This is a genomic window from Caballeronia sp. AZ7_KS35, assembly GCF_023631045.1.
GTDB lineage: Bacteria > Pseudomonadota > Gammaproteobacteria > Burkholderiales > Burkholderiaceae > Caballeronia > Caballeronia zhejiangensis.
Map to the genome: position 1 here is coordinate 57,435 of NZ_JALQDV010000060.1, position 57,671 is coordinate 115,105.

The following is a 57,671-nucleotide window of genomic DNA, read 5'->3' on the forward strand; positions in this document are numbered from 1 at the left end:
GCCTGTGGCATTTGCGGTACGGACCTGCATGCCGCGCGCCACGGTCTCACCTTGCCGAACGGCGAGCCGATGCCGCTCGGGCACGAGGCCGCGGGCGTCATCGAGCACGTCGGCGACGCGGTCGAAGGCTTCAAATCGGGGATGCGCGTGCTGCTCGATCCAACCGGCCACCGCAGCAATATCGTGGGCTACCTGGGTACCGAGGGTGCGTTCGGCGAATTGCTGCTGATTCGCAATCCTAAACCCGGCCGACATCTGCTCGCCATCCCCGACACGCTTTCGTTATCCCGCGCGGCACTTGCCGAACCGTTGGCCGTCGGTCTTCACAGTACGCGGCGTTGCACGATCGACGCCGATACCAAGGCCGCCGTATTCGGCTGCGGTCCGATCGGACTCGGCGTCATTCTGTGGTTACGCCGGCTGGGAATCCGGCACATCGTGGCCGTCGACCTGTCCGACGCACGCCTGGACTACGCCCGTCGCATGGGCGCCGACGCAACCATCAACACACGTACCGAAGACCTCGAAGCCCGTTTGCGCGAATTGCAGGGAGACGGCGTTGCGGTACGCGCCGGTACACAAACGATTGTCGGCACGGATGTGTTCTTCGACTGCGCCGGAGCGCCGCCCGTCCTCGCCGCGATCATCCGCATGGCGCAATATCATGCGCAGATTGTCGTGACGGCGGTTTATCCCGAGCCCATGGAGTTCAATCTCATGAGCTTTCACTCGAAGGAACTCACGATCACGACGGCATCGGGCTATCCAGGCGATCTGCAGGAGGTGCTGGACGTGCTGCCGACACTCGACGACGAGGTCTTCGCCACCTACGTCAGTCATACGGTCGCGTTCAAGGATTTCGCGCTGGGTTTTGAGTTGGCGAGGCGTCCGGACAGCGCGAAAGTCATGGTCGATTTCGAATCCGCTTCGCCATAAATTGCACTCGCGCTCCGTGGTGTCAGCTGACCGGGCGCGTCGCCCGGTCAAGGCGCCGGCTTTACCGGCGCGACATCGCTTGCTGAGCCGCCTTCACCGCGGCGAGAACTTCCGGACCGCCCATCGCCGCCATCTCATAGGCGAGGCCCAGCTCGAACACCGGATCGGCAAGCTCCCGCGTGAGTCGCGAGAACGCACGCTTGGTCCCGATCACTCCACACTTCGGCTTGGCGGCAATCGTCTCTGCGATCTGGCGCGCGGTGGGATAGACCTGCTCGGGCTGCTCGACGAGATCGCTCACCAGTCCCATCTCATACGCCTTTCGGCCGCTGATGCGCTCGCCCGTGAAAAGGTAGCGCTTCGCTCGTGTCACACCGATCGACTGCGACCAGCTGATGATCCCACCGTCGCCTGCGACCAGTCCCAGATCGACGTGCGGATCGGCGAATTTCGCATCGGCGGCGGCGACCACGATATCGGACAGCGTGGCGATCGTCGCGCCCAGACCGATCGCCGCGCCGTGAACGGCCGCGATCACGGGAAACGGCAGCGCGACGAACACTTCGAAAATCACTTTGGCTTCCCAGGTAATGCGATCACGCATGGCCTTGTCGCCGTTCTGGCGAATCATCATGTCCAGATCGCCGCCCGCGGACCAGCTTCGCCCCTCGGCGGACAGAATCAGCGCACGGATGTCTTCCCGCTTCCACAGATCGAGCAACAACTGAGCGAATTCGCTGTGCATCGGCTCGTCGAAGCGGTTATGCAAATCCGGACGCGTAAAGTGCACGCGCGCAATGCCTTTGTCGTCGATGCCGAAGGTGAAACATTGATAGTCGCGATTCATGTCAGGCGTTCTCCAGTTGGGGGGCGTGCCGGGCGGATTCGAATGCTTTAATCAACTCGTCACGCCGGTTTTCATAAGTCTTCACGGAAGTCATCTTGACCGGCCCATAGCCGCGAATGTCGCTGGCCGCGGACACCAGTGCGATGGCCGTGTCGATGTTTTCAGGCGTCAACCGGTCCACGATGCCGGACACGGTCGCGCGATATCCGCCGATCAACCTCCGCTCCATGCGGCGCTCGGGATGGTAGCCAAACGGATCGAAGCGGCTGCCGCGCAGAAACCTGAAACGCTGAAGCAGACGGAAACCGTGCTTCATCGCCGGTCCGAAGCGGCGCTTCTTCGGCCTGCCCGTCGCCGGGTCCGTGCCGGGCAGGACGGGCGGCGCAAGATTGAAGCTGACCTTGAAATCGCCTTCGAACTGTTCGTGCAGGCCGCGCCAGAAGCTTTCCGTGCTGAACAGCCGCGCGACCTCGTACTCGTCCTTGTAGGCCATCAGCTTGCCGAGCGCCATGGCGACTTCGCGCACGAACCGGTCGCTGCCTTGCACCGCGCGCGCATCCGCACGCTCACGAATATCGGCCACGAAATCGAGGTAAGTCTGCGCGTAAGCGCGATTCTGATAGGCCTCGAGCAGCTTGGCGCGACTCGCGAGAATACCGTCGATACTGTTGTCGACCGGCGGCTTTTGCTCGCGCGAGGTGGGCAGGCGCTCGGGCGTCGCTGCTGCGAGACGGCCTGCGGCGAATACCGCGAGGTTCTCCGCTACGGCGGTCCCGTTGATCCTGATCGCCTCTTCGAGCGCGTCGAGCGAGACGGGCAGCAAGCCACGCTGCGCCGCGTAGCCGAGCATGAGCATATTGGTCGCGATCGCATCGCCCGTCAGCGCCATCGCGAGTTCCGATGCGGCGAAGCGGGCCGGCGTGCCCGTGCCCAGTGCTTTTTCGACGATGGCCGCAAGCCGGCCCGAGTCGAGGTCCAGCGTGGGATTGCGTGCGAATTCGCCGGTGGACGCCACGTCGGTATTGAGAATCGCGCGGGTATGTCCGCGCTTGAGCGTCCTGAGCACATCCGCGCCGGCCGAGACGATCAGATCGCAACCGATCAGCGTATCGGTCATGCCAAGATCGAAGCGCGCGTTGTGAATCGCTTCGGCGTCGGCCGCGACGCGGATATGGCTCGTGACCGCGCCGCCCTTTTGCGCCATCCCGGTCATGTCCATGATCGAACAGGCGTTGCCGTCGAGGTGCGCGGCCATCCCGAGGATCGCGCCCACCGTGAGCACGCCGGTGCCGCCTACGCCTGTAATGAGCACGTTGTAGCTCCCATTCGCTGCGCCGGCGACGAGCGGCACAGGCAGCGACGCGCAGGCCGCCGCGAGATCGCCGATGGGCGCCGGCCGCCGGGCGATACGTGCCCCTTCCACCGTCACGAAGCTCGGACAAAAGCCCTTCAGGCAACTGAAATCCTTGTTGCAGGCCGACTGATCGATCACGCGCTTGCGGCCCAATTCGGTGTCGAGCGGATTGATCGCGATACAGTTCGACTGGACCGAGCAGTCGCCGCAGCCTTCGCACACGTCCGGGTTGATATAGACGCGTTTGTCCGGATCGGGAAACTGCTTGCGCTTGCGTCTGCGCCGCTTCTCCGCCGCACAGGTCTGGACGTAGATCAGCGCGGACACGCCCTTCTTATCCCGCAGCGTCTTCTGCACCTTGTCCAGTTCGCTGCGCTCGAATGCCTCGACCCCATCGGGCAGGAAGTTTGGATTGAACGCCTCGGCCGGGTCGTACACCGCAACCACCGGATCGACGCCCTCCGCCTTCAACTGAGCCGCGATGGCATAGGGCGACGGCGATCCCTCCACGGGCTGGCCGCCCGTCATCGCGACCGCATCGTTATAGAGAATCTTGTAGGTGATCGACGCGCCCGCCGCAACCGCCGCCCGAATGGCAAGCAGCCCCGAATGCGCATAGGTCCCGTCACCCATGTTCGTGAACATGTGCGGCATTTCGACGAGGTGCGATACGCCGAGAAACGGCATCCCTTCCGCGCCCATGGTCATGGGGCGCATGGTGGTCGCGCCGGGTTGGTAGGCGGGCATGGCATGGCAACCGGTGGCGCCCATCGCCGTGCTGCCGTCGGGAACACGCGTGCCTGTATTGTGCGGGCATCCCGAGCAGAACGATGCAGGACGATGAATGGGCGCGCCGCCTGCCATCAACGCATTGTTCCTGTAGGTGTCGAACTGCGCGTGGCGTGCTTTCGCTGCCTCGTCCACGAGACCGCACTCGCCCAGCACGCGCATCAACGCTTCGCGCACGTGCGTGGGGTTGAGTTCGCCGAAGTTCTGTAGCAGCACCTTTCCTGCGCCATCGCGCTTGCCAAGCAGACGGGGACGCGTTGCCGAGCCAAACAGAATCGAAGCGAGCTGGTCCTCGATGACGGGCCGCTTCTCTTCCACCACGAGCACCGTCGCCGCATCCGCCACGGCGCGAAGCGCCCCGACAGGATCGAGTGGCCAGACCAGCGCGGGTTTATAGACGCGGATGCCGAGCGCCGCGCATTTGTTCTCGTCGAAACCCAGGTCGTCGAGTGCCTGCCGCGTGTCGCGGTAAGCCTTCCCCGCAGTGGCAATGACTAGCCTCGGCCGCGCAGTATCGATCACGATGCGGTCGATGGCGTTGGCGCGCACGAACGCTTGGGCCGCGGGCAGGCGGTGATTGACGGTCAGCTCTTCTTGCGCGAGTTGCGCGACGGCCGGACGCAGATTGAGTCCGCCGGGCGGCAGCACGCAATCAGCGGGTATCGCGAATGGCCGCGTCGCATCGGGCAGCACGATCGACGAGGTCAAATCGAGCGTGTCGGTTACGCATTTGAGCGCGACGTAGAGCCCGCTGTAACGCGACAGCGCGTAGCCGAACAGGCCGTACTCGACGATTTCGGCCGTCCCCGAGGGATAGAGAATCGGCAGATGCGCCGCCATTAGCACCTGTTCCGACTGATGCGAACTGACCGACGATTTGCCGCCGTGATCGTCGCCAACCACGGCGAGCACGCCGCCTGTCGCGCTGGCGCCTTCGAGATTGCCGAGCTTCAGTGCTTCATGCGCGCGGTCGGCCCCGAGTCCCTTGCCGTACCACATGCCGAACACGCCCTCGACCTGCGCCTTGCCGAACCAGCCCAGTTCCTGCGTGCCGCGCACCGAAGTCGCGGCAAGTTCCTCGTTCAAACCTGGCAGAAAGCGGACGCGGCTTTGCTCGAGTAGTTTCGACGCCGACCAGAGCGAATTGTCGAACGTCCCAAGCGGCGAGCCCCGGTAGCCGGACACGAACCCCGCCGTATTGAGTCCGGCCAGGCGGTCGCGTCGCGCCTGATCCAGCAGCACGCGAATGAGCGCCTGGATGGACGAAAGATAGACGCGCCCTTCTGTCTGCAAGTATTTGTCGTCCAGCGTGAGTGCGCTATTCATGCCGGTACTCCATCAATCTGATTCACGATTTGATTCACGAAGCCATCCTCGTTAGATACGCCGAATCGGGTTCAGCCGCACGGCGCTTATTCGAAGGTCTGCGTGCGCCACCACGGATAGAACGCGGGCATGTCGGTCGACACCCGATCGGTGAATTCCGGCGGCCGTTTTTCCTTGAACGACGCGACCCCTTCTTTCGCATCGGTCGACTGCCCGCGCGCCATCACGCCGCGGCTGTCGAGCTTGTGCGCTTCGACAGGATGATCGGCACCCAGCATCTTCCACATCATTTGCCGCGTCAGCGCAATGGAAACGGGCGCGCTTGCGGCGATATAGCTGCGCGCCAGCTCACGCGCCGCCGGCAGCAGCGCTTCGCGCGTATGCACAGCACTGACGAGGCCGCGCGCCAGCGCCTCCTGGCCGCCGAAAACACGTCCCGAATAGCACCAGTCGAGCGCCGTCGAAATCCCGACGATGCGCGGCAGAAACCACGACGAGGCCGTTTCCGGCACGATTCCGCGTCGCGCGAACACGAATCCGAAACGCGCATCGTCCGACGCGATCCGGATGTCCATCGGCAGCAGCAGCGTGGCGCCGAATCCGGCCGCCACACCGTTCACCGCGCCGATCACCGGTTTGAGGCTGTCGAAGATCCGGAGTGCGATGCGACCACCCGTATCGGGATACACGCCGTTGATGAGCGGTTTTTGCGGTTGATCGTCGCGTGCGGCGTAGTCGAACGTCCGCTGGCCGGCCGATAAATCCGCGCCGGCGCAAAAGGCGCGCTCACCCGCGCCCGTCACGATGACGGCTTTCACCGCATCGTCGGCGTCGGTGTGCTCGAACGCCTCGATCAATTCGAGACCCATCGCATAGGTCAGCGCGTTCATGCTGTCGGGCCGATTGAGTGTGATCGTGGCGATCCCCTCGTCGACTTCATACGAAATTGCGTCCAACGTGGCACTCCCAAAGTAGCGTTCAACGAATTATTCGCGCAACGCCGCGGAAAGTCTGCAACGCGCCTGACTCGTCACGCATCGGTGCTTGTCCGCAGGTGAATTGCTCCACTGCGCGCCCGCGAGGCCGTGCACAATCGGCTCGAACCCACCATGGTGGGCCGTCACGCTGGACTTTCGGTTCTGGACTTTCGATGGGAGAGGCGCGTTGGAATTTTCCGTTAGCACTGTTGAGCTTGAGTTTCGCCGCGAAGTTCGACAGTTTCTTCACGAGCAGATGCCCGGCGACATCCTCCAACGCGGCAAACACGACTTTCACAGCCTGCGTTCGGATATTTCTCGCGTCATGAAAGCGCTCAATGCGAAGGGTTGGGCCGCGCCGCATTGGCCCGCTGATTGTGGCGGCACCGACTGGACGCCGATGCAGCGCTTCATCTATCTCGAAGAACTGCGGCGCGCACGCGTGCCCGTTCTCGACCGGCCCGGCATCGACCTCGTCGGACCGGTCATCTGCGCGTTCGGCAACGACGAGCAAAAGCGCCGCTTTTTGCCGGGCATCCTGAATGGCGATACGTTCTGGTGTCAGGGCTTTTCCGAACCCAATGCGGGTTCCGATCTCGCCAGCCTCAAGACCACCGCACGGCGCGAAGGCGATCACTACATCGTCAACGGCCAGAAAATATGGACCTCGGAAGCGAATCGCGCGGACTGGATCTTCGTGCTCGTGCGCACCGATACCGAAACCAAGCCGCAAGCCGGCATTTCCTTCCTGCTGATCGATCTGAAAACGCCGGGCATCGAAGTCCGGCCGATCTGGTCGGTCGAGGAAACGCTCACGCTCAACGAGGTGTTCTTTCAGGACGTGAAAGTGCCCGTCGGGAATCTGGTCGGCGAGGAAAACAAAGGCTGGACCTACGCGAAGCAGTTGCTCGCCTTCGAGCGCACCACGTCGGCGGAAGTGCCGCATATCAAGCGTGATTTGCTGCAACTCAAGCACCTGGCCGCCACCACGCTGCGCCGCGGCAAGCCGCTCGCTGAGTGGCGGCCCTTTGTCGCGCGCATCGCCGACCTCGAAATTCGCCTGCTTGCGCTGGAGTGGTCCGTCTTGCGCGTGCTCTATGCGCGCGAGGGCGATCCTGCGCTGAATGCCGTGGCGTCGCTCCTCAAGGTGCGCGGATCGGAACTCTTTCAGGAAGTGGCGCAACTGTGCGCGATGGCGATGGGCGATCACGGCGTGGCGCTGATCCCGGAGCCCGACGGCCATCACATGCTCCGCCACGACGGTCTCGCGCCCGACGTGGTCGACGACGAGGCGATCGGTGTGCCCGTGCGCGCCATTTTCCGGCGCTCCGCCACGATTTACGGTGGCGCGAACGAAGTCCAACGCAACATCATTGCGAAAGCCGTCCTGGGGCTATGACCATGCGACTCGAATACAGTAGCGAACAGATTGCGCTGGCCGACAGCGTGGCGCGCTTTGCCGAGCGCGACTATGCGTTCGAACAGCGCCGCAAGGTCGTGCGCAGCGAAGAAGGGATCAGCCGCGAGCATTGGGCGACCTTCGCGAAGCTGGGATGGTTCGGTGCCGGGCTTGCCGAAGCGGAGGGCGGCTTCGGCGGCAGCGCGGTGGAAAACGCGGTGCTCTTCGAAGGCTTCGGCCGCATGCTGCTGGTCGAACCGGTGCTCGCGCATGCGGTGCTCGCTCTGCAGGCGCTCGCGGGCTTGCCGCCGGGCCCGGCTCGCGACGAACTCATCGAACCGGCGGTCGCGGGCGAAACGATCCTGACGCTCGCGCACGACGAGCCGCAAGGTTGGGGCTCGCTGGACTGGGTCGAGTGCGCGGCAGCGTCCGTCGATGGCAACTGGCAATTGAGCGGCGCAAAATCGCGCGTTCTCGGTGGCACTGTCGCCGATACGCTCATCGTCTCGGCGCGCGTCGCCGGTGCGGCCGCCAATCCCGATGGCATCGGCCTCTTCCTCGTCAACGCCGGCGCACCCGGTTTGTCACGCAGGCCCTACCGGCTCGTCGACAACAGCCGCGTCGCCGACATCGCGCTCAGGCAAACGCCGGCGCAACTGCTCGCACGAGGCCGCGACGCGAACGGCGCGCTCGCCCGCGCGACGCGTCACGCCATCGTCGCGTCGTGCGCCGAAGCGCTGGGCGCGATGGAGGCGGCACTGTGGCAGACACGCGACTACCTCAAGACGCGCAGTCAGTTCGGCAGCACGCTCAACCATTTTCAGGCGCTTCAGCATCGCATGGCGGACATGCTGATCGAAACTGAACTCTCGCGATCGATGCTGCTGCAAGCGCTCGCCGCGCTCGGCGACGCCGGGCCTGCCGGCGAACGCGGCATTGCGGCCGCGAAGGTGGCCATCGCGCGCTCCGCGTTGTTCGTGACCGGCCAGGCGATCCAGCTTCACGGCGGGATCGGCATGACCGACGAACTCGCGGTCGGCCACTATTACAAGCGCGCGCTGGTCGTCGCGTCCCTGTTTGGTGACGTCGACCATCATTTCGAGCAGTTTCTAGCGACCTCGCGCGCCAGCGCGCTAACTGACGATTTCGTCGCAACAGTAGACGATCTCGCCGCGCTGGTCTGATCACGTAGGCGACCGGTGCGCGCCTCGCCTGTCGCTCTCACCCCGCCTGCGGCCTCAATCAATCGGCGCTGCATGTGCATCAAACGCCGGCCATTGCGCGTGCAGTATAAAAAGCCACGAACCTACCTTAGGGATTGGATATGGAGACGAACACGAACCTCGACAGCACGGCATCCGCAATCGACTACGCGGACCCGCATCACCCCATCGACTATGAGCCGTCCCGGCTCGGCTATCGTGTGCCGGACTGGAAAGACACGCGCAAGCTCTATAAGGCGGCGCTGGTCAAGGACTACAGCTCCGCGCGCCATACTGATAAGGAAGGCTACTGGTCGCGCGAGATCGCGGATCAGGAGTGGGAAAAGCTGTTCGCCAGAACCTGGCACATGGTCGGGCACCTGAACGATATTCCGACCGAAAACAGTTTCATGAAGGTCGACATCGGCCATGAATCGATTCTCGTCACCCGTGGCGAGGGCGATGCGATCGTCGCCTTCTATAACGTCTGCCAGCATCGCGGCACGAAGCTGGTCTTGCAGGATTTCGGCAAGACGAAAAAGCTGGTGTGTCCGTTTCACCGCTGGGAGTTTTCCAACAAGGGCGATCTGCTGAAAATCACCGATCGCGAGACCTTCCGCACCAAGGCGATCTGCCACGATCTGAACATCCCGAAGGTGCGCGTTGAGACCTGGCGCGGCTGGGTCTTCGTCAACATGAATCCCGATGCCGTGCCGCTCGCGGAATATATCGGCGACGAGCTCGACACGCTGCTCAAGGCCTACGATTTCGAGCGCGTGGTTCGGATCCGCGACATCGTGCAGGAATGGCCCGTCAACTGGAAGGCCGCGCACGAAGCGTTCAACGAGGGCTACCACGTTCAGGCCACGCACCCTCAGCTGAATCCGGCGGTGAACGCCTATCACGCGCAGCACGATCTGTACGAGAACGGGCACGGGCGCAGCATTTACCAGTTCATGACGCCCACCCCGCATGTGGCCGATCAGTTGCAGCCCGGTCTGGCCGAAGAACACAAGATCTTCCTGCGCGAGGCGGGCGTGGCGGAAGCCGATTTCCCCGCGCACTGGCAGGACGTGCCGCAGGCCATCATCAACGCGAAGAAGGCGAACAAGGACTACCCGGTCGACTACAGCAAGTTCAGCGAAGGGCAACTGATCGACGACTGGGGCGTGGGCTTCTTTCCGAGCACCGAGACCTTCCTGCATCCCGAAGGCTTCTTCATTCAGCACTGGCGTCCGCACCCGAGCGGCGATCCGCAGAAGTGCATCTATCAGGCGCAGGTCTACGCCATTCAGGGCATCAAGGAGCTGCCGTCGTTCATGGCCGTCGAGAACGCGGATATGAGCGGCAAGACTGTACTACCTCGCACCTGGCTGGCCGACGACGACATCGACGCAACCGGCCCCGTGATCTCGCAGGACCGCGTGCTGCTGCCCCGCCTGCAAAGCGGCATGCAGTCGCGCGGCTTTAAGGGCGGCGTGTTCAGCGACCAGGAAATCCGCATTCGTCAGTTCTACGATGAGTATTACCAGTACATGCGAGGGCACAAGTAAAGCGGGACGACCCCTTCAACGACAAACGGCGCTTCACATGAAGCGCCGTTTTTTGAAACTCGAGGGCGTATCGCAGAGAAATGACAACGCCGGACATGCAGCGCAAGTCCGGCGTCGATCCGAGCTTATTTCACGTGTGCAGGCAGCGCGTCGAGGATGATCGCCTTCGCTTCGAGATACGGCAGCAGGCCTTCCACGCCGCCCTCGCGGCCAATACCCGACTGCTTGAAGCCGCCGAAGCAGATCGAGAAGTCCGAGCGAAACACGTTGTGGCCGACCGTGCCCGAACGCAGGCGGCGCGCGACGGCATACGCGCGGTCCGGATCGTGCGTGAAGACGGAGTTGTTCAGCCCGTACACCGTGTCGTTGGCGATCTCGATCGCGTGCGCTTCGTCGTCGGCGGGAATGACGCTCAGCACCGGGCCGAAGATTTCCTCGCGCCCGAGCGTCGAATGGTTATCGACGTTGCCGAACACAGTCGGCGCGACGTAGAAGCCGCGCTCCAGGTGCGCAGGCCGGCTGCCGCCCGCCGCAAGCGTCGCACCCTCCTCCTTGCCCTTGGCGACGAGGCTCTCGATGCGGTCGCGCTGGCGGCGCATGGCGACCGGTCCGAGCTGCGAGGCGGGATCGAACGGATCACCCGGCCTCATCTTGCCGAAGCCAGACGCGAGCGCCTCGACGAGTTGATCGTGGCGCTTGCGGGTGACGACAATGCGCGTGAGCGACGAGCACGCCTGCCCTGACATGATGCAGGCCGGTCCCGCAATCGCTTCGGCGGCCTGGCCGACATCGTAGTCGTCGAGAACGACCGCGGCGGATTTGCCGCCGAGTTCCAGCGTATAGCGCCCGATCCGGTCGCCGAGAATCGACGCGATCCGCCGCCCCACGGCCGACGAACCGGTGAAGCTGATCTTGTCGACACCGGGGTCGCGCACCAACGCCTCCGACACGCCACGGTCCGCCGTGATCACATTGAGCACGCCGGGTGGCAGCCCGACCTTCTGGGCGATTTCAGCGATGATATAGGCCGCGCCCGGCGCTTCCGGCGAGGCCTTCAGCACGACGGTGCAGCCCGCCAGCAATGCCGGCGCCACCTTGTGGACGACCATCATGATGGGCGCGTTCCAGGGAATGATCGCGCCCACCACGCCCACCGGCTCGCGCGCGAGGAGGCCGATTGCGCCGCCGGCGGCCGGATGATGGCGCTCCTCCCACTGAAACGTGTCGGCGAGGCCCGCGTAGTGGTCGAAGAAGTCGCTCGCCGCCGACGTATAGAGCTGCGCGAGGCTATGCAGAATGCCGACTTCGTGGCTCCAGACTTCGGCGACGTCGCCGGCCCGCTCGCGCAGCGCCTGTCCGATCGCGCGCAGATAGTCCGCGCGTTCAGCGTGGCTCATGAACGGCCACGGCCCGTGGTCGAAGGCCTTGCGCGCCGCCGCAACGGCGCGTTGCACGTCGGCTTCCTGCGCTTCGGCGACGCGCGCGTAACGCAGCTCCGTCGCCGGAGCGATCACCTCAATCGTCGCGTCGCTGGACGGACGAACCCACTCACCGCCGATAAAGAAACGATCCGCGTTGCCGTACGGTAGCTGGTCGCGGGTCGAGGTCGCTTCGGTCATGTCGTTCTCCTGTTCCGTGCGGCGGCTTTCGGGTGCCGCCACGTCCGTCGATGAATCAGAACTTTGTGATGATCACGTAGCCGCTAGTCTTGTACTGGTCCATGTCGTCAAGCACGCTCTGCACTTCGTCGAGCGCGATCTCGCGGCTGACCAGCGACTTCGGCGTAAGCCGGCCCGACGCCACGAGGCCGAGCAGGTGCGGGTAAGCCGATTGAGGATTGCCTTGGGAACCGATGATCGAGAGTTCCTTCAGCACCAGCAGGTCCAACGGCAAACCAACCGTGCCTTTGTCCTCGGCGCCGGTCAGACCGATCTGGACCAGCCGGCCCCCCTTGCGCAGCGAAAACAGGCCGCCGAGACTGGCCTTGCTGCCGCCCAGCGCATCGATCGCCACTTCGGCGCCGTGCCCGCCCGTGGCCTGCTGGACCGCCGCGCCCACCTCGTCAGGAGACAGGCCGCGCGCGTTCACCGTCGCGACCGCGCCGTTCTGGCGGGCGAGTGCGAGCTTGCCGTCGTCGATATCGACGGCGATCGCCCGTCCCCCCAGTGCAGTGGCGATCTGGACCGCCGCGAGGCCAACGCCGCCGCATCCCAGTACGGCGACAAATTCGCCGCCGCGCACCTTCGCGCGATCCGCCACGCCGCGCCATGCGGTCATGTAGCGGCAGCCGAGCGCGGCGGCCGTGAGTTCGTCCACGCCCTGCGGCAGCGGCACGCAGTTCAGGTCGGCATTGGGCACGCGGATGTATTGCTGCCAGCCGCCCGCACCCGCAACCGATAGCGGGTTCATCTGCGCCGCGCAGAGATGCTGCGCACCCTGGCGGCAATACTCGCAATTTCCGCAGCCGAAATTGAACGGAATCGTCACGCGCAAGCCCGGTTCAACATGCTTGACCGCGCTGCCCGTTTTGACGATCTGCCCGCCGATCTCGTGCCCGAGCACCGCGTGATCGGGCAGGTCGAGCCCTAGCCACCCCCAGTCGCCGTTCCACAGATGCCAGTCGCTGCGGCAGACGCCCGAGGCCACGACGCGCACCAGCGCCTCGTCCGGGCCGATCTGCGGCACGGCCACGGTCGCGACTTCCAGCGGCACGCGCTTGCCGCGGTATTGGCAGGCCTGCATCGTGTCCGGAATGTCGTGGCCACAACCCGGCCCATGAATGTGCTCGTGACGTTCGTTCATTCAGTCGCTCCTCCTTGGTTGTGTGGTGGATACCCGCCCGCCGCGCAACGGCATGCGGCTTTGCATGAAATGCTCACTGGACGCGATCGGCCTCGAACATCCTCTCCAGGATCGCCGCGACCTCGTCGGCATGGGTCAGCGGACGCGGATTCGTGCGAGCCCACGCCTCGTGCAGCGTGCCTTCGGCAATCGGCCCGATCGCGGCACGGTCAACGCCGACTTCCCTCATCGTCACAGGCAAGCCGAGGCTGGCGATGAACTCGCGCATCAAATCGGGCGCCTCATGGCCTTTGCTGCCACCGAGCGCCCGCGCGATCGGCGTGAATGCCTCGGGTGCGGCGTCGTAGTTGAAGCGCATGACGGCGGGCAGCGCCACGCAGCTCGTGAAGCCGTGCGGCACGTCGTAGAGGCTGCCGATCACATGGCCGATCGCGTGGCTGGCGCCCATGGGCACGCCGGTCATGAGACCGGTCGAGCAGAACCAGCCGGCATATTGGCTCATGCGGCGCGAATCGCAATCCAAAGGATCGCGATGAGTGCCTGACAGGCCCGCCCGCATGCGCGCGATACCCTCCAGCGCCAGTGTCTGCCCAAGCACATGATTGCGGCCCGAGCACAACGCCTCAACGGCATGGTCGATCGCGCGCACGCCGCTGGAAAGCCATAGCGATGACGGCGTGCGAGTGGCGAGCTGCGCGTCGAGAACCAGCGTGCGCGGGAGCAGTTCGGGAACGGCGAATGCCTCCTTCAGCATGGTGCGCGGATTGCGGCCGCCCGCGAACCATGTGAACTCGGCGCCGGAGAGCGTCGTCGGCACGCAGATGTGGCGCACGCCGCTCGCGCTGCCCGGACGTGACGCGCGCGTCTTGTCGGCGCGCGTGGCGAGCACGGCGTCCAGCTCGAATTCCCCTGCGCTCAGGCAGTACTGCACCAGCTTGGCCGCGTCGATATTCGAGCCGCCGCCGATGCTCACCAGCACGTCGCAGTCCAGCTCACGCGCTTCGCGCGCCGCGTTGAACACATCGGGCAACGGCGAATGCTGCGGCAGCGACGAATAGACGCCGACGATACGCTCGCTCAGCGCGGCTTGCAGCGAACCGAAAAAATCGCGGTCGCGATGCAGCGGCTCGGGCATCAGGACATATGCCCGGCGTGCGTGTCGGCGCTCGAACTCTTTCGCGAGCGCGGCCGGCGCCGCGTCGTCAATGATTCGATCCTGCCAGGCGGCGAAATGGATCGTTGGCATCGTCGGTCAACCTCCTGATAGTCGTGATGGCCCGAGAACCGCAAGTACCGCGATTGCGCCGTCGGGACCGCGGCGTAGACACAGCGCCTGGCGCGCGTCAGGTGCCATGCGCGCCAACGATGACGACAGCACTGACGTTCTGATTCGGCATGCCGCCCAGATTGTGCGAAAGCCCGAGCACCGGATTATCCTGACGCTGGCGCTCGCCCGCGCGGCCCAGAATCTGCAGGTAGTTCTCGTAGATCATGCGCAAGCCCGACGCACCGATCGGGTGTCCGAAGCATTTGAGTCCGCCGTCGATCTGGCAGGGCAACTCACCGTCGGCGTCGAACACCCCGTCGAGCACGTCGCGCACCGCGCCGCCCTCGGCGCTCACGCCAAGATCCTCCATGGTCACCAGTTCGGTCACGGAGAAGCAGTCGTGCACTTCGAGCAGGTCCAGCTCCTTGCGCGGGTTGGCGATCCCGGCCTCCGCGTAGGCCGCGCGCGCGGCGATGCGGGTGGTATGAAAGTAGCTGCCGTCCCAACCCGCACCCTGCAACTCCCAGCCATTCGAGGTCGAGAGCGCCATCGCCTTGATCGACACCAGGTCGCGCTTGCCGAGCGCACGTGCGATTTCAGGCGTGGTCACGATCGCGCAGGCCGCGCCGTCGGACACGCCGCAACAATCGAACAGTCCCAGCGGGTCCGCGATCATCGGCGCGTTCATGACCTGCTCTTCGGTGACACGCTTTCTGAGGTGCGCCTTCGGGTTGCGCGCGCCGTTGTCGTGGCTCTTGACCGACACATGCGCGATCGCGCGCTTGAGATCGCCGTACTGAATGCCGTGCTTCGCGCGATAGGCCGAAGCGATCTGCGCAAACATGCCCGGCGCGGAACCCACCACGCCGACCATGTCGTAAGTGGTGCCGCGCGTGCGCACGGGCAGGCCGCCGTAGCCGGTGTCCTTGAGCTTTTCGAGTCCGAACGCGAGCGCGATATCGCAGGCACCCGATGCCACCGCGTACGCCGCGCCGCGCAGCGCTTCGGATCCCGAAGCACAATAGTTCTCGACCTTGGTGACGGGGATGCCCGGCAGCCGCAGCGCCATCGCGAGCGGGATGCCCGAGGGGCCGACGCTCATCGCGTCGAAACCCACGCCAAGCCACGCGGCGCCGATCTGCGTCACGTCGATCCCGGCGTCCGCGAGCGCTTCGTTGAACGCCTCCAGCGCGAGTTCTTCGACGCCATCCGCGTAACGCTCGCCAAAACGCGCGCAGCCCATGCCGAGAATGGCGACTTTGTCCTTGATTCCACTTGCCATGATCTGCTCTCCTTAATCCACAGCGGCCACTGCCGCCGCGGCGGTCGCCGCGTTCAGCGTCGTGCCCCGTTCCGGCGCGGCCTTCCAGAAGTATTTGGTGAAGTGGCGGCGCTCGTCGGTGGCCTTGATGCGAAACACCATGTGCACCGGCATGCCGACTTCCACCCCCGCTTCATCGAGATCGACGAACTCGGCCATCATCCTGCCGCCGCCGTCGAATTCGACGCCGCCATAAAAGCTCGGCGGATGCGGCGTGAAGGTCAGGTTGTCGGCGGTATAGCTGATGATGCGGGCCGGCCGTTCCGCGAGCGGATAGTCGTCCTGCGTGTTGAGCGCGCGCACGCCGGTCGCCACGCTCAGCGGGCTCTTCGGAAACTGCACCGTGCCGGTTTCGCGGCACTTGCCGCCGACGAGGCCTAGCACCGTCTTGCGCTCCCGATACAGGGCGCTCAGCACCGGCTTCTGATCGAGCTCGGCACGCATGCCTTTCTCGAGTTCGAGCAAGCCCGCGAAGGCGAGATATTGCATGTAGTTCTCGATCGGCTTGCGATCGGCGAGATGGCCCGTGATCCCGCGGCGCGGACGTGCGGCGTCGATCAGGCCGGTCGTGCGCAGCACAATGACATCGCAGCCGTTGCCGAAGCCCGCCAACAGGATCGTCTCGCCAGGCGCGGCACGTTCGAGCGTGTGCGAAAGCAGAACGAGCGGCTGGGCCGCCCCCGCGTGACCGAGCACGCCGCCCAGCGTGTCGACGACGGCCTCGGCGCGAATGCCCGCCTTCTTCGCCACGCTCGCGCTGACGCCCGCCATCGGCGAGGCAAGAATGAAGCGATCGATCTGGGCGGCCGTCAAGCGTGTTTTGGCGAGCGCCACGGCAATCGCTTCAGGGACGATGGCGCCGTAACCCTCCTCGCGAATCCAGCGCGCCTCCCAGCTATAGTCGAACGCCTCGCCTGACTCGCGAAAGCGGTCGACGAAATCGACCGTCACGCTATGGCCGCCGAGAAAGACCGCTGCCAGTTCGTCCTTGCCGACCAGCAGCGCGGCTGCCGCGTCCGCATTCGTCATTTCGCCCTCGGAACCCGGCCGGCTTTTCGGGCGCTCGGCGGCGACGCAGAGCAGGTCCCGGTCGCTGCCGACGCCGGCCTGCAGCGCGTCGAGCAACGCCGAGGTCCCCGCGCGCTGACTGCCGGCGATATCGAACGCCGCGATGCCATCAGGCAGGTTGAGCGCCTCCTTGACGACCGTCGAGTTTTGCCGGTCCGCAAAAGGCAACGTCGTCGACGCCAGCGTGAGGCGGCCGACCGCTTCGCGCGCGCGTTCGCCCAGACAGTCGCGCGCGGCTTCGACCGCCATCGTGATCGTGTCTTCATCCCAACTTCCCATGGCGCGTTCGCCGCGCGCGAGTCCCTTCAATCCCGCCGCGAACCAGCCGTTCGCCGCGAAGATCGCGGCCCGTGAAAGCCGATAGCGCGGCACGTAGCCGCCAAACGCCTTGATGCCTGTCATGTCAGTCCTCGAACTCAACCCAGCCGTTCTTCAAAACGATCTCTTCGCGCCCGCTCACGCGCACTTGCAGCGCCGCACGCCCGCGCCCTTCGCGCCACATTTCGACGCGTAGCTTCTCCCCGGGAAAAACCGGACTGGAAAAACGCGCATCGAACCGCTTCAGGCGCCTCGAATCGCCCTCGCAAAAGGCGGTGAGCGCAGCCCACGCCGCGATGCCGTAAGTCGCCATGCCGTGCAGAATCGGCTTGTCGAAGCCCACGGATCGCGCCACCTCGGGGTCCGCATGGAGCGGATTGATATCGCCCGACAGGCGGTAGAGAAGCGCCTGTTCGGGGCGCGTCGGCACGGAGAAAATGAGCTCGGCCGTGCGTTCGGGCGTGGCGTGCGGCACCGGCGCGGCGCCGGACGAGTGGCTGCCCGATTTGTCTCCGGACACGCCGCTGAAGCCGCCATTGCCGCGCAGGAACAATCCTTGGCGGATGCGGGCGATCACCTCGCCGCTGTGCGCATCGAATACGGTGCGCGTTTGATAGAGGAGCGCGCCTTTCGCCGCGCCCTTGTCGTGGATCGCGTCGATCTTCGTTTCGGAGCGCACCGATCCGCTACTCGGCAAAGGCTTGAGCAGTTCGGTCGACTGCTCGGCATGAAGGACCTTGCGCCAGTCGATGCCGTACTGCGGTTGCGTCACCCACATGCCCGGATAAGCAAGGACGCCCGCCATGGTCGGCAGCGCCTGCAGGTCTTTTTCGTAGACGAAGCGCAGATGCGCGGCGTTGTCCACTGCCGCCTGGCCGACCCCCAGCCCGAGCGCGTAGAGCATGGTGTCGCGCGCGTCGTAGTTCTGCTGCGCGGTGAAGGGCGCGAGGCCCATCAGCATGTCGTAGTCGAGAGCCATGGTGCGCGCCTTTACATCGGGTCCCACGACCAGACATCCGACGACCGCTGCAGCGGACCCATGCTCGGCCTGAGCGCCGGCATCAGCTCCTGCTCGATCGTATCGACGCTCCAGCCGCCGTCACGATGCATCGAGCGCTGAATCTCCGGGCGGCGCATCAGGAAAATCTCGTCCTTACGCACCGCGAAGATCTGGCCCGTGACGCCGTCGGCCTTATCGCTCAGCAGATAGGCCACGAGCGGCGCGATCTTCTCCGGCGTCATCTGCTTGACCCGTTCGACGCGGGCCCGGCCCTCTTCGGTGTCGGTCGGAATGGTGGCCGTCATGCGGCTCCAGGCGAACGGCAGGATGCTGTTCGAGCGCACGCCAAAGCGCTGCATGTCGAGCGCGATCGAATTCGACAGGCCGACGACGCCCATCTTCGCGGACGAATAGTTTGCCTGGCCGAAGTTGCCGATGACCCCCGAGGCCGACGTGAAATGCACGAAGGCGCCCGAACCCTGCTCGCGGAAATGATTCGCCGCCGCCTTCGCGACGTAGAAATAGCCGTTCAGGTTGACATTCACCACCGCGTCCCAATCCACCACGCTCATCTTGTGGAAGATGCGGTCGCGCAGAATGCCGGCGCAATTCACCACGCCGTCGATGCGCCCGAACGCCCTGATTGCGTCGTCAACGATCGATGCCGCCTGCTGCGGATCGGCAATATTCGCGATGTTCGCCACGGCGTTGCCGCCCGCCTCATGAATTTCGCCAGCCACCTTTTGCGCCGGCGTGGCATCGTTGCCGTCGCCTTCCGCGCTCACGCCATAGTCGTTGACGACGACCTTCGCGCCCTGGCCGGCGCACAGCAGCGCGATTGCACGGCCGATGCCGTTGCCTGCGCCAGTGACGGCGATCACCTTGTCTTTCAGTATGGACATGCTCTTCCTTTTCACGTGTCGCGCATTCACGTGCGTGATTGCACGTTTTCGCGCGTTGTCGTTCGGGCACGCGGCACCGGCGGCTGCCTGTCGTGTGCTCAGCTAACCCGGTGGATGAAATGGTGCGCGCGCCAGGCCGCGCGCCAGGCCTTGAGCGTGCAATCGGACTTGCTTGAGGTGGAACTCGCGTGCAAATCGCCTACGCGAGGACATGAGCGCGTTTGATCCGACAACATGCCCGCGTTGCCGCGGCGCAGCCTCACCTTGCCCCGCGAGGCAAGGCCGCATGCATGCTGGGAGCCTTGGACCAGCACGTCGCCGATGACAATGGGTGCACCGTAATGCCCACCCGGGCCTGCTGAAGCCGCGCGTGCCTGCCGCGGCCACGACGCATATATTGACGAAGGGAGAACTGAAATGGCTACGCGTGCTGACGTAATCGTCAATCCTGAGAACGAATGGCGAACGAAGACCCCCGGCCCGCTTGGATGGGCGCGCGACACGCGCGCCGGCGCGCCGAAAAAATACTTCATGGTCTCGACCGACACGCATCTCTCGCCACCGCCGAAGATCTTCAAGGAGCGGATCGCGGACGAGTTCAAGGACCGCCTGCCGCGCATCGAAGTGCGCGACGGCAAGAAATACATCATCGTGGAAGGGTCCAGACCGAGCAGCATCATGGAGCCGACGATGGAAGGCGAAGACCTGCTGCGCACGAAATCGGGCGGCGCGCCGATCACGCTGGACATGTCCGAGTGGGATAAGGAGAAAACCGGGCTTCCGCGCATCGCCGATCAGGAGATGGACGGCGTGGACGCCGAAATCATCTTTCCGAACGGCCCGGCCCTGCTGCTCTGGTCGTCGCCCGACGCGCGTTTCGCCCATGCCCAGGCACAGATCTGGAACGACTGGGCGATCGAGACCTGCCGCCCGCATCTGAACCGTTGCAAGCCGGTCGCCGCGCTCGTGCCCGCCGATCTCGAACTGACGCTCGCGGAAATCGAACGCGTCGCAAAGCTGGGCTACAACTCGGTGATCCTGCCGCTTCGCCCGACGTTCGGGCCGATCCAGCCAGGCCAGCAAGGCTACAACGATGCGAAGTTCGACCCGCTGTGGGCCGCCCTGCAGGACCACGGCCTGTCGATCTGCTATCACGTCGCGACCGGCATGGACCCGCGTACCGCTAGCGGCGCCGGCGGGGCGATCATCAACTATGTCGTGCACGCCAACGCGCCCACCATGGAGCCGATCGTGGCCATGTGCGCCTCCGGCGTGTTCGAGCGCTTTCCGAAGCTGCGTGCCGGCACGGTCGAGGCCAACGGCGGCTGGGTGCCCTGGATGCTCGATCAGATGGATGAGGCCTACCGCAAGCACCACTTCTGGGTGCGCCCAAAGCTCAAAAACATGCCGAGCGACTACTACCGCAGCAACTGCTTCTCGACCATCGCCGAGGACAGCGCCGCGATGATTCTCTGCGAGCCGTACAACCTGGGCGACAACCTGATGTGGGCCAACGATTATCCGCATCACGAGGGCACCTGGCCGCATTCCGCTGAAGCCATCGAGCGCACCTTCCTCGACCGGGTCGACGAAGCAACCCGGGCGAAGATTCTCGGCCTGAACGCGGCGCGCGTGTTCGGCTTCGAGCCGCCCGCCCTGTAACTCAGCCAACCGGCGTGCCGGGGAACCGGCACCTGGAGGAAACATGTTCGAAGCCACTCATTTCCGGGATGCACTCGGCCGCTTCGCGACGGGTGTGACAATCGTGACGACGCGCGACGCGCAGGGGCAACCCGTCGGTGTCACCGCCAACAGCTATAACTCCGTCTCGCTGGACCCGCCGCTGGTCTTGTGGTCGCTCGCGAAGACCTCGCGCTCGATGCAGGCGTTCCAGCAGTCGGCGCATTTCGCCATCCACATTCTCGCCTGCGAGCAGCAGGAGCTCGCCCATCGCTTTGCGTCTCGCGGCGAAGACAAATTCGCCGGCGTGAAGGCCGGTGCAGGCGTGGGTGAAGTGCCGCTACTCCCCGAGTGCGCCGCGCATTTCGAATGCGAGACGACCTACCAGTACGAAGGCGGCGATCACGTGATCTTCGTTGGCCGCGTCCTCAACTTCGCGAAGAGCGACAAGCGGCCGCTGATCTTTCATCAGGGGCGCTTCACGCGGGTTCGCGAGCAGGACGCCGCGCCAGAAGCCGGGGCCGGAAACAATCGCTATACCGACAATTTCCTGCCCTATTTGCTGAGCCGCGCCCATGTGCTGGTGTCCTCGCCGGTGCGCAAATACTGCGCCGAGCTGGGTATCGCCGAGCCGCACTACGCGACGCTCGGCATGCTCAGCATGATCGGCCGCGCCAGCGCCGCTGAGCTGATGCGCCGACTCGCGCACACCGGCCAGGCGCCGGATGCCGAGATCTTCCGCGATCTTGCGGCACGCGGATGGATCGAGTCTGGGCCGGAGCAAACGTGGCACCTCTCCGCGACCGGGCGCGAGGTGTTCATCGCGATCCTGAGCCGCTCCCGTGCGATGGAAGAAGACCTGCTCGAAGGTTTCGATCAGGATGAGCTGGCGATCGGCAAGCGCTTCTTGCGCACGCTGATCGAACGAAGCTCGGCCGACATGCCGGCGCTGTTCGACTAGACCGCCGCGCCCCGCTCACCGCGAAGCGGGCCGGAGCTTGCCGCTTCGGCTCGCGCACTGCGCATGCGTTGCCATCTTATTCAACGCATTGCCGTTCATTCCATCGCAACGGCATTGGCCGGACGAAACTGCGCCAGCGCGACCTCGCCTCTCATCTCGAAGTCGACTTCGACGCGCAGCCCAATGTGCACGCGCCCGGGCGCGCGCGTGACGATATTCGCCATCATGCGCGGGCCTTCGTCCAGCCTGACGATGGCGACCACATAAGGCACGTCGGGGGCGAATGCGGCATAAGGCGCCTGGTGGACGACGGTGGCCGCCACCACGGTGCCGAGGCCTGCCGTCGCCACCCACTGCGGCTCGGGCGCCCAGCAGCGCGGACACCACTCATGCGCGTAGAGAAAATGATGATCGCAGCGGCGGCAGCGCAAAACCCGCAATTCGCGCGCGGCGGTGCCTTGCCAGAACGGCGCGGCCAGATCGTTGATCGTCGGCACGGGTTTGTCGGTCATATCTCTCGGCTCAGTATCAAGGTTGAATGTTCAGAGAACATGCCGCCATAGCAGTGCACCAGCGCCGTCGACGCTTTGGTCTGCGTCGGGCCGGCCTCCTGCATGACCTGGCGCGCGCCTTCCACCAGCAACGACATGCCGGCGGCCTCGCCGGTGTGGCCGTAGGAGAGCAAGCCGCCAAACGTGTTGAGCGGCAGACGGCCGCCCGGCTCGAATGCGCCGCTCATCGCCAGACCGGCCGCGCCGCCCTCGTCGCGGCCGAAGCCGAGATCGTCGAGCACCATGAGCGGGCAAAAGCTGAACGCGTCGTATGCCTGTATGACGTCGATATCGCGAGGCGTCATGCGCGACATCGCGAAGACTTCGGCGCCAGTCTCGCGCGCGCCCGAATGGGCGAGCGTTTCGTGCTGACTGATGGTGCCGGTGGCGTGCAATTCGCTCACGCCGAGAATCCATGCGGGACAGCGCGCGATGCGCCGCGCGATATCTTCGCGCGCGACCAGCACCGCGCCGCCGCCCTCGCACGGCAACGAGCAGTCCAGCAGATTGAACGGCGTCGAGATGGGGCGCGACGCGAGCACGTCGGCAACGCTGACGGGCCCTTTGGTATGCATCACTGCGGCGGGATTGCGCAGCGCCCACTGCCGCGCGGCGACCGCGACGTGCGCGAGCGCTTCGCGTGGTGTGCCGGTTTCGGCCATGTATTGCGATGCCGCGAGCGCGTAATTCGGCACGATATAGGTGCCATATGGAAACTCGAAGGACGGATCGCTCGCGAGTTTCGCCTGAATCTCGGCGCCACCCGCGCCGACCTTGCGGAATTTTCCGGTCCCCATGCAGAGGATGCTGGAGGCCAGGCCAGCGCGTATCAGCGCGTAGGCGCGGTGAACCATGATGTTGAAACTTGCGCCGCCGGCGTAGATCGCCTCCGACACGCGCAGCTTTACGCCGAGCCTGTCCGTGAGCTTTTCGTGCACGGTAATATCGATTTCGCCCAGCGCGATGCCACCGGGCGTACAGAACAGCCCGTCGATATCGCCCGGGCGCAGGTTCCACTGCGCGATCGCCTCGCGCAGCAGCCATGCGTAGAGATCCAGCGGCGTTTTATCGGGGTAGCGCCCCGGCTTCAACTCGCAGGTTGCCGCAATCGCAACTCGTTCCATGAGAGGGGTCCTTTGCGCGCGTTCGCCTCTGCCATGCGCTGCTTCGCACGCTCTACCCGGGCCGGTGCGCTTACATGTGCTTACGCTGATGCCGACAACGCGGCCAGCTCCTTCAACGCGATGGCCGCGTCGGCAAGTTCCTTCACCGGTAGCGTTGCACGCGCAACCACCAGCGCACGGCCCTGCACATAATCGCGGGTCGAATTCACACAGTCGAGCGCAATAACCCGCCCCTGCTTCAGGTAGACCACGGAAAACCGGCGCGTGGCCGGATCGCCGCGTACGATCTCTTCGTCGTAGCCCGTCGACAAGCCCACCGTTTGCAGACACAAATCATATTGATTGGACCAGAACCACGGCACCGCATCGTAGCGTTCCGGCTTGCCGGTGATGACCGAGGCGACGACCGCGGCCATGTCATGCGCGTTCTGCACCGACTCCAGCCGGATCGGCCGGTCGTCCGCGTAGGCATTGCGATGCAGCGCGCAGTCGCCGATCGCGAACACATCCGGCAGCGTGGTGCGCGCGTGCCCGTCGACCATCACGCCGTTGCTCACCTCGGCGCCCGCCGCCTGCAGCGCTTCGACCGCGGGCACGATGCCGATACCGACAATGATCATGTCGGCGGGAATCACTTCGCCACTAGCCAGCCGCACGCCGGACGCGCGTCCGTCCACTTCCTCGATGCCCTGCACGGCCGCGCCCAGCCGCACGTCCACCCCCTGGGCGCGATGTTCGGCTTCGTAAAAACGCGACAGCGCCGGCCCCGCCACGCGCGCCAGCACTCGCTCGAGCGCCTCCAGCACGGTCACCTTGCGGCCAGGACCGGCCAGCACCGCCGCCGACTCCAGCCCGATATAGCCACCACCGATCACCACCACGTGCCGCACTGCACCGAGTTCCTGCACGATGCGATCGACGTCGCTGCGAGTACGGACCGCGTGAATGCCGGCGACATTCGCGCCGGCGCAGCCGAGCTTGCGTGCATGTCCACCCGTCGCCCAGATCAGTTGCCCGTAGCCGATCGTTTCTCCCCCGGCGGTGGTGACGCGATGCGCGTCGGCATCGACGTCGGTCACGCGGCGCCGCGTCAGTATGTCGACACCCCGTTCCTGCCAGAAGGCGGGCTGACGGATCAGCAGACGCTCGAAGGTTTTTTCCCCGGCCAGATAGTCCTTGCTGAGCGGCGGGCGCTCATAGGGCAACTCCGGCTCCTCGCCCACGACCGCGATACTGCCCGCGAAGCCGCGCTGCCGCAGCGCGACGGCCGCCTGCGCGCCGCCGTGCCCGGCTCCCACAATCAGAACGTCGTACTTCATCGTCACCCCGTTGCGTCATGGCCGCCCGCGCTGCCGCCGAATCGGCACCGCGGTAACCCGCTCTAACCAAGCTTCGCCCTGAACTTTTCGCGTGCCGCCGCTTCGGCCGTGGGCCGGTGATAGGACGGAAACAGCGCCTCGCTGGGCGCGTATCCGCGCAGCAGTTGTTTGGCCACGGTGATCTTGTGCACTTCGGTCGGTCCGTCGGCGAGACCCAGCTGGAACGACCGGTTCACCCAGCCCGCGAACGGCATTTCATTGCAGGCCCCAATCGAGCCGTGAATCTGCAATGCCCGCGCGGCCACGTCGTGCAGCACCTTCGGCATCACAGCCTTCACCGCCGCGATGTCCTTGCGGACCTTGCGGTATTCGCGATACTTGTCGATGCGCCACGCCGTGCGCATCACGAGCAGCCTGAACTGCTCCAGCTCGATCCACGAATCGGCGATGCGCTCCTGCACCATCTGCTTTTCGCTGAGGCGCGAGCCTTGCGTATGGCGCGATAATGCGCGCTCGCACATCGCGTCGAGCGCGCGGCTCGCCTGGCCGATCACGCGCATCGCATGGTGCACACGTCCGCCGCCCAGGCGCACCTGAGCCACCTCGAACGCGCCGCCTTCGGGGCCGAGCAGGCTGTCGGCGCCCACCCGCACATCGTCGAACGAGAGATAGGCGTGCGTTTCGATTTCGTCGCCACAGCCTGCGTTGCGCACGATCCGCAGGCCCGGCGTATCGGCAGGCACGATGAACATCGAGGTACCTTCGTAGACCGACTTCGACGGATCGGTGACGGCCATGACGATGAAGAACGACGCATAGCGCGCATTCGAGGCGAACCATTTCTGGCCTGTGATGACCCAGCCCGCGTCGTCGCGCACGGCGCGCGTGGTGAAGACCTGCGGGTCCGCGCCGCCCTGGGGTTCGGTCATCGCAAAGCAGGAAACGACTTCGTTTGCGAGCAGCGGCGTCAGATAACGCTGCTTCTGCTGCGGCGTGCCGTAGTGCGCGAGAATTTCGCTATTGCCCGAGTCCGGCGCCTGACAGCCAAACACGATCGGCCCGAACTCCGAGCGTCCGAGTATCTCGTTGATCAACGCCAGCTTCACCTGCCCATAGCCGCGGCCGCCCAGTTCAGGCCCAAGATGACAGGCCCACAGGCGCCGCTCCTTGACGAGGCGTTGCAGCGGTCTCACCAGCGTCTTGACACCGGGCGCATGAATGTCCCATGGACTACCGAGCACATGATCGAGCGGCTCGACCTCGTCTTCCACGAAGCGAGCGATCCAGTCCAACTCGCGCTGAAAATCCGGGTCCGTTTCGAAATCCCAACTCATTTCGTATCCTGATCGTTCAAAGAAGTCATCGTTATCCCGGCAGCGGATGCCGTCTACAGAATGCGCCCGCCGTCCACCACCATCGTCTGGCCCGTGACATAACTCGCCATCGGCGAAGCCAGAAACAGCGCCATGTGAGCGATGTCCTCCGGCAAGCCAAGGCGTCCGAGCGAAATGGTCTCGAGCGCTTCTTTCAGGCGGTCCGGATGCTCCGTCGTCACACGCGTCATTTTCGTGGCGATCATGCCCGGCGCGATGCCGTTGACGCGCACGCCATCGCGCCCCCACGCATCGCCCAGCGTGCGGGTCAGGCCGAACACCCCGGCCTTGGATGCCGCGTAAGCCGGATTGCCGATCACCGACTTGAAGGCGCCAATCGAGCTGATGACGATGACCGTTCCCTTGTGTTCCTTGAGCAATGGAAAGAACCTGGTCGACAGATGCATCACGCTCGTGAGGTTCACGTCCAGCACGTGGCGAAAGGTCGGCATCTCGAACTCCTTGCGGCGGTAGACCACCGCGCCCTGCGCGAGCACGAGCACGTCGAGCCGCTCGAACGGCGCCTGCCATGCTTCGATGGCGTCGGCGTCGCTCACGTCCAGTTGCGTGTACGCGAGGCCGGTCAGGTCGGAGCCCGGTTCGTCCGCGTAATCCTGCGCGCCTGGGCGCGTGCCGCACACGTGCACGCTCGCGCCGTGCTTGCGATACATCTGCGCGATACCGTTGCCGATGCCGCTCGAACCGCCAACCACCAAAGCCGTTTTCCCGGCCATTTGCAGCAAATCCATTTGATCTCCCCGCGAGTGCGCAATAGAGCGTGCCGGCGGCACGCCCGCCGTTTTCAGAGCGCCTGGCAAAGCGCCGGAATGGCGGTGAACAGGTCCGCCTCGAGCCCATAGTCCGCCACGCTAAAGATGGGCGCTTCCGGGTCCTTGTTGATCGCAACAATCACTTTGCTATCCTTCATACCTGCCAGATGCTGGATCGCGCCGCTGATACCGCAGGCCACGTAAAGCGCCGGGGCGACGATCTTGCCGGTCTGGCCCACCTGCCAGTCGTTGGGCGCGTAGCCCGAGTCGACCGCGGCGCGGCTTGCACCCAGCGCTGCGCCGAGTTTGTCGGCAAGCGGAGCGAGGACTGCGTTGAACTTCTCCGCCGAGCCCATTGCGCGGCCGCCCGATACGATTACATCGGCGGCCGCCAGTTCGGGCCGGTCGCACTTCGTGAACTCGCGGCCGACGAGCTGGCTCTTGCCTGTATCGGCCGCCGGCTCGACCGTTTCGATCGGCGCATTGGCCGTCTCCGGCGCCGCCTCGAAAGCCGTGGTGCGTACCGTCATCACCTTGATGGCGTCATGACTGCGTTGCGTCGCGATCGCATTGCCCGCGTAGATCGGGCGCTCGAAAGTATCGGCGGTCTGAACGCGGATCACGTCGCTCAATTGCCCTACGCCGAGTCTCGCCGCGACCCGTGGCGCGACATTCTTGCCGTACGCGGTCGCCGCAAAGACGATGTGGGTGTAACGCCCCGCCAGTTCGAGCACCTGAGCTGCGACGTTCTCCGCCGTTTGGGCCTCCAAATGCGGCGCGTCCGCGTGAATCACTTTCGCGACGCCCGCGATCCGCGCGGCCTGCTGCGCCGCCTGCTGTGCACCATGGCCGACGATCAGCACTTCGACCTCGCCGCCGCACTGCGCAGCGGCACTCACCGCGCTGCGCGTGGCGACCTTGATGACGCCGTGTTCGTGTTCCGCTATCACCAACGCGCTCATATCAGATCACCCTCGCTTCGTTCTTGAGTTTCGCCACCAACGCGGGCACGTCGGGCACCTTGATGCCGGCGGGCCGCTTCGGCGGTTCGCTGACCTTCAGTGTCTGAATGCGCGGTGCGACGTCCACACCCAGCGCGACCGGCGCGAGCGTGTCGAGTGGCTTCTTTTTGGCTTTCATGATGCTCGGCAAGGTCACGTAGCGCGGCTCGTTGAGCCGCAAATCGACCGTAACCACGGCCGGCAGCGGGAGCGCAAGCGTTTCGAGTCCGCCGTCGACTTCGCGCACCACCGTCACGTTCTGCCCGTCGATTTCAAGCTTGCCGGCGAAGGTCGCCTGGCCCCAGTCGAGCAAAGCGCCGAGCATCTGACCGGTCTGGTTGCAATCGTCGTCGATGGCCTGCTTGCCGAGCAGGACAAGCTGGGGTTGTTCCCGTTCGACGATCGCCTCGAGCAGCCGCGCCACCGCGAGCGGCTGCAGTTCCTCGTTCGATTCCACCAGAATGCCGCGATCGGCGCCGATCGCCATGGCGTTGCGCAAGGTCTCCTGGCACGCGGCGACCCCGCAACTGACCGCGACGACCTCGCTCGCGTCGCCGCGCTCCTTCATGCGCACGGCCTCTTCGACAGCGATCTCGTCGAACGGATTCATGCTCATCTTGACGTTGGCGGTTTCCACGGCGGAACCGTCGGCCTTGACGTGAACCTTCACGTTGTAGTCGACGACACGCTTGACCGCTACCAGAACTTTCATGTGATCTCCAACGATGAAATAACCGTGAAGCCAGGCGAGCTTGCCGCCTGCGATCGAATGGGAAGCAGTCTAGCGCCGTCGTGGCGGCCACACTTGGCCCCGCATGAATCGCTTCTTGCCCGTGCGTGCAGCGAGATTGGCGAACTAGAAAGCGACCGGTGGGACGACCCGCTGATCCGATGATGAAGACCATGTCATTGCCGACGCAGAAAAAATCCACTGCACGAGCAGACGCGCAGATGTGGATCGCCTGCGCCACACTATGGTCATGAACTGCGCACGCCATCACGGGTACGCGTGACCCGACAATACGTACATCGAAATGTAAGAAGCAGAACGCGGGTGCGCAGACACCCGGCAACCTGGAGACAAACGATGAAGATGCTGTTCGACACCGCCAGCCTGGCTTCAACCGACATCGGCAACGCCTACGCTTCAATGGTTTCGCGCGAGTTCTATGACGGCACGCTGGATATCGAACCGGGTGGTCACGGCACGCTGCGGATGGTCAAAGTCATGGCGAACCCGATCTCGGTCACGCATATCTCGAACAGCAAGCGCGTCGGCTATGAGCGCACCTGGGCGCATATCCGCAACAACAAGACCGGACTGCGGGTCATCTGGTTCGTGCAGCGCGGCACTCTTACGATCGACCGTTCGCAGAGCGCGTGCACGATCCAGGCGGGCCATGCGGGCATCGTCGACACCAGCACGCCGTTTCGCGCCAACCTGAAGGTCGACGCGGAATCGAAGTCCGAGGCCATCGCCGTGCTGGTGCCGTCGGATATCTTCCAGGGCTATCTGCATAACGCCGACCAGTTTTTCGAACCGTTCAGCTTTCAGACGCATGAAGGCCGCGTCGTGGAGCGCCTGCTCAGTCTCATGGTGGACGAACTGGGCAACGAGAATCAGCCTGAGCTGGCCAAGTCGCTCGCGGGCAGCCTTCTCGAAGCCGTGCTGGATTGCATCGGGTGCCGCAGAAAGAGTCCGCCGCGCCGCTATAGCGTGGCGGAGCAGCGGCTGGCGGATATCGAAAACTATATTCTGATGAATCTCTACGATTCCGATATCTCGTACTTCAAGGTCGCCGAGCGATGCAAGATTTCGCCGCGCTATCTCGGCTATCTGCTCAAGGCGAATGGCACCTCGTTCTCCGAATTGTTGTGGAAGAACCGTCTGAGCAAGGCACGCGATTGTCTCGTGTCGCCGTGGTCGCGCGACGACTCCGTCAAGACGGTCGCCTACATGATGGGCTTCAAGAGCGCGGCTCACTTCAGCCGTATGTTCAAGGCCAGCTACGGTTGTACGCCGATGGAATATCGCTCGAAGTACGGCACGGAAAACAACGCTTCGCAGGTACTCGTCAGCCATCCGGAAGCGCTTGAGCCGGTAGCGCTTTCAGCCTGATTGGCGGGCGCACTCGCCGCCTGCGTGCGGCGACAAGCCGGCTTTCAGCGGCGGTCAACCACGCAGTGCCCGTCCCCGCTACATTGCCTCGGCGAACGCTGCCCGTGTGCGCGCCACGCGCCACGCGTGTTCGACACCAACCGAACAGGATGCCGCAAATGGAAAACACGATTGATTCGATGTGGGCGTGGGGCGACGTCGAGGAAAAGCCGCGCTTTCTGCACAGCATGATTCGCGTGCGCAATGTCGATAACGCGCTGCGCTTCTACGTCGACGGCCTCGGCATGAAGCTGCTCGACCGCTACGACTTCGAGACGGGACGCTTTTCCATCCTGTTCCTGTCTTTTTCCGGCTATCGCGACGGCCCTGCTGCGCTGGAGCTGACCTACAACTGGGATCAGGGCGAGGACTATACGCATGGCTCCGGATACGGCCACGTCGCCATTGGCGTGCCCGACGTCGCGCAGATGTTCGAGCGCCTCGTGGAATATGGCGGCACCCAGGTCACGCCGCCCAAGGTGCTGCTTGCCGGTGCGCCGCAGCTCGCATTCGTGAAGGACCCGGATGGCTACGCGATCGAATTGATCCAGACTCGCCGCGCCGGGGCGCCCGTTCATGGCTGAATCCAGACCGATCGAAGGCTTGCGCGCCATCGTCGGCGATCGTGGGCTCGTAACCGGCGACGATCTGGCGATGCGCTCCTGCGACCCGTTTCGTCAGGTGCCGCCGCGCGCGCGGGTACTCGCGCGGCCGGCCAATGTCGACGAACTCAGCAAGGTTATGCGGTACTGCCACGAGAACGGCCAACGCGTGGTCACGCAAGGCGGACGCACCGGCGTGTCGGGCGGCGCGTATGCGGCGGAAGACGAGATCATCATGTCGCTCGAACGGATGACACGTATCGAGGAGATCGATCCGGTGGCCCAGGTGGCCGTCGTAGAGGCTGGTATCACGCTGGAAGCGCTGCAAAATGCCGCCGCCGACCAGGGCCTCTTTTACCCGGTCGATCTGGGCGCCAAAGGGAGCGCGACGATCGGCGGCACGATCGCCACCAACGCGGGCGGCAATCGCGTGGTGCGCTGGGGCATGACGCGCAGCAATGTGCTCGGACTGGAAGCCGTGCTCGCGGACGGCACCGTCGTGACGGCCATGAACCGGCTTCTCAAGAACAACACGGGTTACGACATCAAACAGTTTTTTATCGGCACCGAAGGCACGCTCGGCGTGGTGACGCGCGCCGTGCTCAAACTCGTTGCCGCTCCGCGCACGCAGTTCGTCGCGTATGCGTCGCTGCCGAATTTCGATGCGGTGCTCCGTCTGCTGCAAGCCGCGCGCACGCTGCCGACGCTGTCCGCTTTCGAAGTCATGTGGCAGGACTATTACGCGCTGATGGCCGAAAGCGGATCGGGACGCGCGCCCGTCGCGCCGGATCAGCCCTATTACGTGCTGATCGAGTGCATGGGTTATCACGATGCAATCGATGAGCAGTTGTTCATGACATTCATCGAGCAGGCGCTCACGGACGGCGTCATCGCCGATGCCGTCTGCGCGACCTCGCAACGCCAGATTCAGGAGCTATGGCGCGTGCGTGAAGGCGCTGAGGTGATCGTGCGCGAAATGAGCCCTTTCGTGAGCTTCGATATCAGCGTCGACGTGCGCCGCGCGGAAGCGTTCATCGAGGCGGCGCGCGCCCGCTTGCGCGAGCGTTATAGCGTCCTACGCACCGCGGCATTCGGGCATCTCGGCGACAACAATCTGCATCTGGCCGTTCACGTCGGCGCGAACACGGTGCAGGAGGAATCGAACGTCGAGCGCTGCGTCTTCGAGGTGGTGCGCGACTTCGAGGGCGCCTTGACGGCGGAGCACGGCATCGGCCAGTTCAAGCGCGCGTTTCTGCCCGAACATGTCTCGCCGGGCGCCATGCACCTCATGCGCACCGCGCGCGGCGCGCTCGACCCCCGGCGCCTGCTCAATCGCGATGTGCTTTTCTGAGCCGCACGAACACACGTTCACGCGCCAGGCTTTGCCTGACCCCACGACCTGATCCAGAAACCATCATGCTACGCACCCGCTTTACTGAACTGTTCGGTGTCGACCATCCCATTGCGCAAGGCGGCATGCAATGGGTCGGCAAGGCCGAGCTCGTATCGGCGGTCGCCAATGCCGGCGCACTCGGCTTTCTCACAGCGCTCACGCAGCCTTCGCCCGACGCGCTGGCCCGCGAAATCGCGCGTTGCCGGGACATGACCGACAAGCCGTTCGGCGTCAATCTCACCGTCCTGCCCTCGATCAATCCGCCGCCCTACGCGGAGTACCGCGACGCGATCATCGCGAGCGGCGTCAAGATCGTCGAGACCGCCGGCAACAAGCCGCAGGAGCACGTCGACCACTTCAGGCAGCACGGTATCAAGGTAATCCACAAGTGCACCTCGGTCAGGCATGCGTTGTCGGCCGAGCGCATGGGCGTGGACGCCGTTTCGATCGACGGCTTCGAATGCGCTGGGCATCCGGGCGAAGACGACGTGCCGGGCTTGGTCCTGATCCCCGCCGCGGCCAACCAGTTGAAGATTCCCATGCTGGCAAGCGGCGGCTTTGCCGACGCACGCGGTCTGGTCGCAGCGCTCGCACTTGGCGCGGATGGCATCAACATGGGCACGCGTTTCTGTGCAACGCAGGAAGCACCGATCCACACGGGCATCAAGCAGGCCATCCTGCGCAACAACGAGCATTCGACCGCGCTGTTGTTTCGCGGCTATCGCAACACGGTGCGCGTGGCAAAGAACACGGTCGCCCTGGAGGCGCTGCGCCTCGAACACGAAGGCAATCCGTTCGAAGTCATCGCGCATCTGGTCAAGGGCGCGAGAGGACGGGAGGGGCTGGAGCGCGGCGATCCCGAGCACGGCATCTGGACCGCCGGCCTCGTTCAGGGGCTGATTCACGACATACCGAGCGTGCGGGATCTCGTCGCGCGCATCGTCGCCGAAGCGGAGTCGCTCATCGCGGGACGGCTGCGCGGGTTGATGACCGGTGGATGATGGCTTGCGCCGCGCAAGCATGACATCACGATGCGAGGCGTGCGGCACCCGCCTCCTCGTCCACCGCCATACGTGCAATGCAGGCACCGTCCGGCAAGCCATGTGCCGCAACGTTTTCCCGTTGCTCACACAACGCCGCGCGACCGGACTGCGCCCCCGAGCGCCGCATCTCGCGCGGTGAGTATCCGTAGTAATGGCGAAACAGCCTGCTGAAATGCGCGGCGGTCTTGAAGCCGTTCATATAAGCGATTTCGCCGATCGTGTAATGCCCGGTGTCGGATGACAGTAGCCATTCATGCGCCTTTTTCAGGCGCTGTTCCCACAGTAGTACCGAGAACGATGTGTTCTTCAGCTTGAGCAGATAGCATAAGTAACGCGGCGAAATTCCGCAGGCGCGCGCCACGGCGGTCGCGCACAAATCCGGATTCGACAGATGCATGCCGATATAGGCAATGATCTCGTCCGTGCGCTGATTGCAGATGTTCTTGCGAAGCGCGAACCCGGCGCTTTCCCGTGCCGCGATATCGCGCGCCTCTTCCAGCACGGTCTCCACCAGCATGCTCGTGACTTTCGCGTCCAGCCGCGTGCCGTCTTCCGTCAGCAGGGTCAGTAGCGTCGGCATCGCGAGCCGCTGCTCGTCGCTGACCGAGAGGCATTGCTTGAGCGGCACACCGTCCGGGAAAAAGCGGTGGACGAGATCGGGCGGTAAAAGAATCGCGCCGTACTCGCTGATGCTGAAATCGTCGGTCGTGCGCTCCCATCGAAACGGGACATTGCATTTGCTGAAGACGAACTGCCCGGGCCGCACGGTCAGCCTGACATCGCCTTGCGTGAGCAAGAACACGCCCGCCTTCACATAGCGCAGGATAACGACCTGTTCCTGATTGCCGCGGATATGTTCCCACGACCGCAACAGACAGAACGGGCGGCGCGAGCTGACAATAGTCGCGCTAAACGGATTCGGCGGGCCGGTGCGCGCGAGTGGCCCGTCATGGCCAGCCAAGCCTATGAATTCGAAATCGTATTGTCTGGGACGCGCGAGCAAACTGCAGGGCATCTGGTCCACCGTCTGGCTCCTGTTTTTATCGTCTCTGCTCTTAAGAGGCAATCAACTGTCTTTTCACTTGACATGTGTCAACTGTAGATTCAGTAACAGTCGAAATCAATGTCAGATTTCCCGAATCGGACAAACCCTGAGCATTCAGACATTGCCAACCCGCAGACTCTGTGATTTTTGGTGCGCAGCGCTGCTCCGCCATGCAAATGCCGCTTCACCCGCAGACTATTGGCGTGACCGCCAGTCAGTATCTTGTCACGACGGGCGCCAGCGAATCCGGACGCGCCCGCACGCCAACGGAGATCTGGCCCATGACACGTTTCAAGGTTGCGAGCGGCCTCTCTGTCGCCGCCGATGTTGGAGGCGATCCTGCAGGCCCACCAGTCGTTTTGCTGCACGGGGGCGGCCAAACCCGGCATAGCTGGCGCGGCGCCTTCGATGCGCTCGTGAAGGCGGGCCATCACGTCGTGGCGCTCGATGCGCGCGGTCACGGCGAAAGCGAGTGGGATCCGGAGGGCGACTATTCGATCGACGCACTCGTGTCCGATCTGCTGTCCGTGCTCGAGCAAACGCCGCCGCTGCCGGTCTTGGTGGGCGCCTCGCTTGGCGGCATGACGGCGCTGGCGGCTGTGGGCGAAGCGGCGCAGCCCGTTGCGCGCGCGCTGGTGCTCGTCGATGTGACGCCGCGGCTCGACGCCGAAGGCAGCGAACACATCGCCGCTTTCATGCGCGCACATGGTGACGGCTTTGAAAGCGTGCAGCAGGCCGCCGACGCGGTGGCCGAGTATCTCCCCCATCGACGCCGCCCGCGCGACCTGTCGGGCCTGGAGCGCAATCTTCGGCTGCGCGATGGCCGATTCTACTGGCACTGGGATCCGAGGCTGCTTACGACGGGCGCGGCCGATCACGAAACCGTGCAAAGCCGCCTCGAAGCCGCGACGCGCCGGTTGCGCGTTCCAACCCTGCTGATTCGCGGCGCGCAGAGCAATATCGTGGGCGAGGAACAGGTCGCCCACTTCCGCGCGCTCGCTCCGGCTGCGGAATACAGGACCATCGCCGATGCGGGCCATATGGTCGCCGGCGACCGCAACGACCTCTTCAATCAGGGGATACTGGAATTCATCGAGCGGGTGGGCCGCGGTGAAGTCACGGCTGATGACGCAGCGGCTTGAACCGGCGGCATCAAACGTGCCGCGTTCGCGCTCATTAGCCTAGCGCCCACCTCATTGCATCGCGGCATGTCGCCGCGATATCCTGCTCGGGCAGGCCGTCAAACGTCGCCGAGAAAATTTCCGGGCCCACGTTATTCAGGCCACCGATTTTACGCAGCAGCGCAACGATCTCCCGCACCCGGAATTCGCCCTGCCCTGGAGGCCGCCGATAATGCCGGGTGTCTTCGAGCGCGTCGCGCCCTGGAGGCAACGTTGCGGTACCGTCGCTAAGCTGCACGCCGGTAATGTAGCGCCCCGGAATGCGTTGCAGCAATTCGTCGTCCGGGTTGCCGCGGGTGTAGTGCCAGATATCGAACATGACGCCGCCGTCAGGCGCCTGCGCCTGGCTGATCAGATTCCACGCCGCCGCGAGATCCGGAATACCCCAGATAGGCACGAACTCGAGATCACAGCGTAGCCCATGCGCCGCCGCCTTCGCACCGAAGGCGCCGAAACAGTCGACAATCTGGCTGGGCGCGAGCGCCCCATGCGCAAACATGCCGACCACGCTAACCGAGCGCGCTCCCAGTTCTTCTGCCATCCGAAACAATTCGTCCTCGTCCGGATGGGTGTGATAGCGAGGGTTGCCTGTTGCTGAAGCCGAGTCCGGCACCCAACGGATAAACGGGTCAAAATGCTCGATCTGTACGCCCGCGTCGGCGGCCCGCTGCCGGATCTCGTGCGCGCTCACGCCTGCCGCGCGCAGCGCGCGATACTCTAGCAGGCCGATCGTGAGCGCCGCCGCCCCGATCGCCGATGCCACGCGCAATTGCGCGCACAATGGCAGCGAGCGCACGGTGCCGAAGTACATCACACGCCGGCCGGCAGTCACGCATCAATCCTCGGGCGCAATGATCACTTTAAGTCTGGCCAGCGTGTCCGCCAGCGCGAGCTGACATGCAAGCCGCGAGTTCTGCTGCCGATGCGACGAATTGTCGAGCAGATCGTTTTCATCATCGGTCATCGGCGGCAGACCGCCCTCGTCCGCCTCCATCACGTAGACGTGACACGTCGCGCACGAACGACAGCCGCCGCACAATGCGAGCAGTTCGTCGACACCGCGATCGCGGATGGCTTCCATCAACGTCACGCCGCTAGCGGCCTCGAACGTGACGACGTCGCCGCCACGCAAACTCAGTTCAATCTGGGTCATCCCTGTCTCTCCCTCTTTTGTTACCGCCTGCACACTTCGCGCGTGCGGCCTGTCGTCAACCTGCATTGCCCAACTCATCGACCAGGAAAATCCGCTTCCGCTCGCGATCCAGAAATCTCCCTTCGTCTTGGGCGATCCGCGCGGCGTTCGCGGGACTCGTCAATGCCGCCCTTGCCTGCTCGAATGTCTCGCGATCCTTGAACCACACCTCGGTGATCGCATCGAAATCCGGTTGCCAGCTCGTCGCACCCGCGGTCATACCGCCGCTGACCGTGGCAAAGTCGATATAGCTGCGCCGATAATCGCTCATCCACTGGTTGATTTCGCAAATCAACGGCGCATGGTGGTTCTCGTAATAAGTGCGAAATTCCTCCAGCGATAGCCCCGGCTTACGGGACAGGAGCGCAACGAGTTTGATCATGTTTGCATCCCCGATTTTGAATTGACTGCGGCCTGCTCCGGCCAGTCGCGCAGTGTGCTGAAATCGTTTCCGTCACGCCGGCCAAAGTGAAATTGCAGATTGGTCCGAAAAAACTCATCCGCCGCCGGTAACTTGCGCCCCCAATCCATGATTTCGCGGCGGGCCGCGATCTTCCACCCGTTGCCGCGATCCTCGTACTCGTCGATGTACCGACCGGCGATGAACACGTCCATCGCCTGCGCTCCGCGACCGCTGCGATGCCATGCGAGAAAATAGACCTCGCCGCTGGCGCGCTGGCCGCTCACCTCGACATCGATCTGACCGATCAGATGATGACTCGCCTCATATTTCGCCAGCGCACCCTGGGCGAAGGCGACATAGCCCTCAGGCGAACCGGCATAGACGCCGCAATCGACATAGGCGTCATCATGAAACGAGCGCCGCTGAAGGTCGGGATCGAGGCGATCCTGGCCACGAATGTAGCCGCAGACCACGCGGTGAATTGCGTCTCGCGCGACCAGCACACGAAGCTGTTCGCGTTCATCGCTTTCAATGACCATGTTCATCGCCCGCGCCTCCTGCCTGAAAACCGCAGCGTGGATGATTCGATATCCCAGGTTCTTTCGCTGTGGCCGGCTTCCTGCAGGAGATATTTCATCAGCTTGCCGGTGGTCGTTCGCGGAATCTCTTCGACGAATTCGTAGTAGCGAGGAACCGCAAACGACGGGAAATTGTCGATGCACCACTGGGCAAGCGCCTCTTCCGTGAGGACCGCTTCGTCTTTTAGTGTCAGCGTGACCTTCACGTCGTCTTCGCCGACTGACGACGGCACGCCATACACCACCGCCTCCTTGACGGCAGGATGGCTCGACAACACCAGCTCGCATTCAAAGGTCGAAATGTTCTCGCCCCGGCGACGGATGCTGTCTTTCTTTCGGCCGACGAAATACAGGAAGCCGTTTTCGTCCATCTTCCCGAGGTCACCCGTGTGCATCCACAGGTTGCGCCACGCTTCGACGCTCGCTTGCGGCCGGTTCCAATAGCCGCTAAACATGATGTTCGGGCGCTTCGGGCGGTACACGATCTCGCCGACCTGCCCGCGCGGCAATTCGTCGTCTACGTCGTTCACGATCATCGCTTCGAACTCGTCGGCCAGCCGCCCTTGCGAATCTTCCGGCGGCAACGGCTCGCCGGGGATGGCCGTGAAGATCTTGCCGCCCTCGGTCATGCCGTAACCATAGCTGTTGATCCACTTCACGCCGAATCGCTCACGCCAGATCCTGCGCGTTTCCTGCGTGAATGGCAGGCCCCAGACCGAATGCAATTGTCCGAAACACCGCGTCATGGCGGCATCGTCGGGCGCCTTGGCAAGAAGCGGAATCATGCTGGCGAGAATCGTCGCGACACGCGCCCCTGATCGCTCGATTTCTGCCCAGAAGCTCGATACAGAAAAGCGCGCCGCAATCGACGCGCGCGCCTGCAGCAGAAGCGCCGGCCCGACACTGGCCGTAATCGCGCCGATATGGAACAGCGGCATCGGCGTCCAGACCGTTTCGTCCGGAGAAAACGGCGTCGTCTGATAAACCTGGCGCGACTGGTGACAGACGTAGTTATGGCTGATCATGCAGCCCTTCGAAGGCCCAGTGGTCCCCGACGTGTACAGGATGCAGCAAATATCGCCCGGCGCGGGGGTGGCGATTTCAATGCTTTGCGTGCCGCCGCGATGCTGGTCCAGCGATTCGACCCGCACCATGCCGAGCGACTCGACAGGCGCCTCGCCGCGCACCAGAATCCATTCGAGCTGAGTGAGATCCTGCGCGACCTCCGCGAGTTGCTCGAAGCAGCGTGATTCGCAAACGATAATCCGGCTACCGGCATCGGCCAGCTGACTGCGAAGAAATTCCCGGCGCAATGCCGTGTTGAACGGCGCCCATATCGCACCTAGCTTGTTCGCCGCGAACCAAGTGCGCATGCAATCGACGTTGTTGTCGAGTATCGACGAGACCACGTCGCCTGATTTCACGCCCAGCGCGCGAAACGCCGTAGCCATGGCCGTGGTCGTACGGTCGAAATCGCCGTAGCTATGCAGATCGCCCTCGAAGTCGAGATAAATCTTGTCGGGTACGGCGGCGACGGCTCGCGCCAGCGCCGCGAGCGTCGTGTCCGTGGCCGGAAACTGCACGCGGACCGGCGTGTGACTGCGTGTTTGCTCTTCCAATGTGGTTGCCATGGATTTCCAGCCGTTCAATCAACCGAATATTTCGTCATGAGCGTGAGCACCTCGTCTTCGACCACCTCGCGGATCAGCGGCAGCGCCGACGCCAGCTCCGGGTCGAACAGACCGCTCTCCACGCTCGCGGCAGACGGCACTTCCCAGATATTCACGACGGAATTCACCCGCCCGATCACGGTCGCGAAGCTATGTGTCAGGCGCCATCCGTGTCGCTCGAATACCGGCTTCGCCAGCCTGATCACTTCCTTGTAGCGCCCGAACGAAGCCCCCATACGAAGTTTCACCTGCACATGAAGATGCATCCCGGCTTTCTCCTGTCCTAATGGCGCGGAATCGCGTCGAGCCATTGACGGCCTTCGGCGCTGAAATTGATGTACTCGATGTAGTAGCCCAGCGTGGCGCGCAGATCCGCGTAGCACACGCGGCATTTACCGCGCGTCTGCTCCAGCGAGGCTTCGATGGGAAAACGAATCCCTGCCGCGCTCAGTTTTCCGATCTGGTGATCGTATTGCGCCGGCGTCTCCAGAAAGACGCCGAGATGATGCTGAACCACGAGACGATCCGTTCGCTCTAGAGGCTCGCGATAGATCGCGTCGTCGCCGCCGATCGGCTCGATCAGCTCGACCATCACGTCGCCCAGCCACGCGAGCGCTACGTGCATCTGCGCGCGCTGGTCTCCATGCGTGATGACGCTGTGATTACGCATCTGCAGATAATTCGTAAAGCCGAACACACGCTGAAACTCTTCCATCGCCGCGTCGAGCGAGCGCGTGACGTGACCGATCTGATCGATCGAACATTTGCCGAGCTCGGCAACGCGCACCTGCGCCACCGGATCCGTTGAAATAGCCATGCCACGTTCTCCTTATTTAGCCCGCTTGAGTCGCAGCGGCAGTCTGGATACGCCGCGCAAACCCATCAGGTCGTGATAGGGTACGTCCTGCTCCGGAACAGCCAGCTCGACGCTTTCGAACTCCTTTGTGAACATTTCGAAGAACGACTGCATTTCGAGGCGCGCCACCTGGTTGCCAAGACAGGTATGAAAGCCGCCCCCAAATGCGACATGGCGACGAATGCGCTCCCGATCGAGATCGAGCTGATTGGCGTGCGCAAACTGCTTTTCGTCCCGATTCGCGGACGCGATGCCGACGAGAATTTTTGAGCCCGCCGGAATCTTCACGCCCGCGACTTCCACGTCGTTTTTTGCCCGACGAAACACGCCCGTCACCGACGACTCGATGCGCAGCACTTCCTCGATGAAGCTCGACACTTTCGACGGGTCCGCGCGCAACCGTGCCTGCAGTTCGGGGTTCTTCGCGAGCAGGAAAATGCCGTTGCCCATTGCGTTGGTCGTCGTTTCATTGCCGGCCACGAGAAGCGTTTCCAGCAACGACAGAATTTCCTTGTCGGTCAGGCCGCGCTCGCCACCCAGCTCCACGCTCAGCAACTCGGTCACGAGGTCTTCGCGCGGCGCCTCGCGCCGCTTCTTCATCATGCCGACGAGGTAGTGCTGCATTTCCGCGATCGTTTCGGCGTACTTGAGCAGCACCTCTTTGGGTTGCGGCGGCTGAAGCGTGTAGTTCGCGGCCAGCGACCATTTCTTGAACTTCGGATAGTCGTCCCGATCGACGCCCATCCAGTCCGCGAGCACATACATTGGGAGCGGCACCAGAACGGCCTCGACGATATCGCACTCGCCGTCCGAAATCGCGTCCAGAAGATCCTGGATCACCGAGCGGATCTTAGGCTCCATCGCTTTCACGACGGAAGGCCGCAGCGCTTCGGTCACGATCTTGCGGAATTTCGTATGCAGGGGCGGGTCGCTGAAAACGACCGTCGGCACGCGCCGGCCAAAACCCTTATCGGCGAGCACCTTGTCCGCTTCCGGGCAGTAGTTGACGAACGAGGTCTCGCCGGCCGGAAATGCGTTCGAGTAGTTTTCCATGTCGAGAAGGATCGACATGGCGGCGTCGTATTCGGCGACGTAATAGAAGTCGGTGCCGGGCATGATCGCCACGGGCGAATGCTTGCGCAGTCCGCTATAAAAATCAAACGGGCAACGTCGAATTTCCGGATCGACCAGCGATGGGCTGCGGGTCTGGGCCGTCGCAGCCGGCACTGCTGTCTGTGTCTCCGTTTTCGTGTTCATTGGAATTCGTATCCTTTTCTGATCAAGGTGTCACGCTTGGAGAAATCCCTGGCGGGATGACTGCGCACCCTTCGGTGCTCGGGATGTCCGGGGCGCCATCGCCGATGACGGCAACGATCATCGCAAAATAACTCGGCGCCCGCCTGACAACCATCATATTCTTTGCCCCCTCCCGCGTCGCTCGCTCACACCGCAACGCGGCTTATCCCAGCGCGCAATATCAGTTGCCGCGCAGCTCCAGCATGCGCCGGCTGACCGCCATGATTTCGCTCTGGGTGTTTTCCGGAATCAGCGCGCCGGACATATCGCGCACCTGGTCGAAATGGGCAAAGATGCGGTCCGCGCGCATTTCGTCGTCCTCCGCGAGCCAACCGTTTGCCACCGCGAACGACACGCGCGCATAGCGGCCGGCAATTGCCGAGAACGCTTCATTCGTGACAGTGCACGCTTCGCTCATCAAAACGGCGACCAGTTCCGCCACGCCTTCGGGATGGAAGCGGGCCGTCATCCGCGCGCGCGCCGCGTCGAGTTCGCTCGCGTCCGGCTTCTTCTTGGACGTATGGAACGAGTCGGCCATCGGCGTCGTCGCCGCGGGAAACAACGCATTGACTTTGATTCCCGCTTGACTGCCTTCCTGCGCCATCGTCCCCGTCAAAGCGAGGACCGCGCCTTTGGACGCGGCGTAGGCCGAGAAGCCCGCATAGCCGAACACGCTTGCCGAACTCACATTGAGAATGCGGCCATAGCCCGCCTCCTGCATCGCGCGAAAGGCGGGGCGCCCCACATTGAGCACACCGTGAAGATTCACGGCGAGGACGCCGAGCAGTTCGTCTGCCGATAGCTTCGCGAATGGCGCGTTGCGCAAAATGCCCGCGTTGTTGACCAGGCCGTCGATGCGCCCATACCGCCCGAGCGTTTCCTCGACGATCGCTGCGCCCTCCTCCGGCGACGCGACCGAATGCACCGACGCCAGAGCCTGAGCCCCGGATGCGCGCAGCCCCTCGGCGACGCTTTCAACCTCCGAGCCGGGAATGTCATTAAGCACGACGATCGCCCGGTTTTGCGCGAGCGTGGTCGCGTAGGCCTTGCCCAGGCCGCGCGCCGCGCCGGTCACGACGATCACCTTGTCCTTGAGTCCGTGCATAGTGTGTTCCTCCGTGTCGCTTCGTTACGCCTGCTGCATTGCCGCAAGCGTTTTCATGATTTGAGTGCTGATTAGAGCCCTGAATCGCGGGCGCGCACGGTCTCTGTACGCAAAGCGATTTGACTGCGTGCGCAACCGGCTGCTTCCGTGTCCGGCCAGATCGCGAAGAAAGAAAATCAGCGGTGCCGCGGCCTACAAAAAATGGGTTCGCTGCCGACAATGGGCATTGCAGGCCAAGAGCAGCCGACGATCGATGAACTGTTAGATTTCACGGACACGTCATTAACCTTGCGCACGCGGAAAACTGAATATGACCTCACGTTTCACCGGTTTTGACGGCATTAAACTGGCAGCGGACGTTGGGGGCGATCCCGGCGACCCAGCCGTTCTGCTCCTGCCCGCCTTCGGCCAGACCCGCGCCGCGTGGGCACGCGCGGCGAAAGCGTTGATCGCCGCGGGCCGCTACGTCGTCACGGTCGACCTGCGCGGCCACGGCGAGAGCGACTGGTCGCCTGAGCACCGGTATGAACTCGGCGATATCGTCGAAGACGTCGCCACGATCGTCGCGCAAATGCCCTCGCGGCCAGCGGTGGTCGGCGCGGGTCTGGGCGGGCTCGCAGCGTTGACCGCGATTGGCGAGCATCCCGGCCCCAAACCGCTCGCGAGCGCCCTCGTGCTCGTCGACGCGGCGCCAAGCATGGTGCCGGAGGGGCTGGGCCGCACCAGTGCGCTGATGACCGTGGACGCGCCGGGCTTTACCTCGGTCGAGGAAGCGGCCGCCGTGATCGCGGAGTACCTTCCCGATCGTCACCATGTCGATATCGGCGAAGTGCAGCGCCATCTGCGCCGCTCCGACGATGGACGGTTCCGCTGGCATATCGACCCGGCATATCAGGGCTTCAAGGCCGACTCCGCGATGCGCTGGGCTGCGCAGCAACGCTTCGCCCTGGCGGCGGCCGCACTGGACATTCCCGTTCTGTTCGTGCACGGCGACTCGAGCGCGAAGATCGATCAGTCCAGCATCGACGCCTCGCGTGAGCTGATTCCTTACGCGGAGTTCGCGGACATAGAGGGCGTGGGCGATGCAATCATTGGCGACCGCAACGACGCGTTTGACTCGGTGATACTCGATTTTCTGGAGCGTGTCGTGCCGCGTCCCGGACCGCGCCCGCAAAGCGGGCTGGAACCGCGTCTTCTGCGCGACGCGATGGGCTGCTTCGCCACTGGCGTCACGGTGATCACTACTACGGGCCTGAATGGCGAACCGGTCGGCTTTACGGCGAATTCTTTTGCGTCCGTCTCGCTCGACCCGCCGCTCGTCCTTTTCTGCGTCAAACGCGAATCGAGCAGCGGCGCGGCGCTACGTGCCTGCGGGTCATTCGCGGTGAACATTCTCCATATCGGCCAGCAGGCGATATCGTCGTGCTTCTCGGCGCGGACTGAAGACCGCTTCACGGATGTCGATTGGGAAAAGTGGGACCACGGCGTGCCGATTCTCCTGGATGCCATGGGCAATTTCGAATGCCTGATTCGCGAGATTCACGACGGTGGCGATCATCTCATCGTGGTCGGACTCGTCAAGCGCGTGTATTTCGATCCGGCACGCGATCCGTTGCTGTTCTTGCAGGGCAAATACCGCCGCGTGCACGTGGCCCGTGAAGATCTGGTTTGAATGGCGGATAGAAAAAGGGAGGCCACATCCTATTCGATCCGGCCTCCCATTTTTGCGCATGAGCGCGTGTTGCAATCCGCCGCGATCACCCGCGGTTACCGAAGGTAAAGAACAGAGCCGCACCAACGAGCGCGGCCAGAAATATCCAGAAATGCGCCCGCTCCACGCCAGCCGGTCCAAGGATCACCGTACATAACAGGCCGGTGCCCCCAATACCGCCAAAGAAGAGCAATAAATCGCCGCATCCACTCGCGGCGGCATCCGACAAGGTCGAAGCAGGGCCTGCATTGCCACCCACGACCAGCAGCAAACCAACCAGGCCGATCGAAAGCAGCGCGAAAAACATGCGCCGGTCCGGGTGGGATTTTTCCATTGAGGCGATCTCCAGTTACTTTAAAGGCGTCGCGAGGGCGCCCGAAGCGCCCGCAGCACAGGCTCAATTCGCCGATAAGTCGTTTGCCGGGTGTTCTCCGACCGGTACCGCCTGCTTTCGCGTGGCGGGCCGCTCGCTGCGCACCGCCGCGACGTCGCGCAGAAAAAAGTGCGACAGCGCCGGAATCAGAATCAGGGCCCCGAGCATGTTCCAGATGAACATGAAGGTGAGCAGAATGCCCATATCGGCCTGAAACTTGATGGGCGACCAGACCCAGGTGACCACGCCGGCGGCAAGCGTGATGCCCACCAGCGCCACGACCCGGCCTGTAAATCCCACGGCGTAGGCATAAGCGTCTTCCAGCGGGACGCCGGCGCGCTGTTGCGCGAGCTGAACGCTCAACAGATAGAGCGCGTAATCGACTCCGATTCCCACGCCGAGCGCGATCACGGGCAAGGTGGCCACCTTCACGCCGATGCCGAGGAGCACCATCAGCGCCTCGCACATGACCGAGGTAAGCGCGAGCGGAATGATCGCCACGATCACCGCACGCCAGTTGCGGAACGTGATGAAGCACAGCACGATCACCGCGGTATAGACGAGGTACATCATGCTGCGGTTCGCTTTCTCGACCGTGATGTTGGTCGCGGCCTCGATGCCCGCGGAGCCCGCAGCCAGCAGGAACTGGACGTTGCCGTTGTTGTGGCGCGCGGTGAACTGCTCGACGGCATCAACCGCGCCGTTCAGCGTCTCCGCCCGATGGTCCGTGAGATAGGCGATCACCGTGCCGACCGACCAGTCTTTATTCACCAGTTCCGGATTGCTGTCCGACACCATATTGAGAGCCTGGGCCAGAACCGCCGGATCGCGATTGATCGTCAGCCATTTGGGCGAGCCTTCGTAGTTGCCGGGCGTATCCGCGCGAACCAGTTGAGCCGCCGATGAAACGGTCTGCACATAGGGCAGCGCACGCAGCTCGTGCGCGAGGCGATCCTCTTCGATCAGCGTCTGATAGCTCCCTACCCCGCCCGACGCCGTTTTGACGATCACCACAAACTGGTCGCTCGACAAACCATAATGGTTGACGAAGAAAGCGTTGTCCTTGTTGTAGCGCGAATCGGCCCGCAACTCCGGCGCGCCCGAATCAAGATCGCCAATCTTCAGGCGCGTGCTGATCCCATAGGCGCCAATGCCAAGGCACGCCGCGACCAGAATGGCGCCCACCGCGTATCGACGCTGCGTGAAACAGGCCAGGCGCTCGACGTTGAAAATCGAGCGGCGCGCAGACGATTTCGCCACTGCACGCTTTCCAGCGCTGCGGCTCACGCCGAAGTAAGAAAGCAGCACCGGCAACAGCACGAGATTGGTCACGATCAGCACGCCCACACCCATGCTCGCGATGATCGCCAGTTCGCGAATGACCGGAACGTCGATCACGACCAGCACGGCGAAGCTCACCACGTCAGCCATCAATGCGGTGAAACCGGCGAGAAAGAGGCGCCGAAACGTGTAGCGCGCCGCGACATATCGGTGCGTGCCTTCGCCCACGTCGAGCATGATGCCGTTCATCTTCTGCGCGCCGTGCGACACGCCAATCGCAAACACCAGAAACGGCACAAGCACGGAATAGGGATCGATCACGAATCCAAGCAGGTGGACAAGCCCCAATTGCCAGATGACCGCAGTGAGCGAGCAGGCCAGCACCAGCAGCGTGCTGCGCATACATCGGGTATAGAACAGGATCACGCCGGCGGCCATCAGCGCCGCGACGGCGAAAAACCGCATCACCTTGGTGAGCCCGTCGATCATCTCCCCAACGAGCCTGGCGAAGCCGACGATATGAATGGTCGTCGAGCCGTTCTCGTACTTCAGCACGTGCTGGTCGAGATAATGCGAAAGCGCCGCGTAGTCCAGGGCCTTGCCGGTTTCGGGGTTACGGTCGAGAAGGGGCACGAAAATCGTGGTCGAGCGCTGATCGTTCGCGACAAGGCTGCCGATCAGACCGGCTTTCGCGACATTCCCCGCCAACTGGTTAAGCGCCGCGGGCGAGCCATCGAAATCGGCGGGCATGACCGGACCGCCCTTGAAGCCGTCTTCCGTGAATTCCGTCCACCTGACCGCGGGCGTCCATAGCGAGCGGAGAAACGGCCGGTCCACGCCCGGCATCAGATATAACGCATCATTGATTTTCTGCAGCGTCTGGAGATAGCCTGGGTCGTAGATATTCCCATTGCGGCTTTCGATGCTGACGCGAATCGAATTCCCCAGGCTGGCCAGCGATTGTCGGTTCGACAGATAATTTTTGATGTAGGTCTGCGATTGCGGCAGCATCTTTTCAAAACTCGCGTTCACCTCGGTCCGGGTCGCCTGGAAGCCGAGGCACGCTGTAATCAGCACGCACGCAATGATGACAAAGAGCCGATGATTGAATATCAGGCGCTCGACGATATTGCCCGAACGCGAATCAAAGGCGGCCGGATCGCGAATCACCGGCCTGGCTTCTGAGCTGGAGCGTGTCTGCATGGATTCCTCACTTCTGCACCGTGTACGCCGTCGCGGCGCCACGAGCGGACTGCAACTCGATGCCCTGGTAGCCTGCGAGCACCAGGTCGTCATCGTCGCCATACAGCACGTCGGCAAACGACATCGGCCGTTTGACGGCGACGTGCTGAAACGACCGTCCATCGTCGGTGGAAGTCATCACCTGCCCGCCTTGCGATACCAACGTCACCCGTTTTCCATCGGAAGACATCGCGGCAGCGGTAAGACTCGCGTGCACGCCGGCATTCGTCCTCGTCCAGGTCTTGCCTTCATCTCCACTCCTGAATGCCACACCATTCAGGCCGATCGCCAGCAGAAAATGCTCATTACCGGCAATCCGAAAGAAGCTGCCTTTGTAGTCGGGGGAAACCGCCACGAATTGCTGACGCGCCCGGTCGAGTCTGAACACCGTGCCCTGCTCCCCCGCTATGTAGACATTTCCGCCGATATCGCGAATGTCATTCAGATTGAGAAAGTTCGGGTTGTCGATATGATCCAGCCACGGATGCCAGCTCACGCCGCCGTCCGCTGTCTTTACCAGCATCCCGAACGATCCCGTTGCGTAACCTACCTGCTCGTTCTCGAAGTAGACGCTGAGGAACGGCAAGCTCGGACCTGAGCGGGTATTCGCATCCAGTTCGTCGAGATACGGTTTGAGCGCCGTCTCGCCCGCGGCGATGCGCTTTTGATAGTCGGGCATCAGTTCGGCGTGGGCGCGTGTGCCGTCGAATTGCTTGCGCCATGTCGCGCCGCCGTCGTCGGAGCGCAGGATCACGCCATCATGTCCGACTGCCCAGCCTGCTTTCGCAGAGACAAAGAACAGCGATACGAGATCGGACTGCATCGGCACCGCGGCTTGGCGCCACGTTCGGCCGCTATCGTCCGAATAGACGACGAGGCCGCGCGGACCCGCGGCGACCAGCCTGGCGTGGCCGTTGTCGGCAAACTTCGCCAGCGCGAGAACGGTCTGTCCCGTGACTGACTGCGCGCCACGTAGCGTGCTCGCGGAAATTTGGAGCGGATCGCGAAACGCATTGTTCGCGGAAGGCTCGTCGGCACCCGCGCGGGCGCATACGAGAAGCAACATCAACGCCAGACTCGGTAACGATCGGGGCATGACATATCGCATGTTGTGAACTCCGAAGCGGGAGATGCCGCATACGCTGCGAGCGCCGGTTGTTCAGCAGGTTGGACTCGCAGCGCAGGGAGCGGCCCGTACAGGCGCCGCCGGTCAGTTAGCGGATGCCGCTCGAGGTAATCGCCGCAGCCGTGTAGGGTGCGTAGCTTTCCACGCCGCCCGAGAATTTCACGTAGTCGTCGGGCCGGTTCCACATCGAAAAGGTCGTCATCTGGCGATTCAGATCGTAGTAGTCGTTGCCCTGAATGAACGCGTTCGCATTCCAGATCGGCACGATCGGAAAGACGCCGACTTTGGCCATTTTCCCAGCCGCATCGTAGGCATCCGACATCACGATCGCCCAGGTGTCTTCATCGACAAAGAAGGTACGGCGCGGCTGCACATGTCGCTTGCCGTCCTTGAGCGTGGCTTCCACCACCCAGACGCGATGGAGTTCCCAGCGGCTCAAATCCGGGTTAAGCACCGTTCCGCTCATCACCTTGTCCATCGGCGCGAACATCAGGCGGTTGTCGTTATAGGGCACGTAGATTTCTTTCTTGCCGACCAGCTTGAAGTTGTACAGGTCGGGGGCGCCAGCGAAACCATAGCTCTCGTCATAGTTCTCCGCGCCACCCACCGAAGCGACGGGGGTGTCGTAGGTGAACTCCGGAGCAAGCCGGGTGCGGCGTTGACCCGGCGTGTAGATCCATACCCGCGTGTTCATCTTGTCGAAATCCATCGAGTATTGCGTGAGGAGTTTCGTACCGACCTGGGAAGGCGGACCGTCCCAAGTACAGATGCTGTACAGGCTGATGCCGTCCTGCAACGGCGCGTTCTTCTGCGGATCCTTGTAAGGCTGCGCGTAATCCATCACGGTATGGCCGACGTCGGTCGAGCGCCCCGTCGAATCGACCAGATAATTGGAGAAGCGCATATTGCTGCTCACGCCATTCTTGTTGGAAAGCAGGTTATTCCACATGATCTCGATACCCGAATGCGGAATCGGGAACGGCACGCATCCGTGCGGAGACCCTTCGACCCCGTTTCCGTTCGCAGTCACCTTCGCGCTCGTTGCGTTCCCCTTGCAGGTGCCGAGGTAAGCCTCGCTATACGATATGCTCCGGTGCGTGGGGTAGACGTCGACGCGGAAATTCGGATAGCGCTTGAGCAATTCGACCGTGCCGGGCGTCAGATGGCTCGCGTATTGAGCAACGTTTGCCGCATTGATGGAGAGCAGCGCCTTTTCATTGTCGTACGGCCCCACATCGTATCGGTGGCTGTCTTTCTTCCAGCCCGCCGGAGCGGTATTCGCCGGCAATCCGCCCGAATATTCGGGGATGGCGTGATCGGCGCTGCCCGCCTGCTCCGCGCCCCAAGGCGTCAAGGTCTTGCCCAGTTGCTCGGCTTCCTGCTGCGAGACCGCCGCCGCCGTGCCAAAAATCAGTGCGCACCCTGCGCCAGTAATGAAACTACGCATAACTCGCATTTTTCCGTCTCCAATCAAAATTGAGCCGACAGCGTCAACGAAATCCAGCCTCTGTCGTTGTAGAAATACGCCCCATTGCCGCTGTTGTAATAAAGCGGACCACCCGCTCCAAAGCTTGTCAAACCCCCGCTCGTATGGGCGTGATACCCGTTGTAGGCCAATGTGATGTTGTATTGCTGGTGAACCAGCGCGTGTAGTCCAATGGTATAAATTAGCTGACCTTGGTTTGTTCCGGTGAGGCTTGGCGTATTGCCCCAGATTCCGTATTGAACGAATATCGGCATATCCAGATCGACGCCGGGGTAGACCTGCAGCCACTGCGGGTCGAATTGCGCGGCAATGGCGACCGAGTTGTTCGTCGAGCAGCCGTTCCACTTGCTTCCCCCCATTGCCTGGCAGACCGACGTACCTACGCCGTTGTATAGCGAGGCGTTGCTGGTCGTTCGGAGCTTCTGGGTGAAGGAGATTTCCGCCAGCGCGGTACCCGTTTGCCATAGCGGTGAACGCGTGAGCGAGGCAAGGACGTTGCCGATGATATTTAAGGTATCGCCGCGCGCACCGGACTGTCCGCTCAGGTCGCTGGGAATCGGCCCGGTTGCGCTATTGAGCGCCGTGTTCTGCCGATACGACACCTCGAAGCCGGTGGCGTAATCGCCGACCTGCTGATCGAGGCTGAAGCCAAAGAGATGGACGTTCGATGCGTAGGCGAGGTGATAGTTGGTCGCTCCGGTCGCCGGGTTCTTCCCCATCAGGACCCACGGCGAGGTCTCGGTCAGGTTCCGGTAATAAAAGGCCATCGTTCCGCCGGTCAACCAGGTCGGCGACCACGCGAGCTTCAGCCCAAAGTCGTTATGAAATCCGTTCGTGGGTTTGACGTCCGCACCTCGCGGAACGCTGCCCAGGAGCTGATTCGGACCGTTGAAAAGGAAGCCGTCCGTTCCGAGATAGGTGCCGCCTTCAGGGAAGCGGCTCGCGGCATATTCGAAGAAGTACTGCGCCGCCACAGATGTCGACTGTGTCAGCTGTGTTTCGAACAGGATCTGACCACGAGGAATGGCAAGCTGCTTGGCTTGCGTGCCGGGTGTCGCTGCGCCCTGAATGCCATCAGAGGCGTTTTGTCCGTAATTGATACCCTGCGAACCAAACAAAAGTGCGTTGCCCCAATACTGCGTGAGGCGCCCGACCTTCAACGACGCCGGTTGTTCATTGATTTTGAAATTCTTGAATACGAACGCGTCAAGCAGTTCGGCACCCTGCATGTAATAGCGCTGCGTATAGCTGCCGAAACGATTGTTCGCGTAGGAACCCAAAGTGGTATATGGAACTCCGGGCATGGCCTCGCCCGGGTTGTTCCGGACACCGCCTCCGTACGCGAAGTCCTTCCAGAGTGAAGCGCTCACCCGGAAGCCGAAGTCGTTCCGGTAGACCACGTCGAACTCGGTAAGGTCTGATACGCGATTCGTCACGATGTCGCCAGCGTTCTTGAACTTGTATTCTGATTCGCTCAGAAGCGGGTTATTGCCGATCGCCGGATTGATGCCTTGCGCACGCATCCCGAGGTTATACGCAAGCGTATTGTCCCAATGAACACTCCAGTCGGGATCCGTGCTGAACTGAAATGCCCCGGCGGACCCAGCATAGGTGAACATGGTCAGTACAGCCGCCGTTAGAACCGATCTCCTGCACGACGTCAAATTGAAATGGGGTTGCTGCATGTCTCCTCCGCGGTACCTACGGTATCCGGACTTTTTTGGTCCGCTGTTTCGCGTCGCTGGGCGTTCTTACGGACCACCTTCCCGGTCCGACACTCTCATGGCGTAAAGCCAGAATACACGGGCGCCCGACGCAAACTTGCCTGCCAAGGAACAGCGCATCGAACCCACTCGCAACGGGTTTTCCCGAAGTGAAACGCGGGCATGGATGGGCGTAGGGTCACGAGCATCCGTCGTCGCTCTCGAGCGCCGGGCCACGCATGCATTACTCACGAAGAGATACGCATCAACGCTTGTGGCATAATTTTTCTCACGCGGGCCCTTCAAGCGCGAAGCGACGGAGGCTTTCGAAGCGCCCGGTCCGAGAGAGATAAACAGTCCATGACCAGACTGCGTCCATGACGCCAAGGACCGACACGCATATGGACGACAACGAAGCAGATGCTCTCAAACTCGCCGATCCCAACCGCAAGGCAGCCCGCGTATCGATCCGCGAAGCGCAGCGGCAACTCACGAGAGAACGCCTGCTCGATGCGGCGTTCGAGGTGTTCAAGGAGGTGGGCTATCACACTGCGACGGTAGAAGACATCGTCAAGCGTGCGGGCTCGACCCGCGCCACCTTCTACCTGCATTTCAAGGACAAAACCGGCGTTGCCGCAGACCTCGGTCGACGCCTCGGTCCTCTCGACGCGAAGGATTACCACCGGCTCGACGCACTGGAACATCCGACCGTGAATAGCATACGCGGATGGGTCGCCGCTCGCATCAAGTCGAGAATCGAGAATAAGGTGATGCTCGAAGTGCTGAACGAAGCGGTGACGTCGGATACTCAGTTCGCCGAAGAGTACACGGCCTATCTGACGCGAGTCGCTTCACGCGTCATGGTGCGGACTTTGGCCCGCTGGCCGGAAGAAGAACGCGGTCACGTGCGCTCGAGAATCGTCTTGCTGATGATCATGCTACATCGCGTCGAATTCCATATTGCCTGCCAGGGGCTCGATCTCGGCGGCGAACCCGCAGTGGATGCGCTCGCAGACATGATGTGGAAGGAGTTATTCGCTTCGGCTGTGTCGTTGGCATTGCCGGTGCCGGGTGAAAGCGCTTAGGAACGAGTGAGAAACTTCCCTAAGTGGACGTGGCGGGTGCAAAGCGAGGCTGGTAAGATGCGATCCTTCTGGAGGACAGACGATGCAGGCTGGTTACCGGCCTCAGGTTGAAACGCGGGTGAAGGGGCTATACGCGCGGTTGTAATCTGGAAGAAGAAAACTGAATCCACTGGAGAGCGGATCCGAAAAAAGGGGCGTAAAAGCAGGTTAACGGACCATCCGGGTGGGACGCGGTATTTATGGACGTGGTGCGAGAGCATACGGCGGGTAATCCACAACACGGCGTCATCTGGACAGATCTGAAGCCACGCGAAATCGCACAGGCGATGACGCAGCAGGTGGGCGCACGGGTAAGCGTGCGAACGGTCCGGCAGCTGTTAAAACGCAACGTTTTTCCCGGCGACGATCCCAGCAAAAGAAGTCGTTAAAATCCCACGGGCAACGCGACGCGCAGTTTCGCCGTATTACGCTACTCAAGGCGCAATATCTCGAAGCCAGCCACCCGGTCATCAGCATCGATACGAAGAAAAAGGAGCTGCTGGGCAACTTCTATCTCGACGGCAAGCTCTACACGCGCGAACAGCTTGAAGTCCTCGACCACGATTTTCCGAGCTACAGCGAAGGCAGGGTCATTCCGCATGGGCTGTACGACATCGGCCTGAACAAGGCCCATGTGAACATCGGCGTGAGCCGTGACACGACGCAGCTTGCCTGCGACAGCGTGGCGCACTGGTGAGAAAACACGGTCGCGCCGATTATCCCCACGCCACACGGTTACTGCTGTTGTGCGATGGCGGAGGCAGCAACCCGAGTAATTCGTGGCTTTTCAAAGCCGATCTGCAAAATTGGCAGACCGGCTCGGACCGAAAATCTGGGTAGCTCACTATGCGCCATACTGCTCGAAACATAATCGGATTGAGCACCGCGTGTTTCCACACATCACGCGAGCCCGTGCTGACGTAGTGTTCTGCAGCGTCAGTCTAGTTCGGGAACTGATCGAAAAGGCCTGTACAAAAACCGGTCTGGAGGTTACTGCTGACATCCTTAACGGAGTTTATGAAGCCGGACGGACGGTCACCCGCCGCGCCTGCGCTTCACTCAACATCGAGTACGACTCAACCCTGCCTTCGTGGAACTACAGCATCCGCTCAAGGAACGGCGCATAGCGGGAGTTATTTCGAGCGCGTTCCTTAGAGCGTGTTAGGGACTTTCGTCAATGATATAATTCGGATATCAAAATTAACAACAAAGACGATGGCAACGCGAAGAGCCTATCCGACTGACGTATCCGACGACGAGTGGAGTTTCGTGGTTCCTTATCTGACGCTGATGGGCAGCAACGCGCCACAGCGCAAGTACGAGTTGCGGGAAATGTTCAATGCGCTACGCTGGCTCGTGAGGGCCGGGGCCGCGTGGCGCATGTTGCCGACGAATTTCCCTCCGTGGGAGCTGGTGTACCAGCAGACACATCGATGGCTGCAGGCCGGCTGCTTTGAGGCGATGGTCAGCGACATGCGTTCGATAGTGCGTGTTGCGCTGGGTCGGCAAGGCAAGCCCAGTGCGGTCATCTTAGATGGGCGCACCCTGCAGTCAACTTGCGAGAGCGGCGCTAGCGCGGGCTATGACGGCTATAAACGTAAGCGCGGCAGCAAGATACACATGGCGGTTGATACCCTGGGTCAGTTGTTTGCGGTATATGTGACTCCGGCCAGTGAACAGGAACGGGCCCAGGTTGTCGAGCTCGCCAGGCAGGTCCAGCAGGCGGCGGGGCACACCGTAAAGCTGGCGTTTGCCGACCAAGGGTACACTGGCCAGGAGCCCGCCCAGGTGGCGCAGGCCGAAGGCATCGAACTGCAGGTCATCAAATTAAGCGAGGCGAAAAAGGGTTTCGTACTCTTACCCAGACGATGGGTAGTGGAGCGCAGCTTTGGCTGGCTTAACCGCTTTCGAAGACTTGCGCGTGACTACGAGCGATTGCCCGAAACTCTCGCTGGCCTTCATTTCGTAGTCTTCGCAATGCTCATGCTGGTTCACGCAGCGCCAATAGTGCCGAGTTCCTAACACGCTCTAGCAACGCGAAAGCGCTTTTTCACCGGCGTTCTGCATGCTGTTATCCACGCGCATGCAGCCAACCGAGGGCGCGTCGTATCAATGCAATGGCGGAGCGATGCAACCGGTCACCGGTTGCAGGGTCGGCCAGTCCGGCGTCGGCGCGAGCCTTCGTGCCCTCGAGAATGATGCCCAGCTTGTAGCAGGCGAGTACCTCGAACCACAGAAGATGCGACAAATCCCGTCCGCTGCCCAGAGCGTAGTGCTCGATGAGTTCATCGCGGTGCGGAAAGCCCTCCCAGGGCGCGACCTTCAGGCTAAGCGGCCCGTCTCCGTTGCTGTCCGGCCACGCAGCCAGTAATCGGCCAACGTCGAGCAGCGGATCACCAAGCGTCGCCAGTTCCCAATCGAGTATCGCCGCTACCTTCGGCTGGTCGTTCTGGAACAACACGTTGGCAATATGGTAGTCACCGTGCATCACGCCGCGTTCCCAGCTTTGTGGACAATGCCCGGAGAGCCAGTTACCCAGCTCCTCAACCCCTTCGAGCGCCGCGGGTCCTTCCCACTCCGGGAATTGCGAATAGCTCTCGAGTTGTTTCGCCCAACGCGGCACCTGCCTTTCGATAAAGCCATCAAGCTTTCCAAAGCCGGCGAGACCTACGGCTATATGGTCGACCTTGCCCAGCGCCACGATGCCATCGACCAGCGCCAGCCCCAACGCCTTGCGCAATTCAGGTTCGGTGCCGAATCTGCCCGGCAGCGCGATTGATGCGTTGAAACCCTCCACGGCTTCAGTCAGGAGAAAACTGGTCCCGAGCACCGTTGGGTCGAAGCAGGCGCCAAGAAAGCGCGGGTGAGGCACGTCGGTCGAGCCCAATGCGCGCAATATCGTCGCTTCGCGTTGGATCGTTTCCTGCGCCTGCGGGCGCGCGTGCACGGCAGGCCGACGCAACACGAAAGAGTCTGCACCACGGCAGAATTTCAACAAGATGTTCTGTGTGCCGCCGCTCAACGGCTCGATCTCCGTTATCGGTCCATTTGCCAGCGCGACATGTTCGTCCATCCAGCGCGCCAGCACATCCACGTCGACCAGCGAACGGCTATTGATCACCGTATCCATCAGCGTCGTCTCTCCCATCAGGTATTGGGCAAATCAAGCCCTGACTGCCCGCATCGCAATCTACTGCGTGCGATCGCTGCCGCTTGTCCGCAGACGCGCAAGCCCTTGTCTTTGGCGTCGCTGTCGAAACAGTCGGGCGCGAGGCGGTGTCGACTCTCGACATGGATTGCTGCTCCGGAACATCGTGTATTCGCGTGCGGATAATTCAAGGCGCGGCGCTATGCAACACTGAGCGCTTCGCCATCGGCGACCGACTTCTTCGAACAGGACGCGCGAGTACTGCCATGAGAGACATTTTCCCCGTCCCTGCGTTTCAGGACAATTACATCTGGCTGATCTGTAAAGGGACATCCGCGGTGGTCGTCGATCCCGGCGATGCCGCTCCCGTGAAAGAAGCGCTCAGGCGCCGGGGCCTGACATTGACGGCGATACTCGCGACGCACCGTCACCCCGACCACGTAGGTGGAATCGCGGAACTGCTGGAGACGTGGCCGGTACCGGTGTACGGTCCAGCCGTGGAATCGATCAGCGTCGTCGATCATCCTGTCACGCATGGCGATCGCGTCGACCTGGACGCTGTCGATATGAAGTTGGCGGTACTGGACGTGGGAGGACACACACTCGGCCATATTGCCTATAGCGGCGACGGCGTGCTGTTCTGCGGCGACACACTTTTCGCGGGTGGATGCGGGCGCATTTTCGAAGGCACTGCGCCTCAAATGTGGAATTCGTTGTGCCGCCTCGCCGCGCTGCCACCCGCCACGAAAGTGTATTGCGCGCATGAATATACTGTTTCCAATCTGCGTTTCGCCGTGGCCGTCGAGCCTGGCAACGATGTCCTCAAGAGCCGGATTCAGGCCGCGAATGAATTACGCGCGGCGGCGCGACCTACGCTGCCAAGTACCATTTCACTCGAACTGGAGACCAACCCGTTCCTTCGCGTGAGCGCGACTGAAGTTGTGGCCGCAGCTGAAAGGTTTCGCGGCCACAAACTGAATAGCGACGCAGAGGTTTTTGGAGCGCTACGGGAATGGAAGAACGTCTTTTAGTCGGTTTTGATGTGATGGACGACTACCGCTACCCAACGCCCTTCAGAACGGATAGTGACGGGGCGCGGTCTGCATGGTGATCCAGCGCAGCTCGGTGAATTCGGCAATGCCAGCGTTGCCGCCGAAGCGCCCGAAGCCGCTTTCCTTCACGCCCCCAGATGGCATTTGCGCTTCATCGCGCACGGTCGGGCCATTGCCGTGGCACATGCCCGATTCAATGTGCTGCGCGACACGCCACCCACGTGCCGTATCGCGGCTGAACACCGCTGACGAAAGCCCGCATGCGTTGTCGTTGGTTCAGACAATCGCGGCGTCCCCCCATCAACGCGCAGAACTGCGCGCACTGCAAGACCTGCGATATTGAGGTCCCGCCGCAAAACATCATAGGGGCCATGCCAGAAGACGGCGGCAGCCCGATCTTTTCAACTTGGTCGGCCGAGAATCTGTCGATTCAAGAAGGGCGTAGCAAGCAATTTAGGGAGCAACCCATGCAGAGAGAAGTCGTTGTGGTCGCCGGTGTGCGAACAGCCATTGGTAAATTCGGCGGTAGTCTGAAGGACTTCTCGCCGACCGAGCTAGGCTCGGTTGTCGTGCGCGAAGTGTTGGCACGCGCGCGCGTGGCAGGCGATGAGGTTGGTCATGTCGTATTCGGGAACGTCATCGCAACCGAGCCGAAAGACTTCTATCTGGCGCGCGTCGCCGCTCTCGATGGCGGCATCTCCGAGGCGACGCCAGCCTTTACCGTGAACAGGTTGTGCGGATCAGGGCTGCAGGCAGTCATCTCCGCGGCGCAATCGATTTTGCTAGGCGATGCAGAGGTTGCGATTGGCGGCGGCGCAGAGAATATGAGCCGGGCTCCATACATGACGTCGGAAACTCGCTTCGGAGCCCGCATGGGCGATGCGCGTCTGGTCGACATGATGCTTGGCGCACTGAACGACCCGTTCCATGCGATTCCAATGGGAGTCACCGCAGAAAACGTCGCGCAGAAATATGGGGTCTCGCGCCAGGAGCAGGACGCGCTAGCGCTCGAATCGCATCATCGGGCAACACGTGCGATCGCCGAGGGACGCTTCAAGGACCA

Annotated in this window: 51 protein-coding genes and 3 pseudogenes (2 of these 54 cut by a window edge); 20 read left to right on the forward strand and 34 right to left on the reverse strand. The window is 62.9% G+C overall.

Annotated features, from left to right (window positions below; genetic code table 11):
• A protein-coding gene (locus NCT05_RS32655; protein ID WP_250504184.1) for a zinc-dependent alcohol dehydrogenase crosses the window boundary here: on the forward strand, positions 1–936 show its 3' portion. It extends 96 nt beyond the left edge of the window; 936 of the gene's 1,032 nt are visible here — the last part of the coding sequence; its start codon lies off the left edge, out of view; the stop codon is at positions 934–936.
• Positions 937–997: 61 nt separating this feature from the next.
• On the opposite strand, the gene NCT05_RS32660 is transcribed toward NCT05_RS32655, so the two are convergent.
• The 3 genes from NCT05_RS32660 to NCT05_RS32670 form a co-directional block, all read right to left on the reverse strand.
• Complete coding sequence (locus NCT05_RS32660) at positions 998–1,783, reverse strand: enoyl-CoA hydratase/isomerase family protein (protein ID WP_250504185.1); 786 nt, start codon at positions 1,781–1,783, stop codon at positions 998–1,000.
• Between the two features lies 1 nt (position 1,784).
• The gene (locus NCT05_RS32665) at positions 1,785–5,252 is read right to left on the reverse strand and encodes an indolepyruvate ferredoxin oxidoreductase family protein (RefSeq protein WP_250504186.1); all 3,468 of its coding nucleotides are present in this window, start codon (positions 5,250–5,252) and stop codon (positions 1,785–1,787) included.
• Positions 5,253–5,338: 86 nt separating this feature from the next.
• A complete protein-coding gene (locus NCT05_RS32670; RefSeq protein WP_250504187.1) occupies positions 5,339–6,208 on the reverse strand; it encodes a crotonase/enoyl-CoA hydratase family protein in 870 nt (289 codons plus the stop codon).
• A 208-nt stretch (positions 6,209–6,416) separates the two neighbouring features.
• On the opposite strand from NCT05_RS32670, the gene NCT05_RS32675 reads away from it, so the two are divergent.
• From NCT05_RS32675 to NCT05_RS32685, 3 genes are all read left to right on the forward strand, one after another.
• Positions 6,417–7,628, forward strand: a complete 1,212-nt coding sequence (locus tag NCT05_RS32675; RefSeq protein WP_284507615.1) for an acyl-CoA dehydrogenase family protein — start codon at positions 6,417–6,419, stop codon at positions 7,626–7,628.
• 2 nt (positions 7,629–7,630) lie between these two features.
• On the forward strand, positions 7,631–8,812 hold the full coding sequence (locus NCT05_RS32680; RefSeq protein ID WP_250504189.1) for an acyl-CoA dehydrogenase family protein: 1,182 nt from the start codon (positions 7,631–7,633) through the stop codon (positions 8,810–8,812).
• 140 nt (positions 8,813–8,952) lie between these two features.
• On the forward strand, positions 8,953–10,383 hold the full coding sequence (locus NCT05_RS32685; protein ID WP_250504190.1) for an aromatic ring-hydroxylating oxygenase subunit alpha: 1,431 nt from the start codon (positions 8,953–8,955) through the stop codon (positions 10,381–10,383).
• A 125-nt stretch (positions 10,384–10,508) separates the two neighbouring features.
• On the opposite strand, the gene NCT05_RS32690 is transcribed toward NCT05_RS32685, so the two are convergent.
• From NCT05_RS32690 to NCT05_RS32720, 7 genes are all read right to left on the reverse strand, one after another.
• Positions 10,509–12,002: an aldehyde dehydrogenase gene (locus NCT05_RS32690; RefSeq protein ID WP_250504191.1), complete on the reverse strand. Its 1,494-nt coding sequence runs from the start codon at positions 12,000–12,002 to the stop codon at positions 10,509–10,511.
• A gap of 55 nt (positions 12,003–12,057) precedes the next feature.
• Entirely contained in the window at positions 12,058–13,185 is a 1,128-nt protein-coding gene (locus NCT05_RS32695) for an alcohol dehydrogenase catalytic domain-containing protein (RefSeq protein WP_250504192.1), read from the reverse strand.
• 73 nt (positions 13,186–13,258) lie between these two features.
• Entirely contained in the window at positions 13,259–14,431 is a 1,173-nt protein-coding gene (locus NCT05_RS32700) for an iron-containing alcohol dehydrogenase (protein WP_250504193.1), read from the reverse strand.
• Positions 14,432–14,528: 97 nt separating this feature from the next.
• The gene (locus NCT05_RS32705; protein ID WP_250504194.1) at positions 14,529–15,734 is read right to left on the reverse strand and encodes an acetyl-CoA acetyltransferase; all 1,206 of its coding nucleotides are present in this window, start codon (positions 15,732–15,734) and stop codon (positions 14,529–14,531) included.
• A 12-nt stretch (positions 15,735–15,746) separates the two neighbouring features.
• Positions 15,747–17,243 carry a hydroxymethylglutaryl-CoA synthase family protein gene (locus tag NCT05_RS32710; protein WP_250504195.1) on the reverse strand — a complete coding sequence of 499 codons (1,497 nt, stop codon included), beginning with the start codon at positions 17,241–17,243 and terminating at the stop codon, positions 15,747–15,749.
• A gap of 1 nt (position 17,244) precedes the next feature.
• A complete protein-coding gene (locus NCT05_RS32715; protein ID WP_250504196.1) occupies positions 17,245–18,138 on the reverse strand; it encodes a MaoC/PaaZ C-terminal domain-containing protein in 894 nt (297 codons plus the stop codon).
• 11 nt (positions 18,139–18,149) lie between these two features.
• A complete protein-coding gene (locus tag NCT05_RS32720; RefSeq protein WP_250504197.1) occupies positions 18,150–19,061 on the reverse strand; it encodes an SDR family oxidoreductase in 912 nt (303 codons plus the stop codon).
• Positions 19,062–19,592: 531 nt separating this feature from the next.
• On the opposite strand from NCT05_RS32720, the gene NCT05_RS32725 reads away from it, so the two are divergent.
• Positions 19,593–20,723, forward strand: a complete 1,131-nt coding sequence (locus NCT05_RS32725; RefSeq protein ID WP_250504198.1) for an amidohydrolase family protein — start codon at positions 19,593–19,595, stop codon at positions 20,721–20,723.
• Between the two features lie 43 nt (positions 20,724–20,766).
• Positions 20,767–21,702 carry a flavin reductase gene (locus tag NCT05_RS32730; RefSeq protein ID WP_250504199.1) on the forward strand — a complete coding sequence of 312 codons (936 nt, stop codon included), beginning with the start codon at positions 20,767–20,769 and terminating at the stop codon, positions 21,700–21,702.
• A 95-nt stretch (positions 21,703–21,797) separates the two neighbouring features.
• Here NCT05_RS32730 and NCT05_RS32735 read toward each other — a convergent pair whose 3' ends face one another.
• From NCT05_RS32735 to NCT05_RS32765, 7 genes are all read right to left on the reverse strand, one after another.
• A complete protein-coding gene (locus NCT05_RS32735; protein WP_250504200.1) occupies positions 21,798–22,214 on the reverse strand; it encodes a Zn-ribbon domain-containing OB-fold protein in 417 nt (138 codons plus the stop codon).
• A complete protein-coding gene (locus NCT05_RS32740) occupies positions 22,211–23,377 on the reverse strand; it encodes a thiolase family protein (protein ID WP_250504201.1) in 1,167 nt (388 codons plus the stop codon). The genes NCT05_RS32735 and NCT05_RS32740 overlap by 4 nt, the downstream gene beginning before the upstream one ends.
• 80 nt (positions 23,378–23,457) lie before the next feature.
• Positions 23,458–24,696 (reverse strand): NAD(P)/FAD-dependent oxidoreductase, encoded by a 1,239-nt coding sequence (locus NCT05_RS32745; protein ID WP_250504202.1) that lies wholly within the window; start codon positions 24,694–24,696, stop codon positions 23,458–23,460.
• 62 nt (positions 24,697–24,758) lie between these two features.
• Entirely contained in the window at positions 24,759–26,030 is a 1,272-nt protein-coding gene (locus tag NCT05_RS32750) for an acyl-CoA dehydrogenase family protein (protein WP_250504203.1), read from the reverse strand.
• A gap of 53 nt (positions 26,031–26,083) precedes the next feature.
• Positions 26,084–26,818, reverse strand: coding sequence for an SDR family NAD(P)-dependent oxidoreductase (locus NCT05_RS32755; protein ID WP_250504204.1), 735 nt, complete (start codon positions 26,816–26,818; stop codon positions 26,084–26,086).
• Between the two features lie 53 nt (positions 26,819–26,871).
• Complete coding sequence (locus NCT05_RS32760; protein WP_250504205.1) at positions 26,872–27,801, reverse strand: electron transfer flavoprotein subunit alpha/FixB family protein; 930 nt, start codon at positions 27,799–27,801, stop codon at positions 26,872–26,874.
• Position 27,802: 1 nt separating this feature from the next.
• Positions 27,803–28,552, reverse strand: a complete 750-nt coding sequence (locus NCT05_RS32765; protein ID WP_250504206.1) for an electron transfer flavoprotein subunit beta/FixA family protein — start codon at positions 28,550–28,552, stop codon at positions 27,803–27,805.
• A 375-nt stretch (positions 28,553–28,927) separates the two neighbouring features.
• Here NCT05_RS32765 and NCT05_RS32770 point away from each other — a divergent pair, with 375 nt between their 5' ends.
• From NCT05_RS32770 to NCT05_RS32785, 4 genes are all read left to right on the forward strand, one after another.
• Positions 28,928–29,959 (forward strand): AraC family transcriptional regulator, encoded by a 1,032-nt coding sequence (locus NCT05_RS32770; RefSeq protein WP_250504207.1) that lies wholly within the window; start codon positions 28,928–28,930, stop codon positions 29,957–29,959.
• A gap of 158 nt (positions 29,960–30,117) precedes the next feature.
• A complete protein-coding gene (locus tag NCT05_RS32775) occupies positions 30,118–30,582 on the forward strand; it encodes a VOC family protein (RefSeq protein ID WP_250504208.1) in 465 nt (154 codons plus the stop codon).
• A complete protein-coding gene (locus tag NCT05_RS32780; protein ID WP_250504209.1) occupies positions 30,575–31,951 on the forward strand; it encodes an FAD-binding oxidoreductase in 1,377 nt (458 codons plus the stop codon). Before NCT05_RS32775 ends, NCT05_RS32780 begins: the two co-directional genes overlap by 8 nt.
• Positions 31,952–32,016: 65 nt before the next feature.
• Entirely contained in the window at positions 32,017–32,994 is a 978-nt protein-coding gene (locus NCT05_RS32785) for an NAD(P)H-dependent flavin oxidoreductase (RefSeq protein ID WP_250504210.1), read from the forward strand.
• 25 nt (positions 32,995–33,019) lie between these two features.
• Here NCT05_RS32785 and NCT05_RS32790 read toward each other — a convergent pair whose 3' ends face one another.
• The gene (locus NCT05_RS32790) at positions 33,020–34,102 is read right to left on the reverse strand and encodes a helix-turn-helix domain-containing protein (RefSeq protein WP_250504211.1); all 1,083 of its coding nucleotides are present in this window, start codon (positions 34,100–34,102) and stop codon (positions 33,020–33,022) included.
• Between the two features lie 260 nt (positions 34,103–34,362).
• Here NCT05_RS32790 and NCT05_RS32795 point away from each other — a divergent pair, with 260 nt between their 5' ends.
• Positions 34,363–35,223, forward strand: coding sequence for an alpha/beta fold hydrolase (locus NCT05_RS32795; protein WP_250504212.1), 861 nt, complete (start codon positions 34,363–34,365; stop codon positions 35,221–35,223).
• A 34-nt stretch (positions 35,224–35,257) separates the two neighbouring features.
• Here NCT05_RS32795 and NCT05_RS32800 read toward each other — a convergent pair whose 3' ends face one another.
• From NCT05_RS32800 to NCT05_RS32840, 9 genes are all read right to left on the reverse strand, one after another.
• Positions 35,258–36,073: a sugar phosphate isomerase/epimerase family protein gene (locus NCT05_RS32800; RefSeq protein ID WP_250504213.1), complete on the reverse strand. Its 816-nt coding sequence runs from the start codon at positions 36,071–36,073 to the stop codon at positions 35,258–35,260.
• A 24-nt stretch (positions 36,074–36,097) separates the two neighbouring features.
• The gene (locus NCT05_RS32805; RefSeq protein WP_250504214.1) at positions 36,098–36,481 is read right to left on the reverse strand and encodes a 2Fe-2S iron-sulfur cluster-binding protein; all 384 of its coding nucleotides are present in this window, start codon (positions 36,479–36,481) and stop codon (positions 36,098–36,100) included.
• A complete protein-coding gene (locus NCT05_RS32810) occupies positions 36,471–36,836 on the reverse strand; it encodes an EthD domain-containing protein (RefSeq protein WP_250504215.1) in 366 nt (121 codons plus the stop codon). Before NCT05_RS32810 ends, NCT05_RS32805 begins: the two co-directional genes overlap by 11 nt.
• A complete protein-coding gene (locus tag NCT05_RS32815) occupies positions 36,833–37,402 on the reverse strand; it encodes a nuclear transport factor 2 family protein (RefSeq protein WP_250504216.1) in 570 nt (189 codons plus the stop codon). The genes NCT05_RS32810 and NCT05_RS32815 overlap by 4 nt, the downstream gene beginning before the upstream one ends.
• Positions 37,399–39,066, reverse strand: coding sequence for an AMP-binding protein (locus NCT05_RS32820; RefSeq protein ID WP_250504217.1), 1,668 nt, complete (start codon positions 39,064–39,066; stop codon positions 37,399–37,401). The genes NCT05_RS32815 and NCT05_RS32820 overlap by 4 nt, the downstream gene beginning before the upstream one ends.
• A 14-nt stretch (positions 39,067–39,080) precedes the next feature.
• A complete protein-coding gene (locus NCT05_RS32825; RefSeq protein ID WP_250504218.1) occupies positions 39,081–39,371 on the reverse strand; it encodes a hypothetical protein in 291 nt (96 codons plus the stop codon).
• A 17-nt stretch (positions 39,372–39,388) separates the two neighbouring features.
• Positions 39,389–39,922 (reverse strand): VOC family protein, encoded by a 534-nt coding sequence (locus tag NCT05_RS32830; protein WP_250504219.1) that lies wholly within the window; start codon positions 39,920–39,922, stop codon positions 39,389–39,391.
• A 12-nt stretch (positions 39,923–39,934) separates the two neighbouring features.
• Positions 39,935–41,218: a cytochrome P450 gene (locus NCT05_RS32835; RefSeq protein WP_250504220.1), complete on the reverse strand. Its 1,284-nt coding sequence runs from the start codon at positions 41,216–41,218 to the stop codon at positions 39,935–39,937.
• 220 nt (positions 41,219–41,438) lie between these two features.
• A complete protein-coding gene (locus NCT05_RS32840) occupies positions 41,439–42,341 on the reverse strand; it encodes an SDR family NAD(P)-dependent oxidoreductase (protein WP_250504221.1) in 903 nt (300 codons plus the stop codon).
• A 168-nt stretch (positions 42,342–42,509) separates the two neighbouring features.
• On the opposite strand from NCT05_RS32840, the gene NCT05_RS32845 reads away from it, so the two are divergent.
• Both NCT05_RS32845 and NCT05_RS32850 read left to right on the forward strand, forming a co-directional pair.
• Positions 42,510–42,698: a hypothetical protein gene (locus NCT05_RS32845; RefSeq protein ID WP_250504222.1), complete on the forward strand. Its 189-nt coding sequence runs from the start codon at positions 42,510–42,512 to the stop codon at positions 42,696–42,698.
• Positions 42,673–44,034, forward strand: coding sequence for an alpha/beta fold hydrolase (locus tag NCT05_RS32850; protein WP_250504223.1), 1,362 nt, complete (start codon positions 42,673–42,675; stop codon positions 44,032–44,034). Before NCT05_RS32845 ends, NCT05_RS32850 begins: the two co-directional genes overlap by 26 nt.
• Before the next feature lie 85 nt (positions 44,035–44,119).
• Here NCT05_RS32850 and NCT05_RS32855 read toward each other — a convergent pair whose 3' ends face one another.
• The 5 genes from NCT05_RS32855 to NCT05_RS32875 all read right to left on the reverse strand — a co-directional run bounded on the left by NCT05_RS32855 (position 44,120) and on the right by NCT05_RS32875 (position 51,266).
• The gene (locus NCT05_RS32855) at positions 44,120–44,407 is read right to left on the reverse strand and encodes a hypothetical protein (RefSeq protein ID WP_250504224.1); all 288 of its coding nucleotides are present in this window, start codon (positions 44,405–44,407) and stop codon (positions 44,120–44,122) included.
• Between the two features lie 63 nt (positions 44,408–44,470).
• A complete protein-coding gene (locus NCT05_RS32860; protein WP_250504225.1) occupies positions 44,471–46,930 on the reverse strand; it encodes an efflux RND transporter permease subunit in 2,460 nt (819 codons plus the stop codon).
• 7 nt (positions 46,931–46,937) lie between these two features.
• Complete coding sequence (locus tag NCT05_RS32865) at positions 46,938–48,035, reverse strand: WD40/YVTN/BNR-like repeat-containing protein (RefSeq protein ID WP_250504226.1); 1,098 nt, start codon at positions 48,033–48,035, stop codon at positions 46,938–46,940.
• 148 nt (positions 48,036–48,183) lie between these two features.
• The gene (locus tag NCT05_RS32870; protein ID WP_250504227.1) at positions 48,184–49,569 is read right to left on the reverse strand and encodes a DUF1329 domain-containing protein; all 1,386 of its coding nucleotides are present in this window, start codon (positions 49,567–49,569) and stop codon (positions 48,184–48,186) included.
• Positions 49,566–51,266 carry a DUF1302 domain-containing protein gene (locus NCT05_RS32875; protein ID WP_250504228.1) on the reverse strand — a complete coding sequence of 567 codons (1,701 nt, stop codon included), beginning with the start codon at positions 51,264–51,266 and terminating at the stop codon, positions 49,566–49,568. The genes NCT05_RS32870 and NCT05_RS32875 overlap by 4 nt, the downstream gene beginning before the upstream one ends.
• 419 nt (positions 51,267–51,685) lie before the next feature.
• Here NCT05_RS32875 and NCT05_RS32880 point away from each other — a divergent pair, with 419 nt between their 5' ends.
• The 4 genes and pseudogenes from NCT05_RS32880 (at position 51,686) to NCT05_RS32890 (ending at position 54,430) form a co-directional block, all read left to right on the forward strand.
• The gene (locus NCT05_RS32880; protein WP_250504229.1) at positions 51,686–52,369 is read left to right on the forward strand and encodes a TetR/AcrR family transcriptional regulator; all 684 of its coding nucleotides are present in this window, start codon (positions 51,686–51,688) and stop codon (positions 52,367–52,369) included.
• Positions 52,370–52,658: 289 nt separating this feature from the next.
• Positions 52,659–53,105, forward strand: coding sequence for an ISAzo13-like element transposase-related protein (locus NCT05_RS37100; protein ID WP_350030107.1), 447 nt, complete (start codon positions 52,659–52,661; stop codon positions 53,103–53,105).
• A pseudogene (locus NCT05_RS37105) lies at positions 53,102–53,535 on the forward strand (ISAzo13-like element transposase-related protein). Before NCT05_RS37100 ends, NCT05_RS37105 begins: the two are co-directional and overlap by 4 nt.
• Positions 53,536–53,623: 88 nt before the next feature.
• Positions 53,624–54,430: an IS5 family transposase gene (locus NCT05_RS32890; protein ID WP_250504231.1), complete on the forward strand. Its 807-nt coding sequence runs from the start codon at positions 53,624–53,626 to the stop codon at positions 54,428–54,430.
• Positions 54,431–54,479: 49 nt separating this feature from the next.
• Here the strand turns inward: NCT05_RS32890 and NCT05_RS32895 are convergent, their stop codons facing one another.
• Positions 54,480–55,538 carry a phosphotransferase family protein gene (locus tag NCT05_RS32895; RefSeq protein WP_250504232.1) on the reverse strand — a complete coding sequence of 353 codons (1,059 nt, stop codon included), beginning with the start codon at positions 55,536–55,538 and terminating at the stop codon, positions 54,480–54,482.
• Positions 55,539–55,822: 284 nt separating this feature from the next.
• Here NCT05_RS32895 and gloB point away from each other — a divergent pair, with 284 nt between their 5' ends.
• Positions 55,823–56,587, forward strand: a complete 765-nt coding sequence (gene gloB, locus NCT05_RS32900) for a hydroxyacylglutathione hydrolase (protein WP_250504233.1) — start codon at positions 55,823–55,825, stop codon at positions 56,585–56,587.
• 42 nt (positions 56,588–56,629) lie between these two features.
• Here the strand turns inward: gloB and NCT05_RS37110 are convergent.
• Positions 56,630–56,881: pseudogene (locus NCT05_RS37110) on the reverse strand (aldehyde dehydrogenase family protein); the annotation flags it as partial.
• Between NCT05_RS37110 and NCT05_RS37290 the strand changes: the two are divergent.
• Both NCT05_RS37290 and bktB read left to right on the forward strand, forming a co-directional pair.
• Positions 56,869–56,958: pseudogene (locus tag NCT05_RS37290) on the forward strand (4Fe-4S dicluster domain-containing protein); the annotation flags it as partial. The pseudogenes NCT05_RS37110 and NCT05_RS37290 sit on opposite strands and share 13 nt — an antisense overlap.
• Positions 56,959–57,075: 117 nt before the next feature.
• Positions 57,076–57,671, forward strand: partial view of a beta-ketothiolase BktB gene (gene bktB, locus NCT05_RS32910; protein WP_250504246.1) — the 5' portion only. 592 nt of this gene lie beyond the right edge of the window; 596 of the gene's 1,188 nt are visible here — the first part of the coding sequence; it begins with the start codon at positions 57,076–57,078; the stop codon falls past the right edge of the window.

Bases quoted from the DNA above. Each gene is read 5' to 3' on its own strand.
- NCT05_RS32730 (WP_250504199.1), top strand. From the start codon at position 20,767: ATGTTCGAAGCCACTCATTTCCGGGATGCACTCGGCCGCTTCGCGACG.
- NCT05_RS32660 (WP_250504185.1), bottom strand. From the start codon at position 1,783: ATGAATCGCGACTATCAATGTTTCACCTTCGGCATCGACGACAAAGGC.
- NCT05_RS32820 (WP_250504217.1), bottom strand. From the start codon at position 39,066: ATGGCAACCACATTGGAAGAGCAAACACGCAGTCACACGCCGGTCCGC.
- NCT05_RS32700 (WP_250504193.1), bottom strand. From the start codon at position 14,431: ATGCCAACGATCCATTTCGCCGCCTGGCAGGATCGAATCATTGACGAC.
- NCT05_RS32720 (WP_250504197.1), bottom strand. From the start codon at position 19,061: ATGTCCATACTGAAAGACAAGGTGATCGCCGTCACTGGCGCAGGCAAC.
- NCT05_RS32800 (WP_250504213.1), bottom strand. From the start codon at position 36,073: ATGTACTTCGGCACCGTGCGCTCGCTGCCATTGTGCGCGCAATTGCGC.
- NCT05_RS32875 (WP_250504228.1), bottom strand. From the start codon at position 51,266: ATGCAGCAACCCCATTTCAATTTGACGTCGTGCAGGAGATCGGTTCTA.
- NCT05_RS32865 (WP_250504226.1), bottom strand. From the start codon at position 48,035: ATGTTGCTTCTCGTATGCGCCCGCGCGGGTGCCGACGAGCCTTCCGCG.
- NCT05_RS32785 (WP_250504210.1), top strand. From the start codon at position 32,017: ATGCTACGCACCCGCTTTACTGAACTGTTCGGTGTCGACCATCCCATT.
- NCT05_RS32745 (WP_250504202.1), bottom strand. From the start codon at position 24,696: ATGAAGTACGACGTTCTGATTGTGGGAGCCGGGCACGGCGGCGCGCAG.
- NCT05_RS32850 (WP_250504223.1), top strand. From the start codon at position 42,673: ATGACCTCACGTTTCACCGGTTTTGACGGCATTAAACTGGCAGCGGAC.
- NCT05_RS32690 (WP_250504191.1), bottom strand. From the start codon at position 12,002: ATGACCGAAGCGACCTCGACCCGCGACCAGCTACCGTACGGCAACGCG.
- NCT05_RS32895 (WP_250504232.1), bottom strand. From the start codon at position 55,538: ATGGATACGGTGATCAATAGCCGTTCGCTGGTCGACGTGGATGTGCTG.
- NCT05_RS32755 (WP_250504204.1), bottom strand. From the start codon at position 26,818: ATGGATTTGCTGCAAATGGCCGGGAAAACGGCTTTGGTGGTTGGCGGT.
- NCT05_RS32760 (WP_250504205.1), bottom strand. From the start codon at position 27,801: ATGAGCGCGTTGGTGATAGCGGAACACGAACACGGCGTCATCAAGGTC.
- NCT05_RS32780 (WP_250504209.1), top strand. From the start codon at position 30,575: ATGGCTGAATCCAGACCGATCGAAGGCTTGCGCGCCATCGTCGGCGAT.
- NCT05_RS32685 (WP_250504190.1), top strand. From the start codon at position 8,953: ATGGAGACGAACACGAACCTCGACAGCACGGCATCCGCAATCGACTAC.
- NCT05_RS32825 (WP_250504218.1), bottom strand. From the start codon at position 39,371: ATGCATCTTCATGTGCAGGTGAAACTTCGTATGGGGGCTTCGTTCGGG.
- NCT05_RS32880 (WP_250504229.1), top strand. From the start codon at position 51,686: ATGGACGACAACGAAGCAGATGCTCTCAAACTCGCCGATCCCAACCGC.
- NCT05_RS32855 (WP_250504224.1), bottom strand. From the start codon at position 44,407: ATGGAAAAATCCCACCCGGACCGGCGCATGTTTTTCGCGCTGCTTTCG.
- NCT05_RS32725 (WP_250504198.1), top strand. From the start codon at position 19,593: ATGGTCTCGACCGACACGCATCTCTCGCCACCGCCGAAGATCTTCAAG.
- NCT05_RS32795 (WP_250504212.1), top strand. From the start codon at position 34,363: ATGACACGTTTCAAGGTTGCGAGCGGCCTCTCTGTCGCCGCCGATGTT.
- NCT05_RS32740 (WP_250504201.1), bottom strand. From the start codon at position 23,377: ATGGAACGAGTTGCGATTGCGGCAACCTGCGAGTTGAAGCCGGGGCGC.
- NCT05_RS32835 (WP_250504220.1), bottom strand. From the start codon at position 41,218: ATGAACACGAAAACGGAGACACAGACAGCAGTGCCGGCTGCGACGGCC.
- NCT05_RS32775 (WP_250504208.1), top strand. From the start codon at position 30,118: ATGGAAAACACGATTGATTCGATGTGGGCGTGGGGCGACGTCGAGGAA.
- NCT05_RS32680 (WP_250504189.1), top strand. From the start codon at position 7,631: ATGCGACTCGAATACAGTAGCGAACAGATTGCGCTGGCCGACAGCGTG.
- NCT05_RS32705 (WP_250504194.1), bottom strand. From the start codon at position 15,734: ATGGCAAGTGGAATCAAGGACAAAGTCGCCATTCTCGGCATGGGCTGC.
- NCT05_RS32830 (WP_250504219.1), bottom strand. From the start codon at position 39,922: ATGGCTATTTCAACGGATCCGGTGGCGCAGGTGCGCGTTGCCGAGCTC.
- NCT05_RS32750 (WP_250504203.1), bottom strand. From the start codon at position 26,030: ATGAGTTGGGATTTCGAAACGGACCCGGATTTTCAGCGCGAGTTGGAC.
- gloB (WP_250504233.1), top strand. From the start codon at position 55,823: ATGAGAGACATTTTCCCCGTCCCTGCGTTTCAGGACAATTACATCTGG.
- NCT05_RS32815 (WP_250504216.1), bottom strand. From the start codon at position 37,402: ATGAACATGGTCATTGAAAGCGATGAACGCGAACAGCTTCGTGTGCTG.
- NCT05_RS32810 (WP_250504215.1), bottom strand. From the start codon at position 36,836: ATGATCAAACTCGTTGCGCTCCTGTCCCGTAAGCCGGGGCTATCGCTG.
- NCT05_RS32665 (WP_250504186.1), bottom strand. From the start codon at position 5,252: ATGAATAGCGCACTCACGCTGGACGACAAATACTTGCAGACAGAAGGG.
- NCT05_RS32890 (WP_250504231.1), top strand. From the start codon at position 53,624: ATGGCAACGCGAAGAGCCTATCCGACTGACGTATCCGACGACGAGTGG.
- NCT05_RS32695 (WP_250504192.1), bottom strand. From the start codon at position 13,185: ATGAACGAACGTCACGAGCACATTCATGGGCCGGGTTGTGGCCACGAC.
- NCT05_RS32770 (WP_250504207.1), top strand. From the start codon at position 28,928: ATGAAGATGCTGTTCGACACCGCCAGCCTGGCTTCAACCGACATCGGC.
- NCT05_RS32735 (WP_250504200.1), bottom strand. From the start codon at position 22,214: ATGACCGACAAACCCGTGCCGACGATCAACGATCTGGCCGCGCCGTTC.
- NCT05_RS32715 (WP_250504196.1), bottom strand. From the start codon at position 18,138: ATGGCTCTCGACTACGACATGCTGATGGGCCTCGCGCCCTTCACCGCG.
- NCT05_RS32805 (WP_250504214.1), bottom strand. From the start codon at position 36,481: ATGCAGGTTGACGACAGGCCGCACGCGCGAAGTGTGCAGGCGGTAACA.
- NCT05_RS32765 (WP_250504206.1), bottom strand. From the start codon at position 28,552: ATGAAAGTTCTGGTAGCGGTCAAGCGTGTCGTCGACTACAACGTGAAG.
- NCT05_RS32860 (WP_250504225.1), bottom strand. From the start codon at position 46,930: ATGCAGACACGCTCCAGCTCAGAAGCCAGGCCGGTGATTCGCGATCCG.
- NCT05_RS32710 (WP_250504195.1), bottom strand. From the start codon at position 17,243: ATGACAGGCATCAAGGCGTTTGGCGGCTACGTGCCGCGCTATCGGCTT.